The organism is Methanobrevibacter olleyae (assembly GCF_900114585.1).
Lineage (GTDB): Archaea > Methanobacteriota > Methanobacteria > Methanobacteriales > Methanobacteriaceae > Methanobrevibacter > Methanobrevibacter olleyae.
In genome coordinates this window covers 3623-46208 of record NZ_FOTL01000011.1, presented here as the reverse complement: position 1 = coordinate 46208, position 42586 = coordinate 3623, and the positions used below count along the sequence as shown (strand labels likewise).

Here is a 42586-nt window from a genome sequence, read left to right as displayed (position 1 = left end):
TAAAAATAAAGCAATATTTAAAAATAAACATATTAAATAAAACACATTTAAAAATAAAGCAATATTTAAAAATAAACATATTAAATAAAACATATTTAAAAATAAAATATATTTAAATAAAAGGATATTATTAAAGAATTATAAGAAATATATGGAATCAATTCTATTTGATTTTTACAATTATTATTGATCAATTGTGATATTATGTGGGACACTGCTAAAGATTATAGGATTTTGATTGCTTTAAAAGCAAGAGAATTATTCTTAAGAACTGTTCAAACTGGTAGTTTTAGAGGTAATTGGAATAAAAAAGCTACTATTGAAGAAGCTAAAAGGATGGAGCCGGATTTACAATCTTTACTTTATTGTTATTTAGAAGGAGATACACTAGCGAATTGTGAAGATGTTGAAAAATTGGAAGATAAGGCTTATAGAATCATTGAATTTTTAGGTGGAGAAGACTGGGCACATAAGTTTATGTCAAATACTCCTAAAGAGGATAGAGAAAAAACTGAAGAAAATATTGCTAAGGTTAGATTTTTCTTAGATACTATTTTAGGACTTAGATTAAGATTTAAATTTGGCCCAATTGATGATCCGATTATTGGTATTGATGTAAAAGTTGGAGAGATTATGAGTGTTAGTAAACATCCTAATGCTGATTCTCTTATGATTTGTAATGTAAATGTTGGAAAAAGATCTTTAAAAGTTGTTACTAATGATTTAAATGTTAAAGAAGGTAATAGAGTAGGTGTTTCATTACTTCCTCCAGCAAGCTTCATGGAAATTGTTTCAGAAGCTATGTTTTTAGGTATGGATGGCAGTATTTTAAAAGAAGTTAATGGTGAATTAGGTCAAATGCCTAGTGGTATTCCTATGGACTCTTTAAAAGAAACTAAAAATATGATTGAAACTTTCCTAAAACCTTAAATTTAGTTTAATTAATTGATAATCAATTTTATTTATCTATTTTATTATTAATTTAATATTATTTTATTTTTTATCTAGTTTTTTATTAATTTCTTCTCTATAATTTAAATTACTTTTATCTCATAAACATTAAACCACTCTTATTTTTTCAGAATTTCAATATTTTTTATAAAAATTTTATGGGTTTGAATTTTTTAGTTTTCTGAAAGTTTTTGTAGGTCTGTTTTGTTGTGTAGCCTTGTGTTATGATTAGTGCTCCTGAAAATACAATCAGATTTACGGTTTTTTCTACTGATTTTGGTGTGTATTTGTGTATTCTAAATTTATGCATCTTTTGATGTGTTTTGTATCGTATGCTTTATTTGCTAAATATCTATGATGGTTTATACATTTTTATTGTTTTTATTGATGCGATTGCAAATTTTGTCTCATGTTTTGGTCCTTTTAAAGCTTGTGAATAAAGTATTATTTTTGCTTTCTACATCTATTGCAATATGGCATTTTGGTGTAGTGTTTTCTTTCATTTCCTCTTATTTTTGAGTAATATTTGTCTGCGTTATCACCAGTGAAACCACTTCAATCTAAAGCAACTATGCAGTTTTTAATATTTAATTTGTTAGTTATTATGTTGATTATTCATTCAAAATGTTTGTTGGTAATCTTTTGAAGAATTTTTGAAGTGTACTGTAGTTGGGTGCTTTTTCAATGTTTAAAAATTCTTTTATTTCTTTTGAAAGTACTATATAATTCCTTATTTGGCGAAAACTCATTTTTAAATATAATTTCAATGCAATTATTGTAAACAAAGCTGGTTGTGAATAGGTTTTCTTTGAATATAACCTTGATTAATGGATATCTAATTAAATGAATAGTTCAATGTTAATTAAAACACTCTCTAAAAATTTAAAATTTCCAAGTTCTATTTTCTTCCTGCATAGTCCAAAATTTATTATAATATCCATTTATACTAATTAATTCATTATGAGTTCCCCTCTCAGCTATTATCCCTCATTTAAAAGTAAAATTTGATCTGCAGATATAATAGTATAGGGTCTATGTGTTACAATAAACTCAAAAATATATCTTCAAATAGAAAAAAGGAAAAAAAACTCCAAAGTGTATAATAAGAAATTTCTAAAAAACCAATATTCTATAATATTTTAACAAATTTTCCTATTCTATTATTTCTAGACTTTAGAAATGGAGAAATTAATCTAATAAAAATGGGAGAATATCTTTTCATTTCATCTGTTAAATTATAATCACTAATTATTTTAAATGATGGACAAAGATTTTCAAAATCTTTAGTTCTATTTACACCCCATTTAAATACAGCTCCAGTTTGTTTAATAGTATCATGCTTTTTTTGATTCTTTACCATCCAACGAGACATTATCTCTAAAAGTAACTCAACCTCTTTAAAGCTTTCAGAAATTTTTAAAAATAGTTTTTTTACATCTTCTTCAGGTAGATACATTAAAAAGCCTTCAGCTATAATTAAAACCTTATTTTTATTTTCTATTTTATCTATCCAACTAAAGTCAAGTACTGAAGATGAAATATTAACAACTCTATCATTTTTATCTATGAATTTCTCCCTTAAACTCATAACATCCTTAAAATCAATATTATACCACATTATTCTTCCATTGTCCACACGATTAAATCTATCATCTAAACCACAAGCTAAATTAACTATTGAAGAATTTGGATTTTCTTTTATATAGCTATTAACTTCCCTATCTAATATAATTGTTCTTGAAGAGCATCCCCAAAAGTTCATTTTATTTTTAGAGGCTTTAAATCGTTTAGCAAAATCATAATCAAGATTATTAACGATTTTTATAGCTGTTTCATCATAAAATGCAGGATTTTTTCTTTTGTTCTCTAAAGCTCTTGCATATACAGGAACAAGCATTGTTTCACTAACTGCAGATAAATCTAAACTTTCTTTCATGAAATTTTTCTCCTTTTGTATTTTATTAAATAAAAAATATTTAGGTAAACCTAAATATTTAATTTATTATAATATAAAACAAATATATATAATTTGCTATAATAATTAAAAAAGAAGTTTAGGAGTCTTAAGATTTTAGTTTTCTGATAATTTTTGTATGGATGTTTTTGAGTAAAATCCTTGTAATACTATCAGTGCTCCTAAAAATACATTTAAATAAACGGTTTTTTTCAACTGATTTTGGAGTATATTTGTGGATTTCTCTCATATTCAAAATCCTTGTTTTAATAATTTGAAAAAATCTTCTATTTTACCCCTTATTGGTTTAAATTTTTCCCATGAATCTAATTTTTTCAATAATTCCATTTTTAATCTGGTATAGTCTTTTTTCTTTTATTATTTTCTCTGTTTTGTTGAATACGGCTAATGGATAGGTTAAAATGTCATCTAATCTTGTTTTTGTTGAATTTTTTCTTTTGGAAAAATAAAAGGAAACAATTTTATATTTGCTGATATTCCTATTTGGTAATTTTTTATAGCTGTAATATCCTTTATCAAAGTATTAATATGTCTATTTTTCTTATTATTCGTCTTTTTTTGAAGGTTTTCTAAAATACTATCAAAAGTTTTGCATCGTTTGGAGCCCTAGAATGGATTAAAATATAATACAGGGTTCATGGAATCATAATTTATTACAATTGTTACTTTAAATCCATATATAATATCCTTTTAGAGGGATGAATAGCTCCAATTTTGAGATTTAATTTTTGAAGATGATTCTTTTAGTCTTTTTATTATCTGTTGGAATATTGATATCTGAGTCTATTGGAGTTGCATCAATGATAAAAGCCTTTTTTTATTCTTTTTATCCTATTTTTTGAGTTTAAGATTCTGTTTAAGGATTTTAAAGTTTTTCAGAGTTTATTTTTTCTGAAAAAATTTTATAAAACTTGATTTGAAGTTGAAAATTCTGAAATATTAAAGAATTTTACGAAGTTATTTTTTGGATTTAAATTTATTTATAATGAATGGAATATCAAAACCAAAGAATATGCTTATAAAAATGATTTAAAAGTAAATCTTCTTTTATTTAGGTTTTTAAATCCATAAGATGCTAATATTTCTTGTGATTTTCTAGAATCAATAATTTTAAATATTTCTTTTAACAAAATATAATTTGGGTCTTTGCTATCTAAATTTAATCTACGCTTCATTGTTATCATCAATAATATATTTATTAAGCATATTATTTAAATTTAACGGTACTGAAGACCTATTTTTTTATATAACTAAAAATACAATTGTATTTTTAGAAATAAAACTAATTTTTTAGGATAATGAATAAAAATAGGGAAAATTCAAAGGAATTTTCATATGAAAAAATTCAGGCCCCTAAAAATTTATTAACTTTAGAAGATTTTTTCATGATATTACAATGTTATTATCATTTTCTTGGAATTTTTCAGAATTTTTCATGATAATATCATGTTATTATCATTTTTTTGAAAAATTTTATTTTTTATTAAGAAAATTAAGTTATTTTTTATTTTCACTTTAAAATCTTTCTTATTTTTTTTATTTTTCATATAGTTCATTTTTATTTTCTATTTTTCTTCAAATTTCATTATTCTATTCTAATTTTATAAGGTTTTTTTAGCTTTAAATCATAAAGTATTTATATAAGCAAATAGACATATATTATATAATAGGCTTATTTAATATTTTGATTGTTAAATTCCATATGAATTTCTTTAAAAAATCTAAATTAAAAAATTCATATCTTTAATTAATGATTCATTCTTTATAGGCTAAATTTTTAAAAAATTAAAGGATTTTTCAATGTTTTTATGCATTGATAAGACGTATTTTATTTTGATTTATTGAGTTAGAATGGTGAAAAAATGGTAGAAGTTTCCTCTCTTTATGATTTGGATATATATACATTGGCAGGACAATATGTAGGTCAAGTTCATGACGTAGTTCTTAATATTAGATATGGAACTATCTCTAGACTTCAAGTGAAAGCTTTAGAACCTGAAAGGAAAAGTGCAGGTTTCAGAGATATCTTTAGAGGCGGATTTCAGTTTGTTCCTGAAGAAGAAGTAGGTAGAACCTTCCAAGAAGGCTTACTTAATATAGAGTTTGATAGGGTTACTGCTATTGGAGACATTATGTTAATTGATCCTCAAGATTTGAAAAGACCTAAACCTCCAGTTGCAGGGGAAGAAATGTCTATACGCCCAAAACCTGACCCAGTTAGAGAAGCTCCAAAAGAAGCTCCTGTAGAAGCTCCTATACCGGGACAACAATAGCTTTTTAACTAAATATGTTTTTAATCTTTGAGATTTTTACCATATCCTTTGATTATTAGCCTATTTTTCTAAATGTAGTTTCAGATTAATTAACATATTTATTTTTTATTTTCTTTTTTTATTCTATTTTTTTATAATTTTTTATAAAATTTTCTTTGATATTATCAATGCTATTATCAATTTTTATAAATAGCTTAGAATTTATAAATTTTTTAATAAGATAGTTTTTTATTTAATAAAAATTAATTAATATTAAGGATAAAGATTTTTTTTTATTTAATGAAAATTAATTAATATTAAGGATAAAGATTTTTTTTTATTTAATGAAAATTAATTAATATTGAGGATAGGGATATTAATAATTCAACTATTGTTTTTTTAAAATTTTATTTTATTAAGCTGAGGTGAACTGATGATTGTAGGTATTGTAGGATGTGGAGCTATTGCAAATACAATAGTTAATGAAATCATGTCTGAAGAAGGAATAGAAATCAAGTATTTCTATGATCGTGATATTGAAAGAGCAGAAAATCTAGCACACATTGCTAATGGAATAGCTATTATTAAATTAGAGGATATGTTGGATAAAGTTGATTTGGTTGTAGAAGCGGCTTCACCAATTGCTTTAAAGAATATTGCTATACCTATCTTAGAAAAAGGTATAGATTTAATGGTTATGAGTGTTGGAGCATTGATGGATAAGGAATTTAGAGAAAATGTTCATAATACTGCTCGAAAACATAAGGCTAAAGTATATGCTCCATCTGGTGCAATTGTAGGTTTAGATGGTATTAAAGCGGCATCTATTGGTAAAATCACACAGGCTTCTTTAACTACAAGAAAAGCACCTAAATCATTAGGCCGTGAAGTTGAAGAAGAAGAGATTCTATTTGAAGGAAAAGCTCACGAAGCTGTTGAAAAGTTTCCAGTAAATATTAACGTAGCTGCTTCTTTAAGTATTGCTTGTAATATGGATATTGATGTTAAAATTATTGTAGATCCTAAGGTAGATAGAAATGTTCATGAAGTTCTAGTTAAAGGTGATTTTGGTGAATTTAGAACAAGCTCTGAAAACGTTCCATTTGCTGCAAATCCAAAAACAAGTATGTTAGCTGCATTTTCAGCTATCAAATTATTAAGAAGCTTTAACGAATCTTTCTCAGTAGGGACATAGCTAATATATCGGATGCTCAGTAGGGACATAGTTAATATATCGGATGCTCAGTAGGGACATAGTTAATATATCGGATGCTCAGTAGGGACATAGTTAATATATCGGATGCTCAGTAGGAACGTAAATAATATATTTTTTTAAAATTATATGTTAAAGGTATATGTTTTAATTATCTATTTAAAAAAATGAACTTAGGTGATTTAATGAAGGATTATGAAATTTATTCAACAATGAAGGTTCCAAAGAACTCTAAGATTATTTTACGTTTGGATGGCCGTAAATTTCATAGTTTGGCAAGGGCTTTAAAACTTTCAAAACCTTATGATGATAGATTTTATAAGATTATTGCTAATGTTTGCATTGATATTTTTAATCAGTTTTCACCTAAATTTATTTATGCCTTCTCAGATGAAATCAGTATTCTCCTAGATGAAATTCCATTTTCAGCTAGAGTTGAGAAGATAAATTCAGTATTCTCTTCAATCGCTTCAAGTTCCTTTACATATCATCTATTAAATGATTATTCAAGTGAATTTAATTTAGACAAACTATCAGACAATGATAGGAATATTGTATTTCCCATATCCTTTGATTCAAGAATAATTCCAATAGATGATGAATCTATAGCTAAGTACTTCAAATGGAGACAAGATGAAGCTTGGAGAAATTGTATCAATGGATATGGCATTTGGGCACTGAAGAAAGAATATGGTACCAAAGAAGCTAATGAAAAAATTAAAGGATTAAACTCAAATGAAATTCATGATCTATTATTTGAGAGAGGAATAAACCTAAATGATATTGATACTTGGAAAAAGAGAGGCATTGGCATTTATAAAAAATCATGGGAAATAGAAGGTTTCAATCCAGTAAAAGGAGAAAAAACAGTATCTACACGTAGTGAAGTTTATGTTGATTATGAATTAGAAATTTTTAATAGAGAGTTTTTTAATAATTTGAAATAATATTAATTTTTATTTTAATTAAGGGTTTTTTAATAATTTGAAATAATATTAATTTTTATTTTTAATTAGGTGTTTTTTAATAATTTGAAATAATATTAATTTTTATTTTTAATTAAGGGTTTTTTAATAATTTAAAATAATATTAATTTTTATTTTTACTTAGGGCTTTTTAAAATTTTTAGCTATTTCTGGCTATACAGGATTTAATGAGGAATTACTATGGGATTTGAAGATTTAGTATCAAAAATGAATGAAAAGAATCAATTTGAAAAGGTATGCGTTGATAATGGAGTAATTGATTCTGTAGTTTTTTATTCTAAAAAATCATATCCTAATGAATTTTTAGCTATGTTTGATGGTTATGTTAAAGATAAGGTTCTTTATATAACTGGATTGCTGTTTTTACCTGGTGAAAGATCACATACAAGCGCATCTTTTAATGATTGGCTAATTCCGCCTAATCAGAAAAAATGGGGTTCTGTACATTCTCACCCTGGAAATAATGCAAATCCCTCTCATGCTGATTTGATGACTTTTTCTAAACATGGCCCATTTCATATAATCCTTTGTGAACCATATTCTTTAGAAACAATGAAAGCTTATGATGCTTATGGCATGCCTAGTAGATTTGAGGTAGGCAATTATTCAGATTCTAATCAAGATTTAATTTTTGAAGATTTAAAAGAAATCAAAGAGGAACTTGATGAAATAGGTGAAGAAGAGCTCAATCCATCATTTTTTGATTTAGATAAGGATTTATCATACTTTGATGATGATAGGGAAAAAACTAATAAATATTCTCATGAATTTGATGGTTCTAATTTAGATAGTTCAAATAATTCTTTTAAGCAATCTAATAATTATAGTCCTTATAATGTATCTGATGATGAATTAGGCTCTATTGATTTAAATCCAAAAGTAGTTGAGATAGGTGGAGAATCTATAAATGGCCAAAGTCCTAAGTTAGGTATTGTAATTGAATTTAGAGATGGTAAACCTATTTTAAAAGGATTTAAAAATAGAAATGATGAAAATTTAGATGATGATAATATTGAATAAAAAGCTGTTTTTTAATAAATCATTTAAATAAAAGTAAAAAAAGAAAAGATTAGAATTCAGCTGAATTCTAATCTAATGTATTTGAAAGTTGTTTTTAAAAAATCTACTTTTTACAGCTTTTAATATTTGACTTTAATGAGTTTTTACTGCTTTTCTACTTAAAGAATTGGAATTTTTTCTACTTAAAGAATTAGACTTTTTTTCTACTTTGAGAATTAGACTTTTTTCTACTTAAAGAATTAAACTGCTTGCATCATATACATTGTCTAATGATTTAATTTCTTCAACAGATTCTTTAGTAGCTGGTTCATCTAAAGTAAGAATCATAATAGCTTCCCCGCCAGTGGAGTCTCTTCCTACTTGCATGATGCCAATATTAATGTTTTGCTGGCCGAATTTTGTGCCGATTGCACCAATACTTCCAGGAATGTCTTTATATTTTGCAATAAACATATTTCCTTCAGGTTTTACATCTACCCAATAACCATTAATTTTAATGATTTTAGGTTCATGTAAGTAAGTACCATCTGCAGACATTTCCCCATCTTTAGTTTTAGCAGAAACTTTAATTAAAGTTTCATAACCTTCGCTGTCTTCACTTACTGCCTCTGTTATGCTAATTCCTCTAAATTTAGCTACAGTGGTTGCATTAACAGCATTTACAACAGTTTCGGTAATTGGATTTAAAATACCTTGAAGAATGGTTCTTGTAAACAGTTCTCTATTTGGAAGCTTTGCAATTTCTCCTTTGTAGGTAATTTCTAATTTTTTAATAGGGCTACTTGCAGATTGTGAAATAAAACTACCTAATTTTTCACAAAGTTCCAGATAATTATTAGTTTCTTTAAATTCACTGTTATGCATACGAGGCATGTTAATAATGTTTTTAGGCATTTTTCCTTTGAATAAAGTGATTACTTCATTTGCTACAATGATAGCTGCATCTCTTTGAGCTTCTTTAGTGGATGCTGCAATGTGGGGGGTACATACTATATTATCTAATTGGAATAATTTATTGTCCTTTGCAGGCTCTTCTTCATATACATCAAGACCTGCTCCAAGAATTTCTCCACTTACTAATGCATCGTATAATGCATCTTCATCAATAATTCCACCACGTGCACAGTTAAAAATAAGTGCGGTGTCCTTCATTAATTTAAATTGCTCAGTAGAAATTGAATGTTCAGTTTCAGGAGTCAATGGAACGTGAATTGTAATTACATCTGCTCTAGTTAAGACATCTTCAATATTTTCATATAATTCAACACCCATGTTTTTAGCTACTTCAGGAGGTAAATATGGGTCATATGCAATAGCATCCATTTCAAATGCTTTACATCTGTTTACCACTTGAGATCCAATTCTTCCCATACCTATCACACCAAGGGTTTTGTTTCTAAGTTCCATTCCCATAAATGCCTTTTTCTCCCATTTTCCTGCTTTGGTAGATTTATCAGCAATAGCTATTTTACGGATGGTACTTAGGATTAATCCCATTGTGTGCTCTGCTACAGTGATTGAAGTAGATTCCGGTGCATTAACTACCATAATACCTTTTTGGGTAGCTGCATTTACATCAATATTATCTACACCTACACCTGCTCTTGCAATGATTTTAAGTTTATCTGCTTTTTCAATCACTTCGGCAGGTAATTTGGTTCTACTTCTTACGATAATAGCATCATATTCCCCAACAGTTTCAAGTAATTCTTCAGGGCTGATGCTAGTATCCACTACAACTTCAGCAATTTCCTTTAAGTTTTCAATACCTTTTTCATTTATTGCATCTGCGACTAATGCTTTCATTATTTCACCATTCTTTATTTGAAATAAGTTTTTAGTAATTTTAATAATAATTATTTTTATAAATTAAATATTCCTAAGCCTTTGCTTTTATTTTACTATTTATTCAATTTATAAAAGTTTTTTAATATTTAAAATTATGATAAATTATCTAATTTTCATATTTTTTTAAAATTTATAAGATAAGATTAGATAGCTTATAGTGTTATTATTTATCGTTAACATTATATTTAAATAATTTGTAAGATAGTGTTTTTAATTTATTTTATATTAGTTTTTTTTAAAATATTTTTGAATTGTTGGTTTTTTCATTTTCCTATTTTAATTTATTTAATCTTTTTTAATATTGATTTAAGTTTAAAATTCTATAAAATAAATTTAAAAAGGTTTATATATAATATAACTAAATATTATAGTAATTAACTTCGGTTAATCTAGAAAAATAATGGAGGCATAAAAATGGTAAGTATGGATGAATTTCCTATTTCAAGTGCAAATTATATCTCAGGGTATAAAATTGTAGAAAATAAAGGATTTGTTTATGGTTTAACTGTACGTGCACGTGGTGTTGGTGGAGATATTGGTGCAGGTATTAAAGGCTTATTCGGTGGAGAAATTAAGCAATATGTTACAATGATGGAAGAATCAAGAGAAGAATCTATTACACGTTGCATTGAACATGCTAAAGAATTAGGTGCAAATGCAATTATCTCCGTTAGAATGGATTCAGACAGTATTTCCCAAAACATGCAAGAAGTTTTAACTTATGGAACTGCTGTTGTAATTGAAAAAGAATAATTTTATTCTTTTTTCTTTTTTTATTCTCATTTTTATTCTTTAAAAGAGTCTTTTTTATTCTTATTCTTTTATTCTTTTAAGAGAGTCTTTTTTTATCTATTTATTTTTTCAATTTATTTTTTTATTCAACTATTTTTCGATAAGTTTAATAATTAATTTAATTAAATTTTTATTCAGAATTAAACAGTTTCAATTTTCAATTCTAGTATTATAACTATTATTTTTTTAGGTCGTGTTTATTATTTTTAATGAAGATTTAGAATTTAAAGGAAAATCAATCCCTCGTGTAGTTTTAGGAAATGCCCCATTTCTTGCAGATGCTTATTTTGGCCATAGGACTCGTTTATACAATTTAGACCTTCTTAGAAACCCGAATAATGTAAGCAAGATCATTGAAAAATCCTATGAATTGGGAGTAAGATCCATTAATTTAGCAAACAAGGAAAATCTCTTAAAAGCATTTGAAATAGCTTCTAATGATGGAGTGGAGATGCAAGCAGTTTCAACTATTGGTAAGACAGAAATGGATTATGTTTTACCGAATTATGATGAGGCAAGAAGAGAGGCTACTTGGAAGGAAGACATTGAAAATTTAGCACAATTTGATAATTCTTTAATGCTTGTAGATGAATTTCTTATAGATACTTATGATTGGGATTTTATAACTGAAATATTAGAAGCCATTAATGATACTGGTATTCCATCAGGCATTATTACTTCTTTTCCTTTTAAAACAAGTGAAAAATTAATTGATTCACCAATTATTGAAGATAAAGGTTTATTTGACTTTTATATGATTCCAGTAAATAAAGTCGGATATATGATGGATGTTCCAGATTTTAGAGCTAATAAACAAGAGGAATTAGTGAATTTACTTAATAAGATTGATAAAAAAATAATTATTAATAAGATTTTGGCAGTTGGTATTCAAAGACCTGAAGAAGCTTTTAATTTCTTGAAAACATTAGACTATGCTGAAATGGTTTCTGTAGGTATAGCATCTGAGATGGAAGCAGAAGAAACCTTTGGAATTTTAAATAAGATCTAATGATTTATAGAATTAAATTCTTCAATTTTTAAAAAGTTTAAAATTTTAAAAGTAATAGTTTTTTAATTTAAATTAATATAATTTAATTTTTAAAAGTAATAGTTTTTAATTTAAAATGAATATACTTTAAATTTTTAAAAATAATTGTTTTTAATTTAAATTAATGTAATTTAAATTTTTAAAAGTAATTGTTTTTAATTTAAAATGAATATAAACTTATAAATATAACTATTGTTATAAATTATATTGTATGATTTTTAAAATATTATACTAATTGTTTTAAGGTGATTTTATGGAGCATATTAAGAAAATTCCTGCTATTAGATGGGAAAATGGAAATTATCAAAAAGTAGAAGAACAAACAGTTAAAGATGAAAATATTTATTTCCATATTGATTATTTGCCTCCTCGTAAGTTTTCCACATATCCTGCTGATTTAGATGATTTTGCTGTTGGATATTGTTTAGGTGATGGTTTAGTAAATTCTATTGATGATATAGTTAGTATTGAAATTGAAGATAAATATGTAAGCATTAAAACTAAATTTAATCATGGTAAGAATGATGATGAGAATGATGATGAAAAACCAGAACTAGATAGGGATGTTTTATCTTATCAATGTATAATGTCTGATAGTGCAGGTGGATGGAGAAGTGAACTTAAAAATATTGAAGCTATTGATGCTGATTTGGTTGTTAATGCAAGTGAAATAATTGCAAATATGAAAAGACTTACAGATAAAGCAGAGATTTGGCAAGCTACAGGTAGCGTTCATGTTGCTCAATTGGTTTATGGAAATCAGTTCATCACTCGTGAAGATGTAAGCCGTCATGTAGCAGTTGATAAAGTAATTGGTGCTGCAGCTAAATCAGGATTTGATCTGTCTAAGTCCTATATAAGCTACAGTGGCAGAATGCCTGCAGACATGCTTATAAAAATAGTTAGGGTAGGTATTCCTATTTTGGTTTCTAATGCTGCTCCTGCAGGTTCTGGTTATGATATTGCAGAAAAGGGAAATATTACTATGATTGGTTTTGTACGTGGTGATAGATTTAACCTTTATACTGCACCAGAGAGAATTAATTTAGATGGCTAAGCTAGATCTTCTCTTGCCTTTTACAACATAAAATATGGATTAAAATTTTTATTGCTTTGGACAATAGAAAATTATGGATTAAGATTTTTGTTGCTTTGGACAATAGAAAAATAGGGATTAAAATTTTTTTAACTTATTTTATTTTAGGTTTTTTATTTCTATTTTTATCTATTTTTTAACTTTTTCAATGTAAATATTAGCTACAATTACAATTATCGCCAGTATACCTAATCCAGCTATTACTGGATTTATAGTTCCAACATATAAAGTTAAAAAAACAGCTAAGATTAATGCAAGAACAAGAATAATCATTGCTCTATTATTGTTAAAATCCATATTATCCACCTTTTAATTTAATAATCATATACAAAATAAATTTATTTAATCATTGATTTAATTTTTCTTCTTTTTTTAATTAATATTCATTATTAATTGTTTCTTCTTTTTTTTAATTAATATTCATTATTAATTGTTTCTTCTTTTTTTAATTAATATCAATTAATTATTTCTTCTTTCTTTAATTAATTTTAAAAACTCTTTAGAATTCTCAAACTCTTTCATTTCCCATGATTTAATAACTGGAATTCCATCAATTGAATCTTTAATTTTATCATCTTCAAGAACAAAGAAGGGATTTGAAGAGGTTACAAGGGAAAGATCTTTTAAACTAATTGCCATTTTATTTAATGTCTTTGTATTTTGCTCGTCTTGAACATTTAAGTTAGCTATTAATGGGTTTTGCTCTTTCTTTTTAGTAGCTATTTCTGCTTTAGCAAGTGCATCAAATGGACTTTTATTAGTTGAAACTACTCCAAAGCCTAATTTAGCTAAATTTTGAGCATTGGTTCCTTGAGTTTGATTTAAATTACTTGTATCTGCTTTTAATTTAATATCTTCTTGGTATGGCTCAAACAAATCTATGTCAAGTGTTATCTTAGTATTTAAAATCTCTTCAAGAAGCATAGCAGTTTCTGTATTGGCTCTAACCATTCCCTTTTCATATTTATACATTGTAGCTCTTGAAACATGTGCCAAATCAGCTAAATCTTTTAAAGATAAGTTATACTCTTCTCTGTATTCTTTTAAAACATTTCCATTAATTTGAACATAGTATCCTCCACGGTCTGCTAAAATTTCAGGATACTCATCATAAACAATCATGTTTTTAAGAGTTTCAAGGCCAATTGCAGGTAAGCCATGTCTTTCATAAACAACATCTTCTTCTAAGATATGATTTTTAGATTTGATACCTACAATAATTGGAGAAGCTAAGAAAACATTAGAAATTTGTCTAATTTCTTCAATATGTGCTTCATTAATGCTGTCAATATTTATGAGGACTTTTAAAAGCAAAATGAGCAATTTTTTACGGGCTACTAAATCAAAACAGCTTTGATCATAGATATTTGATGTTTCAAAACCTTCCTTATTTAGTAATTGATAAACTTCTCCTATTAATTGATTCCTATTAGTTATTGCCATAGGATCTCCCCTTTTTTATTTAATGAAAATAAATCTTTTCTAATGAAATAAATTTTTTTACTTAATGAATTAATTTATTTTTCAGATGGCTTTATTATATTATAAGATAATTTTTATTAATTAGTTTAAATAAATTTTAATAATATTATTATCTTTTAAGGTTAATATAAAATTGACTATTTTAATTTTCATAATCAATAAAAATAGCCTATTTTAAATTTATTTTTATAAAATTCAGTGATTGATTAATATGGATTATTTTTATATAGGAATTGATGATACAGACTCTCCAGATGGAATGTGCACTACATTTTTAGCATCTGCTATTTTAAAGGAGTTTAAAAAGAACGATATTGAAATTATTGGCTTTCCACGTTTAATTCGCCTAAATCCCTTTGCCAAATTTAAAACCAGGGGAAACGGAGGGATCTCTTTTAAATTAGATTTAAATCAAAAGATAGATCTGGCAAAAGAAATAGTGCTTAAGTTTGTTAGCGAGCTTTCAATCATGGATTGTGATAACACTAATCCTGGAGTTGTCTTCTATAAAGGTGAAATCACTGAAGAAATGATTAGATATGCATTTAAAGCCATTTACTCAATAATAACTATAGAAGAAGCAGAAGAATTTGCCAGTCAAATCGGTGCTGAAATTCATAAATTTAAAAAAGGCAGAGGAATCATTGGCTCTATTGCAGCTATTTCCTGTCCTTTAGAAGATTATACCTATGAACTTTTAGCATATAGGGATTCTTCTAGGTATGGAACTTTACGTGAAATTGATTATGATTCTGTTGTTAGGATGGATAAAGAAACTTTTCCTGAAACTTTTGAAAATATTGATGGTGAATATTTAGCTATTGAACCTAAAACTCCATGCCCTATTCTATATGGTATAAGATCTAATAATCCTGAAGTTTTGGATATTGCAAGGGATATCGTTATACCGAATGAAAGAATTGCCGATTCATGTATTTTTAAAACAAATCAACATACAGATATGCATATTCAAAATGCAAATAGGATAAGTGAGCTTAAACAGTATTCCTGCTATAAAGTAAGGGGGATTGTTAAAGACAAGCCTCATATAATTGAAGGGGGGCACATGTTTTTCACTTTGTATGATGAAAGTGGTGAAATTGAGTGTGGAGCATATGAACCAACTAAGAATTTTAGAAAAATTGTAGCTGAATTAAAAGCTGGAGATGAAATAGAGGTTTATGGTGGAATAGGTGAACAAAATACCTTTAATATTGAAAAGTTCCAAGTTTTAAAGCTTAATCAATTTCTTTACAAGAATCCTATTTGTGAATGTGGTAAGAGGATGACCTCAGCAGGTAAAGGAAAGGGTTTTAAATGTAAAAACTGTGGTAGGAAAATAGGCTCTGATGATAAGGTTCCTGAGATAGTAGAGCGTAGTTTAATCAATGGCAAATTTTATGAAACTCCAGTTTCAGCTAGACGTCATTTATCTAAACCTCTAATTCGTATGAACTTAGATTAATTATTAATTTCTTATTACTATGGATTTAGATTAATTATTAATTTCTTATTACTATGGATTTAGATTGATTTATTAATTTCTTTAATTATTAATTTCTTATTACTATGGATTTAGATTGATTTATTAATTTCTTTAATTGTTAATTTCTTATTCCTATGGATTTAGATTGATTTATTAATTTCTTTAATTATTAATTTCTTATTCCTATGGATTTAGATTGATTTATTAATTTCTTTAATTATTAATATTATTAAAGCTATTTTTGATTATTAAGGCGATTTTTTAATCTGATTTTTTATTCGCTTTTTATTATTTATTAAAAATTTTTATCACTTTGTTATAATTTTCATAAATTTTTTATAAAGTTAATCATTTTTTAATATTTTTTACTTTATTGGTAATAAATTATCATTATTTATAATTTTTTAGAATTAAATAGATTAATTTATAAGTAAGAAATTTAAAACTAAAAGTAAAAGATAGTTTTTTAATTAATTCTAATTTATGCAATTTAAATCATGATAAATCATGATAAATAGCTTTAATTACTAAAAAATTTTGACTTTTTATAATATTCATTATTTTATTTTCTTAAAGGAGTGAGAAGTTATTAGTGAAGATAATTACGATTATACTTTTAGGGATAAAACCGACAAAGCGATAAAAAAAAGACCTCCGTGGAAGGAATATAATTTACATATTGTTGTATTCTTTTTAGTAATTATTGCAGAAACAATTGGAATTAGAACATTCAATATTGGTTCATCAATTAGTATTGTTACAATGCCTTTACTTTATGCAATGATTATAGGATTAGCTCTTTACTTGTTAAAACCATTTAAGATTGTAGGTAAAAAGCAATCTAAAGTGGCTCAAGGTGCTATGTTAGTGTTTATTGGTCCGCTAATTGCAAAATTAGCTATTTCAAGCGGCCAATCTATTCATATAATTTTACAGGTAGGTCCTGCATTATTACTTCAGGAATTAGGTAATTTAGGTACAATCTTTTTAGCATTACCTGTTGCATTATTACTTGGATTTAAACGTGAAACTATTGGTATGACAAGTTCTATTTGCCGTGAACCTAACCTGGGAATTATTATTGATAAGTATGGTTTTGATTCAGATGAAGCACGTGGTGTTTTAACTGTATTTGTAATTGGTACTATGATAGGAACTATCTTTATTAGTTTCTTAGTAAGTATCATTGCTTCTGTTTTGCCATTACACCCATATGCTATGGCTATGGCTTGTGGTATTGGAAGTGCAAGTATGAATGCTGCTGCAGTATCTCCATTAGTACATATGTATCCTGCTTTAGCTACTAATATTGAAGCATTTGCAGGTTGCAGTAATTTAATTTCATTCTGTTTTGGAATTTATGAATGTATATTACTTTCCATTCCTCTCACTGAATTCTTATACAAACACTTAGAACCTATAATTGGTAGGGAATATGAAAAAGATGATGAAACTAAAGAGGAGGTTCAAAAATGGAATTAATAGAAGAATCTCAACATGTAAGTAAGAATAAATTATTTAGATGGTCTGTATTTTTACTTATATTTTCATTTATTGTTTGTGTAGGTAACTATGTAGGTTATAAACATCCTATGAATGAAGCCTTTATTGGTATGATTATTTTATCTGTGATAACTATTGTAGGCATGGTTTTAGAGAGAGAATTGCCTTTTAATATTTCTTCAATTGTTTATATAAGTTTAATTGGTTTAGCTTTGGCCTTACCATTCTCTCCAGCTTCAAGTACAGTTGTTTATTATGTGTCTCAAATTGAATTGTCTTCAATCTGTACTGTTTTCCTTGCTTATGTAGGTATAGCAATTGGTAAAGATTGGAATAAATTTAAAAAGATAGGCTGGAGAGGTATTGTTATTACAATATTTGTAATTGCAGGAACTTATTTAGGTTCTGCATTTATTGCACAAATGGTTCTTATGATGACTGGCTCTATATGATTTCAGTTATTTTTTCTTTTTTTAATTTTTATAATCTTTAATTTAATCTTTTCTCTTTTTTATTAGCATTGCTTTTGTTATTTTTGATTTAATATTTTCTCTTTTTTTATTAGCATTGTTTTTGTTATTTTTTTAAAATTATTAAAACTATGCCATAATTATTAAAACTATGCCATATTTATTATATAGTAATTATAAAGATATGATTATGATTATTGATGAATTGTCTAAATATTTGATTGACTTAAGATATGAGGATATTCCTAAGGAATCTATTGAAAAGGCTAAATTATGCTTTTTAGATTATTTGGCAGTTTATTTTAGAGGATTAGAAACTGAAAACTCTAAAATAGCTATTAAAACAATATTTGAATTATATGATAATGATTTTCATGATGATTTTAATTTATTAAATAAAGGATTTATTAATGGAATTGCATCTCATAGCTTAGATTTAGATGATGGTCATAGATTGGCTCAATTACATCCTGGTTCAGTTGTTTTTTCAACTGTTTTAGCTATGGTTTGTGATAGTAATTTAGATTTGGATATCAGTGGAGAAGAGTTTTTTGAAGCTATTGTTCTTGGATATGAAGTAGCTATTGTATTAGGTATGCTTGTTAATCCAAGTCATAGAAATCAAGGATTTCATAGTACAGGAACTATTGGAGCTTTAACATCCGGTGCAGTTGCATCTAAGCTTTTAAAATTAGATTTGGAAAAAACTGAACATTGCTTGGCTTTATCCGCTACCCAATCATCAGGTCTTCTTGAAGCAGATCATGCTGGAACTATGGGTAAATCTTTACATGCTGGAGCTGCTGTCTATAATGGAATTTTATCAGCATTTTTAGCTAAAAATGGCTTTACTGGTGGGGAGTCTTTAATTGATGGTAAGGAAGGCTTTTTAAAAGCTATGGCTACTAAATCTTATGATAGTTTCAGTGATAATAAAGGGGATATTGATTCTTTAAAGATATCTCAATTTTTAAAAGACAATTTAAATAAATTCCATATAAATGAGGTTTATTTAAAAAAATATCCATTTTGCAGACATATTCATTCAGCTATTGATTCTGCTTTAGCTTTAAAAGATGATTTAAATGATTTAAATTCAAATTCTAAGCTAAATTATTCGGATTGTCTTGATTTAATAAAATCAATTGATGTAGAGACTTATAAAATAGCAAGTGAACATGATAATTATAATCCAAAAAATCTTCAAGATTTAAAACAATCCTTACCATATGCTGTAGCTATTTCTTTAGTTTCTAATGACTTAAGTTTAGATTCAATTGATGAATTAGCTGATAATGGTCTTTTTGATAGGGTAAATTTTGATAATGGTCTTTTTGATGGGGTGAATTTTGATAAAGATATTTTTGATGGGGATGATTTTGCTAAAGATATTTTAAAAATTAAAGAAACAATAAATAAGATTAATATTATTAATAATGATGAATTTAATCAATTAACTCCTGATAAAAGACCATCTAAAGTAATAATCAAATTTAAAGACAATGATTTTAATTCATTAAATAATTTAGAGTATACTACTTATTATCCATTAGGGGAAGTGGAAAACCCCTTGTTATTAGAAGATATTTTAGAAAAGTTCAAGCTTTTAAATCCTAAGTTTAATATGAATAAACTACAAATAATTAAACATATGGAAAGTAAGTCAATTCATGAAGTTTTTAAGCAATTAGATTTATTAGATAATAAATAATTTTCTACAATCTTTTTATAGATTTTATAATTAAAATGGTTTTTAAAAGATATAATTGTTATCAATGAAAAGTGATCTTTATAATTAAAATGGTTTTTAAAAGATATAATTGTTATCAATGAAAAGTGATTTTTATGATGGATGAAACTAAAAAATCATTAGAAAAATTAGGAATAAATGAGATAGATAATGATTACAAATCAGAAAAGCGATTTGAAGATGGAGGGCAATATAGATTTGAAGTTCCTGGAATACAGGGCCCTTCTGCACTTGAATCTCTTTTAAATGCTTGTAATGATTATGATTTAACTATTCATAGAGCTACTCAAACTAAGGGGATAATGTTTTTATTAGATGATGAAATTTGTCAAATGCTTGATTTGGCAAGTGAAGCAAATATTCAATTATTTTTAGCTGTAGGTCCAAGAGCTCCATATGATACAAGTGCAACTGTCCAAACAGAGGAAGGAAAACGTATTGGATACAGATTAAGAGGTTATGACAATCTTGTTTATGCAATTGAAGATGTTAAAAGAGCAGTTGAATTGGGAGTTAGAGGAATTTTATTGTATGATGAAGGCTTACTCTTTGTGCTTTCTAAAATGAGGAATCTAGGAGAACTTCCAAAGGATTTAAAATTTAAATTATCTGCCCATGCAGGATGTTCTAATCCTGCTTCAGCTAAATTATTTGAATCAATTGGTTTAAATTCATTAAATCCTGTAAGAGATTTACAAATTCCAATGCTTGCATCCTTACGTGATGCAATAGATATTCCAATTGATGTACATACAGAAAACCCTAAATCTACAGGAGGATTTATCCGTCATTATGAAGTTCCTGAGATGATTAGACTAACAAGCCCAATTTACCTAAAAACTGGTGGATCTGTTGCCAAACATCACAGTTGGGATACAAGTGATAAAGAAGCTAGACAGAGAGCTAAACAAGTAGCTTTAATTAGAGATTTAATTGAAAGACATTATCCAGAAGCTATTATGAGTAAGTTCTAATTTAAAAATCTTTTAATTTAAAGTAGTGAATTTTTTTTATAAATATGGATAGTTTTTTAAAATTCAAAATTTATTTGTTGATATTATGGATTTAATTGAAAAAGTTCAAAATGCAGTTGTTAAAGCAGGTAGCTCATATAGTGAAGATAGATTAAATGCCTATCTGGATGCTTTAAAATTAGAAAAAGAATTGAATAATGAAAATGCAGTTTGGGCTTTAGAGGGAATGATTGAAAACTTTAAAGTAGCTTGTCAAAATAAACTTCCTTTATGTGATGATACAGGAATTCCACATGTTTTAATGGAAATAGGCAAAAATAGAGAGATTCCTAAAGACTTTTTCAATGAAATAAATATAGGTATTGCTCAGGGTTTAGATAAACTTCCAGGTAGGCCAATGGCAGTTAAAGGTAATGGCATTGAAAGGATAAACCAATCAAAGGGCCTTTTTGAAGAGTCCAGCATGGTGAAACCTGTTTCTTTTTTAATAGAAGAAAATGATGAATCCAGTTATGGAAGATCAATTGCTCAAGATGATGATAAAATAAAAGTCACTGTTTTATTGGAAGGGGGAGGTCCTGAAATAAGGGCTAAAACTTATAGAATCTTTCATAAAAGAGATTCAATGAGGGTATTTAATGAAGCGCTGGATTGGCTTAAAGAATCTTTATCCATCTTAGGTTGCACTCCTTCAATTCCGGCTATTGGTATTGGCAGAACTCACTTTGAAGCAAATGCTCTTATCTTAAGAGCTATGGCTCATGGCAATTTAAACATTCAATCGGATATTGAAAAATATATATCTGATGAGTTGAATAAAACAAACATTGGTCCTTTAGGTCTTGGTGGCAGGACAACTGTTTTAGGCTCCTTTGTAAATATCGGTAGCCAAAGAGCAAGTGGAGTTAGAATAGTAGCAACTCGCCCAGCATGTTTTGTAGAACCAAGAGTTTCAAGTTTTGAATTTTAGTTAAGAGTTTGACTTTTCTATGAGTTAAAAACAATTATAATAAAAAATAATTATATAAATAAAAAACTATTGATGATTATTAATGATTATTCTAAGGAGATATTATGAAAGATAATCAGAAACCTATTAAAAATGGTTTTAAATTTCCCGAACAAAATATTAAAACTAGTATCACTGATGTAAAGCCTGATGAACTATCTACTAGAGGCTATAGGCAAGAAGATTTAATTACAAATCTTAGTTTTGCAGAAATGGTATTTTTATTACTTAAAGAAAGATTGCCCTCTGAAAGGGAAGCTAAGATTTTTAACCATATACTAGTTTCATTTTGTGATCATGGTGTAACTCCTCCAAGCACTCAGTCTGCAAGATTAATAGCATCTTCAGGGGCAAATATTAATAATGCTGTTGCAGGAGGTTTACTGTCATTTGGTAAAAACCATGCAGGTGCTATTGAAAAAGCTATGAATTTATTTCAAAATTCTATAAGAACTTTAAATCTTGAAAATACAGATAAAGGGGATCTTAATAAAAGAATTGCTAGATTAGCTATTGAAATTGTAAATAAATATGAGTCTGAATCAAAGAGAATACCTGGCTTTGGTCACAGATACCATGATAAAGATCCTCGTGCAGTTAGATTGTTGGATTTGGCTATTTTAGAATCAGCTATTGGCCCACATACTAAATTAGCACTTGTTATAGAAAGCGTTTTATCTGAAAAGAAGGGAGTTTGTTTAAATGTTGATGGAGTTAATGCAGGATTGCTTTCTGATTTAGGCTTTGATAGCCAATTAGGTTTAGGTATTTTTATGATTGGCAGGTTACCAGGACTTGTTGCTCATGCTTATGAAGAAATGCAAGAAGAAGAAAAATTCAGACGTTTCTGTGACTTAGAAAATATTGTTTATGAAGGCTTTAAAAATAGAGACATTGATGAAAAATAGAGACCATACAAATAAAATTATATGAAATAATTAATAAATTAATAGTAATAATTAGTAATTATAATAATATATGTTAAGTAATATATTATATTTTGTTTTATATTGTTTTTATTAATAATTTAAATAGGTTAATATTTAGGTTAATATTTTAAATAGGGGCAATTTAAATATTATATTGTTTTTATTAATAATTTAAATAGGAAAAATTTAAATAGGAGAAATTTAAATAGGAGAAATTTAAATGGAATTTTTTGACCTTATTGAACAAAGATACAGTATGAGGGGTTTTGAAGATAAAGAGGTGGAGCAGGAAAAATTAGATAAAGTTTTAAAAGCTGCTCAACTTGCTCCAACTGGAGCAAATTTCCAAGCTTTTAAAGTAGTTGTAATCGATACTAGAAAGTATAAAGAAGAATTAACTGCTATTTATAGTCCTGATTGGTTTACACAAGCACCAATAGCTCTTTGTGTTCTTGCTTCTAAAGAAAAAGCATGGACTAGAAGATATGACAATAAGAATATTGCTGATATTGATGCAACTATCGTAATGACCCATATGATTCTTGCAGCTGAAGATGTCGGTTTAAACACTTGCTTTATTGCAGCATTTAAACCAGATAAAGCAAAAGAATTCTTAGACCTAGATGATGAATGGGAAGCTGTCTTATTTACTCCTTTAGGATATGGAAATGCAGAACCAAGAGACACTCCTAGAAAATCTATTGATGAATTGGTTATATACAAATAGCTATTAATTTTTATGGTCTATAATTTTTTATAGTCTATAGTTTATAGTCTATAGAAGTGATCATTGAATTTTTATGCCAATATTTTATACAAATAATTATTGATTTACTAATATTCAGTTCTTTATTTATTTGATATAACAATTCTTTATTGTTGAAATATTCGATTCTTTAGCTTAGTTGATATTATGAAACCAAAAATAGTGCATGCACGTGATAGTGAGGTTATGTATCAATTATCTGATCTTTTTCTAGAATCTAAGTATTCTATTAAAGGGGAAGATAGTAATTTTGTATTATTGAAGAAAAATAATTATGGAAATCTTTTAATTCATCTTCCTTTTCTTCTTATTGCTATATTTTTTAATGCTTATGTTCTTTTGGTAAATGTTGTTTATTTTGCATACAGTATTTTTAAAAAATCTAATGTAATTTTAATAACAACTGAAAATAAGGATGATGAGGGAAATCCACTTGAATTTGATAGTGTAAGAGAGTTAGAAGTATTTTATGATGAATCAACTTGGAATAAAGCTATTGAGCTATCTGAATTAGAATAATTAAAATTAAAATGATTCTTATGAATCAGATTTATCTGAATTAGAATAATTAAAATTAAAATGATTCTTATGAATCAGATTTATTTGAATTAGAATAATTAGAATTAAAATGATTCTTATGAATCAGATTTATTTGAATTAGAATAATTAGAATTAAAACAATTTAAGTATAATTATTATAATTAACTATTATTATGCATTTTACAAAAAAGAGATTTAAGAGGATATTATGAGATTAACAAAGAAATCTATTATTTTATTAGCTTTTTCAGCTATTTTAATCGTTTTAGGCTTATGGAATTATGCTGATTCAAGTCCAGTAACTTTAGATGTTATTGCTTCAACAGTTGTACTTGTTGCAGTGGGATGGACACTTGCATTAACTGTTTTTGAACCTAGTTGGACTAAAGCAGCAATTTTTATGGATGGATTAATATTCCTTGCAGTAGGTATTAGCTTTTTATTAATGCCATATAATCTTATTTTCATTTTATTTGGTATTATATTACTTGCAATAGCTGTTGCAGCATATCTTGGAAAATTACCTCTGTCTTTTTAAGACTGTTCCATATATAATTTAAGTTTGAATCTTTAAAATTTGATTAAAATTTTCATTTATTTTCAGACCAGTTTCTTAACAATTTTTACTATTTTTTTTATTTCATGAAATCTTAGATTTTTTCATGAGATTTGTTTTTAATAATTTTAAAACCTTTAGTTTAATACTTTTATTTTGCTTTTTATTAATTTTAAGGTTTTTTATCTACTAAATGTTTTTTCAGTTTCTCTAGAATTTTTTATTAGATTTTTATTCATTTTTCATAAGCTATTATGATTTTACAAGTAAATTTTATTTTTTAATTTCACTATAGATTTCTCATTATATTCTAATTATATTCTAATTATATTCTCATTGTATCATCATATTCTAATTATGATTTCTCCTTTTATTATCCTATTATAATAAAATATATATATTAACAAAAATAGAAATTAATATACCATGGTGATTTATTATGGCAGGGATATCAGAAGCTATTATCCAAATAAAAAAAGCTGAAAGTGATGCTGATTCCTTAGTAGAACAATCAACAGTCGATGCGAAAGCTATGATTGATGATGCTACTTTAAAAGCAAATGAAATGGTTGAAATTGCTAAGAATGAAGCTAACGAAGAAGCTCAATCTACTGTTTTTGATGCAGAAGAAAATGCAAAGAAAGAAGCTACTTCTATAAGTTCTAAAGCTGAAAATGATGTTGAAACCATCAAAAATAAGGCTAGAAATAATATAGATGAAGCTGCTTCAATTATTGTTAAAAATATTTTATAGTGTGAGATAATGTTTAGAACTGCGAGAATGCGTAAACTTAACGTTATAACTTTGGACAAATACGCTAGTTTGACAGTGGCGGCACTTCACGACGAGGGTGTTGTTCAAATAAATGATATTTCTGAACGTATTCAGCAAGATCCTAAGCTAGCAGAACTTTTGAAACCTTCAAAAGTTACACCCCGTACTGGCAAAATCTCTTCACTTCTTATGAAGACAAGTGCACTTTCTGATTTATTGGGAGATTCATTGTCTGAAGGCAGGAGTATGAAAGAGCTGATAATGTCTTTTATCAGTCCAGATCTTCCGGTTCCTAAAGAAGTTGAGGACGTTGGTACTGAAAGCTTAATAGCTTATGCAGAATCAACATTAGACCAGGTTGAAGGTGAAACAAAAGGTATTGAAGATAAGTTAGCCGCACTAGACAGTGAAGAGAGTATGCTTGAATCAAATAAAGAATTAGCTAAAAAGCTAAAATATTTAGATATGGATTTAGGTCTATTAACTGATTCAAAGTACACTTCTACCATTGTTGGTAGGATCACTGCTGAGTCCGCTCAGAAATTCAAAGATGAATACAGTAAGATTACAGATAAGCTCTTTTATGAGTTAGTTCCAGACGAAGAAAAAGAATATAATATCATGGTTGTAGTCGTTGCTAATAAGTATAAAGATAATGTCTATACCTTACTTAGGAAAAATGAATTCGAGAAGTTTGAAACTGAAAGTTTAGAAGGAAGACCGGATAGTCTTATTTCCTCTTCTGAATCCAGACTCCAAGCTATCGAAAGTGAAAGATCCCAAGCTAAAGCTGAATTAAAAGTTGTAGCAGAAAAATGGGATGATGAAGTTCTTGCTTTAAAAGAACAATTAGAAAATGAAAAAGAGAAAAATGAGGTTTTCGCTACTTTTGCCGAAACTGATAAAACATTTGTCTTCGAAGCATGGGTACCTGAAAAGAATGTAGAAAAAGCTCAAAATATTATTGAGACTACTACTGATGGCCATGCAATTATGGAAGTTGAAGAAGTTCCAGATAATTCCGAAGATGTTCCAGTTTTACAAGAAAATTGCACATATGCAAAGCCTTATGAATTATTAGTTGAAATGTACTCCCCTTTAAAATACAATGAAATAGATCCTACTTTATTTGTAGCTCTTACCTTTCCATTATTCTTCGGTTTCTGTTTAACCGATGCAGGATATGGTCTTTTTGTTGTAATTATCGGTATTATCTTATACAGAGGAATGGGTAAAATCAACAAAACTATGCATGATGGTGGATTAATCATCTTGGCAAGTGGTATTTGGTCTATTATTTTAGGTCTCTTTACTAATGGTTTACTTGGGGATTTATATACCAGAATTTTAGGTATGGGTCCTGCACTTCCAACTGTAATCGATTCTATTAATGCATTTAAAAACCCGGCAACTATCTTAGTTATTGCAATTGTAATTGGTTTAATCTATACCAATATTGGTTTTATAGTAGGTGCAATTGATAATTTAAGATATGGAAATAAAAAAGACGCTATTGGTTCTCAAATCGTATGGTTTGTATTTGAACTTGGTATTATTCTATTGGCGTTAGGGTACTTATTCCCAGCTCTTGGTATGATTGGTATGGCATTAGGTGCAGTATTGATTATAGCTGCTCTTGCTATGCTTATATGGGGTAACGGTGCTTACGGACTTATGGATGTATTTGGATTCATGGGAGATGTATTGTCATACGCTCGTCTTTTAGCTCTTTGTTTAGCTACTGGTGGTATTGCGATGACTGTAAACATCTTAACTAACATGGTAAATGAGATGATTCCAGTTGTAGGTATTGCTTTAGCTGTTTTCGTCTTTATTGGCGGGCATATTGCTAACTTCCTTTTCCAAGTGTTAGGTGCTGGTGTTAACGCTTTGCGTCTTAACTATGTGGAATTCTTCTCTCAATTCTATATGGGTGGAAAAAACTCATTTGAAGCTTTTAAAGCTAAAAGACAATTTACAAAAATCAAAAAATAATCAAATTTAGATTTATAGTTTTATAATTCAATACTTAAATTGAAATTATTGGAAATGTGATTTTATATTTAAGGTTATAAATTATGAGAAATCATATTAAAAATTTTTAAAGGACATCTGTTCTTTATTCAAGAACTTTAAGTTCTATTTAGAAATATAATAAAAATTATATTTAATTATTTATTTAAACAATTTAATTAAGGAGATATATTATATGGTAGAAATTGCTTTAGGTACTGCTTTAGCAGCTATTGGTGCTGGTGTGGCAATTGGTTTTGCTGGTTTAGGTTCTGGTTTAGGACAAGGTATGGCAGCAGCTGGATCCGTTGGTGCTGTAGCAGAAGATAACGATATGTTTGCAAGAGGTATTATTTTCTCAGCATTACCAGAAACTCAGGCTATTTACGGATTCTTGATTGCTATTTTATTACTTGTATTTTCAGGATTATTAGGTCAAGGCCAAGGTATTTCCACTACTGCAGGTATTGTAGCTATTGGTGTAGGTGCATCTATTGGATTTGCAGGTTTAGGTTCTGGTATGGGACAAGGTATGGCAGCAGCTTCCTCTGTTGGCGCTATCGTTGAAGATAATGACATGTTTGCAAGAGGTATTATTTTCTCTGCATTACCAGAAACTCAGGCTATTTACGGATTCTTGATTGCTATCTTACTTATGGTATTCGGTGGAATATTAGCTTAAGGAGGTCAATTATATGAGCTCTGGGGCAGACAAAATTGTCTCTAACATAATGTCTGAAGCTCAAAATAAAGCTGATGCAAATAGTAGTGAAGCTCAAGTAAAAGTTGATGCTATTTTAGCTGATGGTGAAAAAAGAGCTGAAGCTACTAAGGTTAAAATCTCAGAAGATGCTAAAAAACAGGCTGAAATGAGATATCAACAAATTATTTCTGAAGCTAAAATGAATGCTCGTAGGGCAGAATTAGGGGCAAAAGAAGAGGTAATCGAAGAAACTTTCAGTAAAGCTACTGAAGATTTAAAAAATAAAGCAGCTACTGATGATGAAGAATATATAGAATCATTAATTGAAATGATTAAAGAAGCAGCTACTGAAATTGGTGGCGGAGATTTAATCGTTTTATTAAAAGAGGATGACATTGATAAAGTTAAAGGTAAATTAGATTCTATTGCTGATAAAGTCAAATCTTTAATCAAAGATAGAAATAAACCTGTTAATCTTAATGCTATAGCTAAAGATGTTTTCTCTGAAACTGAAGTTGAAACTACTTTGGAAATTGGTGAACCTATCGATACCATCGGTGGAGCTATATTAAGAACTAGAAATGGTGAAATTCAAGTTAATAACACTATTGAATCCAGAATGTTAAGATTTAAAAAATCATTACGTTCAGAAGTTGCAAAAACTTTATTTGATTAGGAGAGATGAATTATGGCTGATGAAATTGCTACAATCATAAGTTCCTTAGGACTTTCTAATGAGGCATTTTTAGCAATAGTTCTTTTAGCATTTGTAGTTATTGGTGCAATTATTGTAATTGTTGCAACTAGACCAATCTTAGATGTTTATCCATATCTTCATCCTAATGCGAGAGTAAGAGCAAGAAAAGGGAGATTGTTTGATGAAAAACAGATTTCTGAACTTGTTGAAGCAAACAACATTGATGAAATTACTAATTATATTAGAGGATCTCCTGACTATGCCGAATACTTAGATAATTATACACTTGAAAAAGCATTAGATATTCAACTTGGTGAAACTTACGATTTAGTTTCAAGAATGGCTCCTAAAGGAATTCAATCTTCATTTAAAGTAATGGCAAAAAAATCTGACATTGCTAATATTAAAAGCTTATTAACTGCTAAAGAAGCAAGATTAAGTAAAGAAGCTACTGAAGAACTTTTAATTCCTACCGGTTCTTTATATGGAGATTTAGAACGTTTATCTGACGTTGATACTGTAACTGATGTTGTTGCAGGATTGGATGGAACTGAATATGCGCCAGTTTTAGAAGAAGTACTTCCTGAATATGAAAAAACAGCTATGATTCTTCCTTTAGAATCTGCTTTAGATAAATATTATTTAGATAAGTTACTTGCTTCCTCTGAAACTCCATCTGATGAGAATAAACAAATTCTCTATTCATATGTCGGTAATCAAGTAGATGTAGCTAATATTAAATTAATATTAAGGGCAAAAGTTGATGGATTAGATTACGATGCTATTAGTCCATATATGATTAATAGCGGATACCAATTAAGAGAATGGAAGCTTAAAGATCTCATGGAAACAGAAGGTGTCACTGGAGTTATTTCTTCATTAGAAGGAACCAAATACTCTGAAGTACTTAGTGATGTTCTTCCGGAATACAATGAAACTGGATCTGTAGCTCTCTTTGAAAAAGCTTTAGATAAGTTTTTAGTTGACTCTGCAAAATCCTATTCTATGAAAAAACCATTAGGTATTGGACCTATAATAGGATTCTTATCTCAAAAAGAAGTTGAAATCAAAAACTTAAAGATAATTGCAAGATCTAAAAGAGAAGCTGACTTCCCAATATCTAAAATTAGGGAGATGTTAGTATGAGTGATGTTGCTATTATAGGAGATATCGATACTGTCACTGGTTTTAAACTTGGCGGAGTTAAAAAAGGTATTATTGTAAATAATGATGATGAAGCTAAAAACACTCTTGATGAGTTATTGAAGGACGAAATTTCAATTATTATAATTACACAAAAGATAGCTGATAACATAAGAGAACATATTAATAAACGTCTTGGTTCTGATGTGTTACCAATGATTATTGAGATACCAGATAAATCTGGTTCATCTGAAGGCGGTGCTGATCAAATGGCAGCTCTTATAAAGAGAGTTATCGGGGTAGAGATGGTTAAATGATTAATGAAGGAAATATTATTAAAATTGCAGGTCCTGTTATCGTTGCAGATGGTATGAGAGGAACTCAAATGTATGAAGTGGTAAGAGTCGGTGAAGCAAGGCTCATTGGTGAGATTATCGAGCTCGAAGGTGACACCGCTACCATTCAAGTTTATGAAGAAACTGCTGGGGTAAAACCTGGCGAAAAAGTAGAAAGTACTGGAGGTCCATTATCTGTAGAACTTGGACCTGGTGTAATGGGTTCTATTTTTGATGGAATTCAAAGACCTTTAGAGGTAATTAAAGATATTTCTGGTGATTATATTGCTAGAGGTATTGATGTACCTTCTATTGACAAAGAGAAAAAATGGACTTTTGAGCCTATTGCTAAAGTAGGGGATAAAGTTACTGGCGGAGATATTCTTGGACAAGTACAAGAAACATCTGCAGTTGTTCAAAAGATTATGGTTCCTCCAATGGTTGAAGGTACTGTAAAATCTATTGCTACAAAAGCAGAATACACTGTACTTGAAACTATTGCAGAAATTGAAACTGCTGATGAAATAAAAGAAATTCAAATGTTACAAAAATGGCCTGTTCGTAAAGGACGTCCATACAAAGAAAAACTGGATCCGGATATTCCACTTATCACTGGTCAAAGAGCACAGGATACTTTCTTCTGCTTAGCTAAAGGAGGAGCAGCAGCTATTCCTGGTCCTTTCGGTTCAGGTAAAACTGTTACTCAACAACAATTAGCTAAATGGGCAGATGCAGATATTGTGGTATATATTGGATGTGGAGAACGTGGAAACGAAATGACTGAGGTACTTACCGAGTTTCCATTCCTCACTGACCCTAAAACTGGAAATCCAATTATGGATAGAACTGTTCTTATTGCAAACACTTCTAACATGCCAGTAGCAGCTCGTGAAGCATGTGTATATACTGGTATCACTATTGCAGAATACTTCCGTGACCAAGGTTACGATGTAGCACTTATGGCAGATTCTACTTCCAGATGGGCAGAAGCTATGAGAGAGATTTCTGGAAGATTAGAAGAAATGCCTGGGGAAGAAGGTTACCCTGCATACTTAGCATCTAGACTTGCTCAGTTCTATGAAAGGGCTGGAAGAGTGATTACTATTGGTCAAGATCCTAAAGAATCTTCTGTTACTGTAGTAGGTGCAGTATCACCTCCTGGTGGAGACTTATCTGAACCAGTTACTCAAAACACCTTACGTATCTGTAAAGTATTTTGGGCATTAGATGCATCTCTTGCAGATAAACGTCACTTCCCTTCCATTGACTGGTTACAAAGTTACTCTTTATATGTAGAAAGCATTACCAACTGGTGGCAGGAAAACGCTTCAGAAGAATGGAGAGCAAACAGGGACGAAGCTATGGTTCTCTTACAAAAAGAATCAGAACTTCAAGAAATTGTACAATTAGTAGGTCCTGATGCATTACCGGATTCTGAACAAGTAATCTTAGAAACTACCCGTATGCTAAGAGAAGACTTCTTGCAGCAAAATGCATTTGACGATGTGGATACTTACTGTTCTCCAACTAAACAAGCAGGTATGTTAGCAACCATTCTCAGATTCCATGAAGCAGCAGGTGCAGCAGTAGTACGTGGTGCAGATGTAAAAGAGATTGCAGCTTTAACTGTTAAAGAGGACATTGCTAGAATGAAATACATCCCTGAAGAGGAATTTGAAGCAAGAATTAAAGAAATTCAAGAAAAAGTTGTAACACAATGTGCTGAGGTATAAAAATGAACGCAGATATTAAAACAAGAGAATATACAACAGTTTCTGAAGTTTCTGGTCCTTTGATGATAGTAGAAGGTGTTGAAGGTGTAGCTTACAATGAAATCGTAGAAATTGAAGCTCCTACCGGTGAACACAGAAGAGGGCAAGTGTTAGAAGTAAAAGATGATGTAGCTGTTGTTCAAGTATTTGAAGGTACTACTGACTTAAACACCCTTAACACTAAAGTAAGATTCACTGGAGAAACTGCTAAAATTGGTGTTTCAAAAGATATGATGGGTCGTATCTTCGACGGTACCGGTAAGCCTATTGACGGTGGTCCAGAAATCATTCCTGAAAAGGAACTCGATATTAACGGAAGTCCTATGAACCCTGCATCAAGAGAATTCCCTGCAGAGTTTATCCAAACTGGTATTTCCACTATTGATGGAATGAATACACTTGTAAGAGGACAAAAATTACCAATCTTTTCAGGATCTGGTTTACCACACAACGATTTAGCTGCTCAAATTGCAAGACAAGCTAAAGTAGTAGGTTCAGACGATGAGTTTGCAGTAATATTCGCTGCTATGGGTATTACTCACGAAGAGGCAAACTTCTTTATGAGAGATTTCGAAAGAACTGGAGCATTAGAAAAAGTAACTGTATTCATGAACTTAGCTGATGATCCAGCTATTGAAAGAATTCTTACTCCTAAAATGGCATTAACTACTGCCGAATACTTAGCGTTTGAACACAATATGCATGTATTGGTTATACTTACTGACTTATCTAACTATTGTGAAGCATTAAGGGAAATTTCTGCAGCTAGGGACGAAGTACCTGGTCGTAGAGGTTACCCGGGATACATGTATACTGATTTAGCAGGTATTTACGAACGTGCAGGACGTATTGCAGGTAAAGAAGGTTCTATTACTCAGATGCCTATCTTAGTTATGCCTCAAGACGATATTACTCACCCAATTCCTGACTTAACTGGATATATTACTGAAGGGCAAATCGTACTTAGTAGGGATATCCACAGGAATGGTATTTATCCACCTGTAGACGTACTTCCATCCTTATCTCGTTTGATGAGTGGTGGTATTGGTGATAGCAAAACTCGTGATGACCACAGTGGTGTATCTGACCAACTTTATTCTGCTTATGCAGAAGGACGTAACTTAAGAGACCTTGTTGCAGTAGTAGGGGAAGATGCTCTTACTGAAAGAGATCAAAGTTTCTTGGCATTTGCTGAAAACTTTGAAAAAGAGTTTATCACTCAAGCTAAAGATGAAGATAGAAGTATTATTGAAACTTTAGATCTTGGTTGGAAATTATTAACCGTATTACCTAAATCTGAACTTAAAAGAGTAAAAGATGAATTTATTGAAAAATATTACCCAGAATAAGTCTATTGAAACTATTAATATTATTTCATTAAACTAATTCCAATATTTTAATTTTAAATTCATCAAAAACTTAAGTATTAGCTAGAAATATTAGCTTTTTAAGTTCAATGAACTTTAAAGTTTTTAGCTAGAAATGTTAGCTTTTTAAGTTCAATGAACTTTAAAGTTTTTAGCTAGAAATGTTAGCTTTTTAAGTTCAATGAACTTTAAAGTTTTTAGGTAGAAATATTATCTTTAGGAGGATAGTATGGCAGAAGAAATACTTGATGGTATTAACCCTACTCGTATGGAGTTATTGGCTCTTAAAGATAGAGAAAAACTTGCAGTTAAAGGTCACAGCTTGTTAAAACAAAAAAGGGATGCTTTAATTAAAGAGTTTTTCGACATCTTAGATAGAGTTAAAGGTGCTCGTGAAAATGCAGAAACTAACTTATCTGATGCTTACGTAGCACTTACTGAAGCTCAAATTACTATGGGTGATTTAGCTGTTCAAAAAGCAGCATTATCTGTTAAAGAATCTGTTAAAGTAGATATTTCTTCAAGAAGTATTATGGGGGTTTCCGTACCTATTGCAGATATGGAAATGGAATCAAGAACTTTAGTTGATAGAGGATATGGTTTATCTGATACTTCTATTCAATTAGATGAAGCAGCTAAAAAATTCGAAAATGCTTTAGTATATATTATTGAATTAGGAGAGATAGAAAAAACCATTTATCTTTTAGCTGATGAGATTGAAGCTACTAAACGTAGAGTAAACTCTCTTGAGCACATTATGATTCCTAAATTCCAAGCTACTATTAAATCTATTAATATGAAACTTGAAGAGATGGAAAGGGAAAACTTCGTAAGAATGAAGATGATCAGATCTACAATCGAGAAAAACGAAGAAGAAGCTTTAGCAAAAGCTCAATTAAAAATAGCAGAAGAATAATTAAAATTTAGAAATAAATGCAATCAATATTTTGTTTACTTAAAATAGAATATGTGTTTATTCTCTTAATTTTTATTTTATTATTAATTATTCTTTTTTTTTAATTTTTATTTTATTCTTAATTATTCTTTTTTAATTTTTATTTTATTCTTAATTATTCTTTTTTAATTTTTATTTTATTCTTAATTATTCTTTTTTTTAATTTTAAATTTTTATTAATTTTTAATCTTTATTTAATATTTAGTCTTTTTTTCTTTAATATTATAATTTTTATAATGGTTTTTTGATTATTATTTTATTTTAAAATCTTAATTTTAGTTAACTTTATATATTATGTTATACATAATATTATATGTTGTATAGTCCCGTAGGGTAGTGGTAATCCTTCTAGGCTTTGGACCCGGAGACGGCGGTTCGACTCCGCTCGGGACTATCAATTTTTTTAAAACAATATTATAACGTCGTTATACTTGATAACTATTTTTTTTATTCGGTGTCATTAATTATTTATATCTTATTGTATAGTATTACTATTAAATTTCAAGAAAACCAGTTTTTTAAATTTTTTAAGTAAAATTTAATAAGTTCTTTTTTAATATATTATATTGTATTAAATAAGTCTATGATTTAATGGTGAAATAATGAGAAGAGATCCAATTCATCAGTTTTTAAGAGATCCTGATAATAAGGCAAAGTTATTTATGGGTATTACAGGTGCTATGATAATAACTACTTTTTTGGTTGTTATTGGTACTATAATTCTTATTTTAATATTGGTAGGCATTATTTAATTTTAAATTTATTTATCTATTTTTTTAAATATTTTTTAATAATTGCTATCTAATTTTTATTCAATATTTTTTTTAATAATTTCGTGATTTTTTAATAATTGCTATCTAATTTTTATTCAATATTTTTTTTAATAATTTCGTGATTTTTTAATAATTGCTATCTAATTTTTATTCAATATTTTTATAAACTTCTTTTTCAGCTATTTTCAGATAATTAATTGCAGTATTTAAATTCTTATTTGAACTTATAATAGTTACTACTGGTTGATTATTTTCTATTTTCACTCCTTTAAATGGAATATCTCGCACATTTGGAATATTTAAATCTCCAACACTAACTTGTTTTCTTGCATAAATTATCTTTTTAATTGAATACTGATTAGCTTGAGGAACATCAATTAATTCTCCTTCACATGCTTTAATGTGGGCATCTAAAAGATTTATATTCATTACCTCTTCAACTAATTCGTATGTTCCTTGTAGTCTTGGATTGATTTCAATAATTTTTAATTCTCCATTTTTATCTAAAATATAATCGACACCATTAGATCCAATTAATTTAAATTCTTTTATTAAATCTTCAGAGGTATTTTTCATCTCATCATTTAATTCATCAATATTAATATTTGGATTAATAATATTTTTAGAATTAGTCTTAGCTTTAGTAATATTTGGATTAATAATATTTTTAGAATTAGTCTTAGCTTTAGTAATATTTGGATTAATAATATTTTTAGAATTAGTCTTAGCTTTAGAATTTATATTTCTTTGAACATTATTAAACACTTTAAAACTATTTTCATCTAAAGGTAAAATATTTCCAGAATATTCAAATGAATTTTTACCTAAATCTGATTCAGTAATTAATCTTGAATTTATTAAATTTTTTCTATCACTATGACTTGATAAAACTGATGATGATAGATTTATTCCTTCAATATATTCTTGAAGCATATAATTTTCTAATGAAATATTTTCACAAACTTCATTGAGATATTTTATTTCATTTGAACTTCCATTATTTAGCATGAAAATTCCTAAACCCCCTCCTCCTTGAATGGGTTTTAAAATAAATTGACTGTTACTGTGCTCTTTAAGAATTTCACATATTTCATCTACATCACTTGCTTGAAATGTAAGTGGAATGTTAAATTTATTTCTCAATTTTTTATAAAATCTAAATTTATTATCTACATCATGGGTGTTTTTATTTCCACAAACAATTTTTCTAAATTTTTTAAATTTTCCACAAAAATCATTTAGGTTAATTCCTGCAGTTAATACGATTTTATCTATTTCACTATTTCTTAGATTATTTATTTCACCTGCCCTTCCATATAGAAAATCCTTTGACAATTCAAGAAGTTTGTATGGTGAATAATTATCTTCAAATTTTCCACAGGATATGGCACTTTCTTGGTCTAAAAGATGTTTTTCTGCATAAGGCATTTTAAAATCAAGAGTTTTAAAATAACTTAGAGAAAATGTCCTGTAGTCTAATTTTAATGCAGAATTAACCATAGGTCTTGTGTTAATTCCCATAATGAGTAAATTTTCCATAATATTTAGCCCTGACAGTAAATTTAAATTATTTATTTTTTAATATGATTAATATTTTTACCTTAGCAATGAATTAATTATTCTCTAGCTTGGTCGTAAACTGTTTTTATTGTATCCATATCTACACTAGTATAGATCTGAGTAGTAGAAAGACTTGAATGTCCTAGTAATTGCTGAATTACCCTAATGTCCACTCCATTTTTAAGCAAATGTGTTGCAAAGGAATGTCTTAAAACATGAGGTGTAACCTTCTTTTTGATTCCAGCTTCTTTTGCATAGTTTTTTATCATCATTTGAAGGTATCTCGGACTTAATTTATTTCCATTTCTATTTACAAATATAAATTCGGAGCCATTATTATCTTTATTAAGATAATCTAGTAAAAGTTCTTTAGTATCTTCATCAAAAAGAACGATTCTGTCTTTATCTCCTTTTCCTCTAACCCTTATAGTTCTCTCATCAAAATCAATATCTATTTTTAATAATTTTACTAATTCTGAAATACGAAGGCCTGTAGAATAAAGTAATGTAAGTATAACTTTATCTCTTCTTTTTGACTTTAGCTTAAGGGAGGTGTCATTTTCATTTATATTTACAGCATCAATTAAATCTCTAACCTCTTTTTCATTTAATGATTTAGGTAATGATTTTGTTCTTTTAGGATTTTTAATATCCTCTAGAAAATAAATTTCATTAAATTCTAAAAATTTTTTAGATACAACTGTATTTAAATAGATATAATTTTGACTGAGGTTCTTATTTCTTTTTAAATCGCGGATGTACTTTCTAAAAATAGCTAAGAATTTTCTTCCATCGTATAAATTATCCTCATTTTTCATATATTCAATTAAGTTATGGATTATAGAGCTATATGTTTTTATGGTATTTTCTGAATAGTTTCTAATTTCTAATTCGATTAAATAGTCTTCAAGCATACCATCAAAGTCAAATACCTTCATTAAATGTTTCCTCTCTCCATTTTCATCATAAACAGGTAATTTTATTGGAGCTAGAGAAGATGGTTCATTTGATAAGTTTAATTGATCAGTGGAAAAAAGATTCATATATATTCCTTCTTTAGATTTTTATACCAAACCCATCAATCTAAATCTAGGATTGAAATAATTTTTTATTAATTATTTTTCCAAATAATGGTTTTCATTAAAATTATTATTTTTCCAAATAATGGTTTTAATTAGAATAATTATTTTTCTAAATAATATTTTTCATTAAAATTATTTTCTAAATTTTCTTATTTTATTAATATTTACTTCGTTATACATTATATATTTATAGTTTTATTTAAATATTTTTGAATTTTTATGATTAAAATTTTTAAAATATTTTTTTTTAAAAAAAATTAGCATAAAAAGTTAATTTATCAAATCAGAAATAATTAAAAAATAAAGGTTAAGTAAAAAAAGTAAAAGAATAGAAATAATTAAAAAATGAAAATTAAGTAAAAAAAGTAAAAGAATAGAAATAATTAAAAAGTGAAGGTTAAGTAAAAAAAGTAAAAGAATAGAAATAATTAAAAAGTGAAGGTTAAGTAAAAAAAGTAAAAGAATAGAAATAAAATGATTTATTTCTATTTAAAATTATCTATTTAATTGGAACTGATTAAATAGCTAAGTATTTAATTTTATTTAATTTAAAGTAACTAATCTAAGTTTATCTGGTCTTTTAATTACTCTACTGGATTTAAAAGCAACTAATGTTTTTATTCCTTTAGAGTATGCAATGTCAACTAGTCTTTGACTAATTACACCATCAAAAATAACAGTGTCTGCATCGGTATTGTTTTGTTTTAACTCTTCATAAAGGGTTTCTACTTTAGTTTCTTTTAATAAATTTAAAGAATCATCTAAGATTTCACTGTTTCCAGTTCCTTCTAAATCTTTTAGCATGTTCTTTAATAATTTTATTCTACTGTCTTGGATCTTGTCACTGTTTCTATCTCTACGGCCTCTGGAATTTCTGTCTTTTCCTCTACGATCGTTTCTGCCATTTTTTCTATCTTTTCTATCAAACTTATCTTTACGATCAGCTCTGCCGTTTTTGTTTCCGTGGAATTTATCAGACTTATTTAAGTTCTTTGTTCTTCTATCACTGGACTTTCTATCAGTTCTGTTGATTTTATTTTTAGGTATTTTAACTTGGGTGTCTAAGTTAAAATCAAGGTTATTAATAACTTGTTCAGTAGGAGCTTTATCTCTTAAAGCAATTAAGATTTCCTCTTTTTCAAGGTCTTCTACTTCTTTACCTCTTGGAGCTCTTGTAACGTAATCAACATCTCCAACTTGTAAAAGCTCTTTTAAGATTAGTTCTCCACCACGGTCACCATCAACAAATGCAGTTACAGTTCTTTTTTTAGTTAGCTCAGCTACACTGTTAGGAATGTTTACCCCTTCAACTGCGACAGTGTTTTTAATTCCGTATTTTAATAAATTTAAGACATCGTTTCTTCCTTCTACAACGATGATTGCATCGGAAGTATGTACATTTGGACCTGCAGGAAGTCTTTCTTCTCCGAATTCAGAAATTTCATGAACTCTCATAGATTCTCTGATTTCTTCAATCATTTTCATACTTTCAGGAGAGACAGTTTCCATCATACTCATATAAATTTCTTTTGCACGATTGATAACTTGTTGTCTTTTCACAGCTCTAACATCTTCTACTCTAAGAATTTCAATAGAAGCTTCACAAGGACCTACACGATTGATGGTTTCTAAGGATGCTGCAAGGATAGCAGTTTCGATTCTATCTAAACTAGATGGAATAACAATTTCTCCTTTTGCACGTCCTCCATTTGAGTGTATAATAACTTGGATTCTTCCAATTCTTCCAGTTCTTTGAAGCTCTCTTAAATCTAAATCATTACTTAAAAGACCTTCAGTTTGCCCAAAAACCGCACCTACCACATCAGGTTTTTCTACGATTCCGTTTGCATTAATTTGAGCATGAATAAGATATTTAGTTGTAGTTAATTCTATTCCTTTTCCCATAATAAGCCTCCTTTGAGCTTTGGTAATTAGGATAATTTAATAGCTAGTTTTAAATTTTTATAGAATTGTTATTAAACTAATTATCATAAAGATTAATTTAAAACTCTTAAAATCTTTTCATTTATTTTACTTAGTTTTAAACATTTATAATTAATAATACCTCATTTATTAGTTTATTTTAAACGTGTTTATTTTAATATTTAATATTTAGTTTAATTTAAACTTTTTTTAATTTAATAATGATTTAAAATTAATTCTTTTAATTAAGATTTAGCATAATAACAATTTTTACTACTAGCTTAATTATAACTAATTTTAATTAATAAAGTCTTAATTTATAATTGATTATAATTTTAAATTATACTGTAATTCGTAATAAATTGATTAATTAATTTCTAATAAATTAATTGATAAAATTAGACACTATTTAAAATTTATAGAAGCCCTTAAAAACATTTTTAAAATATTTTAAGATTTGGTTCTATTAATTTAACCCATACAAAAAAAGATATTCTTGAATAAAAACCTATTAAAACTTAAAGAAAATAATTATTTAAATATTCCATTAAATCTATTTAAGTTTCATTAATTTCCCGTCTCATCTTAGAAATCAATAAATTTAAACTGTTTTACCATAAAAAATTAAAATTCTACTGATTTTAATTTAGATGGTTTTAGACTTTATATTTATATAAATTTTAACTATTAAAATTCTTTGATTTTAATATAGTGGTAAAAGTAATTTAATCTATTAATAGATTTGAATAATTGTTTTTTTTATGATTAATTTTTTTAATTTCAAATTTTCTATTAATTTTATTTATATAATAATTTTTATTATTTAATTTAGTGTAAATCAATGGATAATTATTCTTTTTTATCATATATTAATATAAACATTTATTTTATTCTTTTTAGAGTATGTTTAATATAAACATTTATTTTAAGTAGTTTGCTGTGATTTAGTTAGAATAATCAGTTTAATTTAGTTAATAAAAATTTATTTCCCCTTACTTTAACTCTTTAATTTTAATAATAATTGTAATAATCCTTAATTAATATTTGCAAATATCAATTTAAATATGATTTTAGCATCCAAATAATATTATCTTTATCATAATATATAAATTATTTTATATTTTTCTAAATCATATATAATTTTGGCTTTGTTGAAATCTCATTTTATAATTAATTGGTATTGGCTTATGGATGTTGGCATTTATTGTAATGTTGGTATTTTTTCTGGCTTTTTCTAAATAGCTGTATAATATGCTAGTAGATCTGGAAATAATTCTAAAGTAATGGTATTCGTGTATTTTTTTTATATAAGGTTTTACTTAAAAAAATAAAGCTTATTTGAATTATGAAAGATATGTTTTTAGTATTTTTGCAAAAATCAGGAACTTTAGATTAACTTTAAATGAATTTAAGCTAATTTAAAAATATTTTATAAAGATAAGCAATGGCTTTAAAGTGAATAGAATTTAAATAAAGCCATTTATTATTTAAAAGAAATGGAATCAATTTTAAAACTTTAAAAAAAAGTAAAAAAAAGATAAATGGGTGTTTACCCTCATTATCTTTTTTTATGTAATTTTTATTGTGTTTTTTATTTTTGATTTACCGTATTGTGTGTAAATCTTATAATTTCCTTTCTTTAGGTATCTGATTTTTAGTATTGCCTTTCCTCTTTTATTGGTTTTGACCTTGTAGGTTTTTCCTTTTAATTTAAATCTTATTGTCTTTTTAGCTCGTGGTTTTCCTTTAGTGTTTACCAGCTTAGCAGAAAATTTGATTGTTTTTCCTTTTTTCACTACAATATTCTTAGCAGTCAATACAGGTTTAACAGTGATTTTATTCTTTTTGATAAATTTACCATACTGTGTAGTTATGTAATAGGTTTTTGGCTTTAGTAATATTCTTAAGCTTGCATAACCATTCTTATCTGTTTTTCTACTGTAGGTTTTTCCAGCTATTGTGAATTTCACTGTTTTTCCAGCACCAACATGCTTACCATTGGCATTTATTATTTGCACTTTAAATCTTCCACCTCTAAAATACATTTTAAGATTTTTATTCTTTGTTATAGGAGAATCTAAAATTCTTAAAGTACTTACAAGATTATTTGGATTATACTCACTATTACCATCGAATTTAGCAATAATATTGTATTTTCCAACTTTCTGCTTAATGGTTAAGATTGCATATCCTCTGATATCTGTTTTTACATTGTATTTTAAATTTCCAATAGTTATTTGGATGTTTTGGTTTGCTATAGGGTTTCCGTTGTGGTCTGCTAGTTTTATGGTGTATTTGGTACCATCATTATAAAACATAGAAACATTACCAGCACTTAGGTAAGAATAACCATTTATATTTATATAATTATAAAAGCTATTGCCACCACCTTTACTATAAGTCATTAGGATATTGTGTTTTCCATTGTCTAAATTATAAAAAGTAACACTATCATCATTTATATTACCACTCTTAATTATATTACCATTTTCATAGTAATTAACCCCATAATTATTCTCCTGGTAGTAGATTAGATTATCAAATTTGACTACTGAATTTTTAGGACGATAAATATTAAAAGAACAATCAGATACATTAGTAGTATTGGAATACACATAAATAGCATTACCAGACTGATTAGCAGTGTTATTAGCAAAAGAACAAGCACTTAAAAAACCATAAGCACCAAACCAATCAACAGCACCACCATTATACTCTGCATGGTTATTGACAAAAGAACAATCACTTAAAAAACCATTATCAGTATTCCAATCAACAGCACCACCATATTTGGCATGGTTATTGGCAAAAGAACAATCCTTTAAAGTACCATTATCACCAT

Annotated in this window: 37 protein-coding genes, 1 tRNA gene and 2 pseudogenes; 29 read left to right on the top strand and 11 right to left on the bottom strand. The window is 27.7% G+C overall.

All coding sequences use genetic code 11. The features are described from left to right. Positions 1-204: 204 nt before the first annotated feature. Entirely contained in the window at positions 205-930 is a 726-nt protein-coding gene (locus BM020_RS04565; protein ID WP_067145658.1) for a tRNA-binding protein, read from the top strand. Between the two features lie 194 nt (positions 931-1124). Here BM020_RS04565 and BM020_RS09420 read toward each other — a convergent pair. The 4 genes and pseudogenes from BM020_RS09420 to BM020_RS09320 all read right to left on the bottom strand — a co-directional run. Beyond that, a pseudogene (locus BM020_RS09420) lies at positions 1125-1249 on the bottom strand (IS5/IS1182 family transposase); the annotation flags it as partial. Positions 1250-1562: 313 nt separating this feature from the next. Then, entirely contained in the window at positions 1563-1700 is a 138-nt protein-coding gene (locus BM020_RS09575; RefSeq protein ID WP_234970517.1) for a hypothetical protein, read from the bottom strand. Positions 1701-2080: 380 nt separating this feature from the next. After that, a complete protein-coding gene (locus tag BM020_RS04555; RefSeq protein WP_067145660.1) occupies positions 2081-2887 on the bottom strand; it encodes a class I SAM-dependent methyltransferase in 807 nt (268 codons plus the stop codon). 135 nt (positions 2888-3022) lie between these two features. Beyond that, positions 3023-4101 (bottom strand): annotated as a pseudogene (locus BM020_RS09320) (transposase). Positions 4102-4788: 687 nt separating this feature from the next. Between BM020_RS09320 and BM020_RS04550 the strand changes: the two are divergent. From BM020_RS04550 to BM020_RS04535, 4 genes are all read left to right on the top strand, one after another. Then, a complete protein-coding gene (locus BM020_RS04550; protein WP_074798387.1) occupies positions 4789-5199 on the top strand; it encodes a PRC-barrel domain-containing protein in 411 nt (136 codons plus the stop codon). A gap of 412 nt (positions 5200-5611) precedes the next feature. Continuing rightward, positions 5612-6373: an aspartate dehydrogenase gene (locus BM020_RS04545; protein ID WP_067145664.1), complete on the top strand. Its 762-nt coding sequence runs from the start codon at positions 5612-5614 to the stop codon at positions 6371-6373. 203 nt (positions 6374-6576) lie between these two features. Continuing rightward, the gene (locus BM020_RS04540; protein ID WP_067145668.1) at positions 6577-7338 is read left to right on the top strand and encodes a tRNA(His) guanylyltransferase Thg1 family protein; all 762 of its coding nucleotides are present in this window, start codon (positions 6577-6579) and stop codon (positions 7336-7338) included. 219 nt (positions 7339-7557) lie between these two features. Beyond that, positions 7558-8397 (top strand): Mov34/MPN/PAD-1 family protein, encoded by an 840-nt coding sequence (locus tag BM020_RS04535; protein ID WP_067145670.1) that lies wholly within the window; start codon positions 7558-7560, stop codon positions 8395-8397. 231 nt (positions 8398-8628) lie between these two features. Here the strand turns inward: BM020_RS04535 and serA are convergent, their stop codons facing one another. Continuing rightward, entirely contained in the window at positions 8629-10203 is a 1575-nt protein-coding gene (serA, locus tag BM020_RS04530) for a phosphoglycerate dehydrogenase (RefSeq protein WP_067145673.1), read from the bottom strand. A 456-nt stretch (positions 10204-10659) separates the two neighbouring features. Between serA and BM020_RS04525 the strand changes: the two genes are divergently transcribed. From BM020_RS04525 to fdhD, 3 genes are all read left to right on the top strand, one after another. Then, positions 10660-10998, top strand: a complete 339-nt coding sequence (locus BM020_RS04525) for a heavy metal-binding domain-containing protein (protein ID WP_067145678.1) — start codon at positions 10660-10662, stop codon at positions 10996-10998. 232 nt (positions 10999-11230) lie between these two features. Beyond that, positions 11231-12046 (top strand): hypothetical protein, encoded by an 816-nt coding sequence (locus BM020_RS04520; protein ID WP_234970516.1) that lies wholly within the window; start codon positions 11231-11233, stop codon positions 12044-12046. Between the two features lie 292 nt (positions 12047-12338). Beyond that, positions 12339-13142 carry a formate dehydrogenase accessory sulfurtransferase FdhD gene (gene fdhD / locus BM020_RS04515; protein ID WP_067145680.1) on the top strand — a complete coding sequence of 268 codons (804 nt, stop codon included), beginning with the start codon at positions 12339-12341 and terminating at the stop codon, positions 13140-13142. A gap of 168 nt (positions 13143-13310) precedes the next feature. On the opposite strand, the gene BM020_RS09570 is transcribed toward fdhD, so the two are convergent. Together BM020_RS09570 and BM020_RS04510 are read right to left on the bottom strand one after the other, a co-directional pair. Then, complete coding sequence (locus tag BM020_RS09570) at positions 13311-13478, bottom strand: hypothetical protein (RefSeq protein ID WP_158499580.1); 168 nt, start codon at positions 13476-13478, stop codon at positions 13311-13313. A 162-nt stretch (positions 13479-13640) separates the two neighbouring features. After that, the gene (locus tag BM020_RS04510) at positions 13641-14618 is read right to left on the bottom strand and encodes a transcriptional regulator (protein WP_082762223.1); all 978 of its coding nucleotides are present in this window, start codon (positions 14616-14618) and stop codon (positions 13641-13643) included. Between the two features lie 247 nt (positions 14619-14865). Between BM020_RS04510 and BM020_RS04505 the strand changes: the two genes are divergently transcribed. The 21 genes from BM020_RS04505 to BM020_RS09730 all read left to right on the top strand — a co-directional run bounded on the left by BM020_RS04505 (position 14866) and on the right by BM020_RS09730 (position 35158). Beyond that, positions 14866-16128, top strand: a complete 1263-nt coding sequence (locus tag BM020_RS04505; RefSeq protein WP_067145683.1) for a tRNA(Ile)(2)-agmatinylcytidine synthase — start codon at positions 14866-14868, stop codon at positions 16126-16128. 609 nt (positions 16129-16737) lie between these two features. Continuing rightward, complete coding sequence (locus BM020_RS04500) at positions 16738-17631, top strand: DUF3100 domain-containing protein (RefSeq protein ID WP_067145685.1); 894 nt, start codon at positions 16738-16740, stop codon at positions 17629-17631. Continuing rightward, the gene (locus BM020_RS04495) at positions 17622-18104 is read left to right on the top strand and encodes a LysO family transporter (RefSeq protein WP_067145686.1); all 483 of its coding nucleotides are present in this window, start codon (positions 17622-17624) and stop codon (positions 18102-18104) included. Before BM020_RS04500 ends, BM020_RS04495 begins: the two co-directional genes overlap by 10 nt. 208 nt (positions 18105-18312) lie before the next feature. Beyond that, positions 18313-19833 (top strand): MmgE/PrpD family protein, encoded by a 1521-nt coding sequence (locus tag BM020_RS04490; RefSeq protein WP_074798385.1) that lies wholly within the window; start codon positions 18313-18315, stop codon positions 19831-19833. 137 nt (positions 19834-19970) lie between these two features. After that, on the top strand, positions 19971-20846 hold the full coding sequence (locus BM020_RS04485; RefSeq protein ID WP_074798392.1) for a peptidase: 876 nt from the start codon (positions 19971-19973) through the stop codon (positions 20844-20846). A gap of 85 nt (positions 20847-20931) precedes the next feature. After that, positions 20932-21816, top strand: a complete 885-nt coding sequence (locus BM020_RS04480) for a fumarate hydratase (RefSeq protein ID WP_074798384.1) — start codon at positions 20932-20934, stop codon at positions 21814-21816. A 104-nt stretch (positions 21817-21920) separates the two neighbouring features. Then, entirely contained in the window at positions 21921-22763 is an 843-nt protein-coding gene (locus tag BM020_RS04475; protein WP_074798382.1) for a citryl-CoA lyase, read from the top strand. A gap of 241 nt (positions 22764-23004) precedes the next feature. Further along, the gene (locus BM020_RS04470) at positions 23005-23511 is read left to right on the top strand and encodes a nitroreductase family protein (protein WP_074798380.1); all 507 of its coding nucleotides are present in this window, start codon (positions 23005-23007) and stop codon (positions 23509-23511) included. Positions 23512-23697: 186 nt separating this feature from the next. Then, complete coding sequence (locus BM020_RS04465) at positions 23698-24069, top strand: hypothetical protein (protein ID WP_067145698.1); 372 nt, start codon at positions 23698-23700, stop codon at positions 24067-24069. 229 nt (positions 24070-24298) lie between these two features. Further along, the gene (locus BM020_RS04460; RefSeq protein ID WP_074798376.1) at positions 24299-24628 is read left to right on the top strand and encodes a hypothetical protein; all 330 of its coding nucleotides are present in this window, start codon (positions 24299-24301) and stop codon (positions 24626-24628) included. A gap of 457 nt (positions 24629-25085) precedes the next feature. Continuing rightward, positions 25086-25400, top strand: coding sequence for an ATP synthase archaeal subunit H (gene ahaH / locus BM020_RS04455; RefSeq protein WP_067145701.1), 315 nt, complete (start codon positions 25086-25088; stop codon positions 25398-25400). 9 nt (positions 25401-25409) lie between these two features. Then, positions 25410-27416: a V-type ATP synthase subunit I gene (locus BM020_RS04450; RefSeq protein WP_067145703.1), complete on the top strand. Its 2007-nt coding sequence runs from the start codon at positions 25410-25412 to the stop codon at positions 27414-27416. 214 nt (positions 27417-27630) lie between these two features. Beyond that, positions 27631-28116 (top strand): V-type ATP synthase subunit K, encoded by a 486-nt coding sequence (locus BM020_RS04445; RefSeq protein WP_067145705.1) that lies wholly within the window; start codon positions 27631-27633, stop codon positions 28114-28116. Between the two features lie 13 nt (positions 28117-28129). Continuing rightward, complete coding sequence (locus tag BM020_RS04440) at positions 28130-28813, top strand: V-type proton ATPase subunit E (RefSeq protein WP_067145707.1); 684 nt, start codon at positions 28130-28132, stop codon at positions 28811-28813. Between the two features lie 12 nt (positions 28814-28825). Continuing rightward, positions 28826-29980 (top strand): V-type ATP synthase subunit C, encoded by a 1155-nt coding sequence (locus BM020_RS04435; protein WP_067145708.1) that lies wholly within the window; start codon positions 28826-28828, stop codon positions 29978-29980. Next, positions 29977-30294 carry a V-type ATP synthase subunit F gene (locus tag BM020_RS04430; protein ID WP_067145709.1) on the top strand — a complete coding sequence of 106 codons (318 nt, stop codon included), beginning with the start codon at positions 29977-29979 and terminating at the stop codon, positions 30292-30294. The genes BM020_RS04435 and BM020_RS04430 overlap by 4 nt, the downstream gene beginning before the upstream one ends. Next, entirely contained in the window at positions 30291-32045 is a 1755-nt protein-coding gene (locus BM020_RS04425; protein ID WP_067145711.1) for an ATP synthase subunit A, read from the top strand. Before BM020_RS04430 ends, BM020_RS04425 begins: the two co-directional genes overlap by 4 nt. A gap of 2 nt (positions 32046-32047) precedes the next feature. After that, positions 32048-33433: an ATP synthase subunit B gene (locus BM020_RS04420; RefSeq protein ID WP_067145713.1), complete on the top strand. Its 1386-nt coding sequence runs from the start codon at positions 32048-32050 to the stop codon at positions 33431-33433. A gap of 247 nt (positions 33434-33680) precedes the next feature. Further along, positions 33681-34367 (top strand): V-type ATP synthase subunit D, encoded by a 687-nt coding sequence (locus BM020_RS04415; RefSeq protein WP_067145715.1) that lies wholly within the window; start codon positions 33681-33683, stop codon positions 34365-34367. A 361-nt stretch (positions 34368-34728) separates the two neighbouring features. Beyond that, positions 34729-34800, top strand: a tRNA-Gln gene (locus tag BM020_RS04410). A 208-nt stretch (positions 34801-35008) separates the two neighbouring features. Continuing rightward, positions 35009-35158, top strand: coding sequence for a hypothetical protein (locus BM020_RS09730; RefSeq protein WP_200781245.1), 150 nt, complete (start codon positions 35009-35011; stop codon positions 35156-35158). Between the two features lie 168 nt (positions 35159-35326). Here BM020_RS09730 and BM020_RS04405 read toward each other — a convergent pair whose 3' ends face one another. From BM020_RS04405 to BM020_RS04390, 4 genes are all read right to left on the bottom strand, one after another. Then, positions 35327-36718 (bottom strand): ATP-grasp domain-containing protein, encoded by a 1392-nt coding sequence (locus BM020_RS04405; RefSeq protein WP_067145717.1) that lies wholly within the window; start codon positions 36716-36718, stop codon positions 35327-35329. 77 nt (positions 36719-36795) lie between these two features. Then, on the bottom strand, positions 36796-37677 hold the full coding sequence (xerA, locus tag BM020_RS04400; protein ID WP_067148951.1) for a site-specific tyrosine recombinase/integron integrase: 882 nt from the start codon (positions 37675-37677) through the stop codon (positions 36796-36798). 687 nt (positions 37678-38364) lie between these two features. Beyond that, a complete protein-coding gene (gene dnaG / locus BM020_RS04395; protein WP_074798374.1) occupies positions 38365-39726 on the bottom strand; it encodes a DNA primase DnaG in 1362 nt (453 codons plus the stop codon). Between the two features lie 1586 nt (positions 39727-41312). Further along, positions 41313-42586: Ig-like domain-containing protein (locus BM020_RS04390; protein ID WP_159428548.1), on the bottom strand; the 1274-nt coding region annotated here is incomplete at its 5' end.

What these genes read in the sequence shown, in the direction of transcription:
- BM020_RS09730 (WP_200781245.1), top strand. Translation starts at nt 35,009, where the DNA reads ATGAGAAGAGATCCAATTCATCAGTTTTTAAGAGATCCTGATAATAAG.
- BM020_RS04565 (WP_067145658.1), top strand. Translation starts at nt 205, where the DNA reads ATGTGGGACACTGCTAAAGATTATAGGATTTTGATTGCTTTAAAAGCA.
- BM020_RS04490 (WP_074798385.1), top strand. Translation starts at nt 18,313, where the DNA reads ATGATTATTGATGAATTGTCTAAATATTTGATTGACTTAAGATATGAG.
- BM020_RS04440 (WP_067145707.1), top strand. Translation starts at nt 28,130, where the DNA reads ATGAGCTCTGGGGCAGACAAAATTGTCTCTAACATAATGTCTGAAGCT.
- BM020_RS04425 (WP_067145711.1), top strand. Translation starts at nt 30,291, where the DNA reads ATGATTAATGAAGGAAATATTATTAAAATTGCAGGTCCTGTTATCGTT.
- BM020_RS04480 (WP_074798384.1), top strand. Translation starts at nt 20,932, where the DNA reads ATGGATTTAATTGAAAAAGTTCAAAATGCAGTTGTTAAAGCAGGTAGC.
- xerA (WP_067148951.1), bottom strand. Translation starts at nt 37,677, where the DNA reads ATGAAGGTATTTGACTTTGATGGTATGCTTGAAGACTATTTAATCGAA.
- BM020_RS04405 (WP_067145717.1), bottom strand. Translation starts at nt 36,718, where the DNA reads ATGGAAAATTTACTCATTATGGGAATTAACACAAGACCTATGGTTAAT.
- BM020_RS04470 (WP_074798380.1), top strand. Translation starts at nt 23,005, where the DNA reads ATGGAATTTTTTGACCTTATTGAACAAAGATACAGTATGAGGGGTTTT.
- serA (WP_067145673.1), bottom strand. Translation starts at nt 10,203, where the DNA reads ATGAAAGCATTAGTCGCAGATGCAATAAATGAAAAAGGTATTGAAAAC.
- BM020_RS04450 (WP_067145703.1), top strand. Translation starts at nt 25,410, where the DNA reads ATGTTTAGAACTGCGAGAATGCGTAAACTTAACGTTATAACTTTGGAC.
- BM020_RS04495 (WP_067145686.1), top strand. Translation starts at nt 17,622, where the DNA reads ATGGAATTAATAGAAGAATCTCAACATGTAAGTAAGAATAAATTATTT.
- BM020_RS04415 (WP_067145715.1), top strand. Translation starts at nt 33,681, where the DNA reads ATGGCAGAAGAAATACTTGATGGTATTAACCCTACTCGTATGGAGTTA.
- dnaG (WP_074798374.1), bottom strand. Translation starts at nt 39,726, where the DNA reads ATGGGAAAAGGAATAGAATTAACTACAACTAAATATCTTATTCATGCT.
- BM020_RS04535 (WP_067145670.1), top strand. Translation starts at nt 7,558, where the DNA reads ATGGGATTTGAAGATTTAGTATCAAAAATGAATGAAAAGAATCAATTT.
- BM020_RS04475 (WP_074798382.1), top strand. Translation starts at nt 21,921, where the DNA reads ATGAAAGATAATCAGAAACCTATTAAAAATGGTTTTAAATTTCCCGAA.
- BM020_RS09570 (WP_158499580.1), bottom strand. Translation starts at nt 13,478, where the DNA reads ATGGATTTTAACAATAATAGAGCAATGATTATTCTTGTTCTTGCATTA.
- BM020_RS04435 (WP_067145708.1), top strand. Translation starts at nt 28,826, where the DNA reads ATGGCTGATGAAATTGCTACAATCATAAGTTCCTTAGGACTTTCTAAT.
- BM020_RS09575 (WP_234970517.1), bottom strand. Translation starts at nt 1,700, where the DNA reads ATGAGTTTTCGCCAAATAAGGAATTATATAGTACTTTCAAAAGAAATA.
- BM020_RS04545 (WP_067145664.1), top strand. Translation starts at nt 5,612, where the DNA reads ATGATTGTAGGTATTGTAGGATGTGGAGCTATTGCAAATACAATAGTT.
- BM020_RS04485 (WP_074798392.1), top strand. Translation starts at nt 19,971, where the DNA reads ATGGATGAAACTAAAAAATCATTAGAAAAATTAGGAATAAATGAGATA.
- BM020_RS04540 (WP_067145668.1), top strand. Translation starts at nt 6,577, where the DNA reads ATGAAGGATTATGAAATTTATTCAACAATGAAGGTTCCAAAGAACTCT.
- BM020_RS04550 (WP_074798387.1), top strand. Translation starts at nt 4,789, where the DNA reads ATGGTAGAAGTTTCCTCTCTTTATGATTTGGATATATATACATTGGCA.
- BM020_RS04465 (WP_067145698.1), top strand. Translation starts at nt 23,698, where the DNA reads ATGAAACCAAAAATAGTGCATGCACGTGATAGTGAGGTTATGTATCAA.
- fdhD (WP_067145680.1), top strand. Translation starts at nt 12,339, where the DNA reads ATGGAGCATATTAAGAAAATTCCTGCTATTAGATGGGAAAATGGAAAT.
- BM020_RS04445 (WP_067145705.1), top strand. Translation starts at nt 27,631, where the DNA reads ATGGTAGAAATTGCTTTAGGTACTGCTTTAGCAGCTATTGGTGCTGGT.
- BM020_RS04555 (WP_067145660.1), bottom strand. Translation starts at nt 2,887, where the DNA reads ATGAAAGAAAGTTTAGATTTATCTGCAGTTAGTGAAACAATGCTTGTT.
- BM020_RS04525 (WP_067145678.1), top strand. Translation starts at nt 10,660, where the DNA reads ATGGTAAGTATGGATGAATTTCCTATTTCAAGTGCAAATTATATCTCA.
- BM020_RS04430 (WP_067145709.1), top strand. Translation starts at nt 29,977, where the DNA reads ATGAGTGATGTTGCTATTATAGGAGATATCGATACTGTCACTGGTTTT.
- BM020_RS04460 (WP_074798376.1), top strand. Translation starts at nt 24,299, where the DNA reads ATGAGATTAACAAAGAAATCTATTATTTTATTAGCTTTTTCAGCTATT.
- BM020_RS04420 (WP_067145713.1), top strand. Translation starts at nt 32,048, where the DNA reads ATGAACGCAGATATTAAAACAAGAGAATATACAACAGTTTCTGAAGTT.
- ahaH (WP_067145701.1), top strand. Translation starts at nt 25,086, where the DNA reads ATGGCAGGGATATCAGAAGCTATTATCCAAATAAAAAAAGCTGAAAGT.